Here is a 57671-nt window from a genome sequence, read left to right on the forward strand (position 1 = left end):
GTAACGTGATGCGTAGGCTCGGGATGGGTAGCCTTAGCTTTAAACTTTCTTGCACCCGCCCACGCATGTAAATCACCACTACGCTGGCTGGGATTACGTTCAGCAGCAATATAGCCCTCAGTACCAGTAACATTATCTTTCGATATCCAGGCACTACCTGTAATCGTTCTACCCTCGATGCGGCCTTCACCCGTTATACGTGATTTGTCGGCACTGGCTTCAACTTTAGGTCGCGGATTAAAATTAAATTCCTGATTGCCGGTAATCTTACCTACTCCGGCAGAAAACGTGCCGGTGATGCGGCTTCCCGCAGTTGGCGCATTGACGGCATCTATACCGGTACGTACCTGACTTTCACGCTGAGGGGAGCGAATACTAAAACTATCGTTTATTTGCTTAATACGCTCCATTAAATCCGTGTCGACATCCTTCCCAGGATTGGCAACATAATATCGCGTACCTGTAATTTCATGCTCACTACCGCGTTGCGTACCTGACACCTGATCCACATTGAGGGGGAGATCACCGCTAACATGATTACCTGATGCCATTTGCGATGAAATCCGACGCCCAGCTTTATCCTCATTCTCCGCAGAACAAAAAGCCTGATACTGATTTGGTCCCGCATAAGGCGTACCAGTAATGGCACCACATACGCCTTGCTCATCACCCGTTACCTTCTCGTTATGCTCGATATCTACACCGGTTACGCGCTGCCCCTCCCACGTTATAGCATGGGATACATTTCCATTGCCAGCTTGGGCGGGTGACGTTCCACAATGACAAGTATATTGCTCGGCACCGGAATATTCAGTGCCAGAAATATTTTGGCAAATACCTTTTTCTTCCGTGCCCGTAATATTTCCACGCTGGCGTATTCGCTGTCCGACTTGCGTTCCTGTTGTGCGAGCTCCCTGCAATGTATGGCTTATACCAACTTTTTTGGGCAAATCGCGCCCATTCGTTTCACATAATGGCTGTTTGGCTGCCGGCATCAGATATTGATTACCTGTAACATCGCGACAGGACCCGCTTTCATCGCCAGTTGTCAGTTCGCTGCGACCCACCGCGGTCCCTGTAATCGGACGGCCGCCCGCCGATTCCTCATTACTATATACAATACTGCGATTGCGAGAACCGATTGATTTGACAGAGCGTCCCAGGTTGGCGCCAAATACAGAGCGTCCATGCGGATCATTCTGGCTTTGAAACTGCATCGGTGCATAACTTCCCTGTTCCCGGCGTGGTAACAGGTCATCAACGAGTTCCTGGTCACATTCTCCGGTAATCTGTAAAGCAGGATTGGATTCATCCCCGGTAATGCTTATTTTACTGCGCACCTGTGATCCGGTTACAATTTGTCCGGCCACTGTTTTACTTGCACCAACCTTAATGCCCCCCTCGCGAGGATTGTAACCCGCCTCTGTTCCAATATACTGAATGCCAGTTACCTGGAGAGCAGCTCCACGTTCATCACCCGTAACATTCTCTCCACAGCCAATTCGAACTCCGGTAACCTTGTGACCGGCATAGCTCTTACTTTCCGTTACCTTCGGTGGATACTGAATTGGATTGGCATTACGCAAACGTCCGCTTGGGCGTGCAGCAACATCTCTAGCCTGCCCACTATTTATACGCTCGTTACGGACAGCCTGTGCTGCCAATCGGCCCGCGCCCATGCCCGGCATCGTATTAACATTTACCGCGGGTAAATAAACAGAGCCTGGATCCATTGTCGTCACAGAGGCTTTATGTTTCAGTATTCCTTTTTTACCCTGAACTAATTCAGCACGACGGGCACGCGACGCATCACGACCCGTCATTGGTGCCTGACCAGTGTTCTTTATTGTAGTAGCGCTTAATTGTGCTGGAAAAACGTTCGATGGAACCGCTTCTGACGGAAATAAGCCGGCAGGCCGCGTAATCGTCTCTTGATCCGCACGCACACGTTCTTTCGCAGGCGGCAACCCTGCTTTTCCATTTACCAATTGACTACGTCGCATGCGCGACGCATTTCGTCCGGTTTGAAAGTCCAATAAAGCGCTAGAGTTTGACATAATTTCACTCATTAATGCTTAAATTTAATCTGGGTAACAACCAATACTTTTACCAGAAAAAATCAAAAAGATATAGTAACGTGCAATATTATGAGAAATTAACGCCCGCCGCGATAAACGATAAATGCCGTACCGCGGCATTGTGTAAAGTTGTCAAATCCGCTCAAACGTACAACATGGCCCGGATTATCCCGACGGCATGCCTCTAGTTCCGCCATTATTGTTTCAACTGATTTTTCGCCAAAAAATGGCAGCTTCCAAAGATACCAAAAATGCAAGAATGCTTTTTCTGGCTCAGTATGTTCAATAGCTGGATTCCAACCCTGAGCAATGATGTAAGCGACATGCTTACGGATTTTTTCAGGTGTTAACGGCGGGAGATAAGAGAATGTTTCTCCTTTCCGCTCAGTTGCTTTATACGGTTTGATTGCATCCATAGCTATACCTCATGACTTCAGTTTTAAACAGCGTAATAAATGTTTACTATTAACCCACATCAAGCTTGTCTACAGTATCGAATTCGAACTTGATCTCTTTCCATGTTTCCAGGGCAATTTTTAGCTCAGGTGAGTACTGTGCAGCTTCAGTCAGCACTTCTTTACCTTCACGCTCTACCTGACGCCCCTGATTACGCGCATCAGTGCACGCCTCAAGGGCCACACGATTTGCAGTGGCGCCCGCAGCATTGCCCCATGGATGACCAAGTGTGCCTCCTCCAAACTGTAAGCAAGAGTCATCACCAAATATATTGACCAAAGCGGGAATATGCCAAACATGGATACCACCCGAGGCAACCGGCATTACACCGGGCATAGAACCCCAGTCCTGATCAAAGAAAAGACCACGTTCACGATTCTCTGGAATATATGATTCACGCATGGTATCAATCCAACCAAGGGTTGCAGCCCTGTCACCTTCCAGTTTACCGACTACAGTGCCAGAGTGCAGATGATCCCCACCCGACAGCCTTAGACATTTAGTTAATACTCTGAAATGGATTCCATGATAGCGGTTGCGATCGAGTACCGCATGCATGGCACGGTGAATGTGTAATAACATGCCATTATCACGGCACCAGTTAGCCAAACCCGTATTGGCACAGATTCCGCCGGTTAAATAATCGTGCATGATGATCGGCGCGCCCAGTTCTTTTGCAAACTCAGCTCGCTTATACATCTCTTCCGGCGTTGCCGCAGTTACATTCAGATAATGCCCTTTACGCTCGCCGGTTTCAGCCTGGGCCTTCAACACCGCGTCCATTACAAATTCAAAGCGATGACGCCAGCGCATGAACGGCTGACTATTAATATTTTCATCATCCTTGGTAAAGTCAAGACCACCGCGCAGACACTCATAAACCGCCATGCCATAGTTCTTTGCCGACAAGCCAAGTTTGGGTTTGATGGTACAGCCTAGAAAAGCACGGCCGTATTTATTCATACGATCCCGTTCCACCTGTATGCCATTTGGCGGTCCGCCACAGGTCTTAACATAAGCGATGGGAAACCGGAGATCTTCCAGTCGCAAGCTACGTATGGCTTTAAAACCAAATACATTGCCGACCAATGAGGTCAGCACATTGACGACCGAACCCTCTTCGAATAAATCAATAGGGTAAGCAACAAACGCGTAGTATGCCGTGTTATCACCCGGAACTGGTTCAATCCGGTAAGCACGGCCCTTATAGTAATCCATGTCTGTGAGCAAATCAGTCCACACAGTGGTCCAGGTACCTGTAGAGGATTCCGCCGCGACTGCGGCAGCAGCCTCTTCACGAGGCACTCCATCCTGAGCCACAATCTTAAAACAGGCCAACAAGTCTGTGTCGAGCGGAATATAATTCGGCTCCCAATAACTCTCACGATAATCTTTGACACCAGCTTGATATTTTTTTCCTGACATAATGATTCTCTCCTGCGATTAAAATCTTCCTTGATAGTATTTATTGTTGATCCGCCTAAAATCAGCACCGGTCTAAAATATAAAAACACCTGCTCTGTAGGCTTGTTGGGAAAGGGCTTTCCCTCGCATCACGGGCGAATTCTGCTGGTGCCGCTCACTCCAAGGGAGGGTGGGGACGTACCTCGTTGTAATACTCGCATCACTCATGAATCTTGAGCCCGGCATACCAACCACGATAGGAAACCGGCGAAAATCGGATGAGTTCATTCTTCTATTTTATTATTGATGAGATACTATTCTATTATTGATGAAATATTTTATCAATAAGAAGAATATAGAAATACTTCATACAATATGTTATCAAGGGTACTAAGGTGGCTTAACCAGGTTTTACGTTCCATTACGCCCCAAACCTCTTAATCCGCTTTGGGCCGTGAAATGCCTATATCTGATAAGCGCCGATCCGCGACCTGATCTCCAACTGTGATTCTGGCCCGGAAAAGGTTTTGGGCAGCAGGTAGCACTCCAACCCGTCCCACAGTCGCCCGCTCAGGCCCCTGAAGCAACGCCGGATGGCGCCCCCGCGGCAGCTCCGCAGTTATCTCAAGATAATCAAGGATAGCTCTGCCGAACCGGCCGTTGCATCATAAGCCTATTTGTCTCTTCCCTTTCTTCTTCCGAGGATTGAATTTCACGAGCCGCTGGCATAAGCGGGCTTGACGCCTGATGTGAATATCCATTGCGGGTTCCAGCCGCAGCAATTCCTCGGCAAGCGCCAGGGCGGCCTCCAGTTCGTGCGTGACATGCTCATGGTATTTTGCCAGCGCTTCGATCCCCCGAACGCACTTGTTTTCCCCAAGGTGTATCCAGATGGCGATGGCCTGCTCATCCTGCCGCTGATGCCGATGCAGCTTGGCCAGAAATAAAAGTGCCGCCTCATCCAATCCACCCCAGGCGCCGGTAAGATGATCGATGGCATACTGGATATCGCCCCGGCCCGCATGGATCTGAGCGACTTTAAGCGCATTGACCGCTTCATGGCCAGGCTCGGTGTAAGCTTGGGCCAACATCGCCAGCAATGCCGCCAGCGACAAGACGTCGCGCTGATTGTGCTCGGCGATGGCGTGCAACGGTTCCACCCGGCCACCCCGCACAAAATCCGTCCACGCTTGGGGAATAAGATGACTGGGAAAATCATTCTCACGGATGAATCCGAGCAATCGTTGCTCCGCCGTCTGCAGGCGGCAATCCTCCCAGCCATGCCCGTAGGCGCGGCGCGTGAGATGGAGCAGATCAACATGACCTTTATCGGTAAAGGGATCGGCTTGCCGTGCCAGCCGGTAACGGGTAGCCAGTAACGGCACATCGAAACTCTTGCCATTGTAGGACACCAAGTGAGCGGCAGGTTCGATCCAGCCGAAGATGGTTTCCAGCAAAGCCGCCTCCCCCGCAAACCCGGTCAATATCCATTGCCCGAGTTGCAGGCAATCCCCCTGAATTCGCGCCAGGCACACCATAAAAGGCAACGTGCCGGTGCCACCCGCAAGACCGGTGGTCTCGGTATCGAGGAACAGTAACCCATCCAGCGGCGCATCATGAGGCAGGCCCAGCGCCGCGAGCGGGATATCAGCCAGGGCTGAAAACACAATCTTGCCATGCCGGCTGGCAAGGGGAATGGTCTGATCAATCTGGATCAGTCCGGGCGCAATCACCTCCCCGCGCAGGTGTTTGGCAACCTCGGCATCGCCGTGTTTTGTCCGGCTAGCCCTGGTGCGGAAATCGCCGCCACCCCCACTACTGCCGGATAAGCGCCTCAGGCGAACATCCAGGGGAATGGAGGCTATATTTGATGAAACCCGAGGCTGCCCCAATTCCGGGCCTACCTCATTACCAGTCCCATTGTTCTTGAGCAAGGCCAAACGCTCAGCCAGTGTCATAATGCCTCCATATCCAATGTATGGGTCTGGCCGTTTGGCGAAAGCAGGTCCAGAACGGTCAGTACGGCCTGCTTGGGCGCATAGCCCCGGCTCTCGTCGGAGGCGAGAATCGGACCCACACACGATGGGCAACCGGACTGGCAACCGCAGTCCTGTACCAGTGCGATGGTGCGCGCAACGATTTCATGACGCAGATCGAATAACGGTGCGGAAAGCCCGATACCGCCAGCGTAGTTATCGTACAGGAATACCGTGGGAACGAATTGCTGGTCATCGATCTCGACCGTCTCACCGGAAATGGTTTGGGGATTACCCTGCCCGTTCTGGCCGACGCTGGCAAACCAGATACCTTCGCCATCGCCCACCGCCCTGCCCAGATCATGCCGTTCCGATAGCGTCCACAACGCCGCCACGTGATGCAGCGCGTAGGCCGCGCCGAGAAAGCCATCCAGCGCCTGCCAGCGCGCGGGAAAGGCAGCCTCCAACGCATCGGGGCTGACCTGCCACCATACCGCGGTGGTGTGCATCTCATGGTCCGGGAGATTGACCTTGCCGTAACCCACATTCTCATGGCTGTAGTAGCGTATCTTCTTGTAGCCCGCGACACGACGCACCAGATGCACTTCACCACGTCCGCACAGGCCATTTGATTGCTTGTCCTCTTCAAAGCAGTCCAGGATCTTGAGCCGGGTAAAGTCTATCGCGTCGGTGTAATAGTCGGCGCGCGTCTTCGTTACAAAGGCCTTGCGCCCTTCCCAGTCCAGCTTCTCGACTTGCCATGGATTTGCCTGGATCAGATAGATCGCGCCTTCGTACAGCGTCAACGCTGCGGTGGAATAATCGACTTCGGCAATCACGTCCTGTTTCCCATCCGTCACATCCACCACCACAAAATTGCCGTCCGCCACCGAGCGCAGACTGATGCCGTTGGCGGGGTAGCTGTCCGCCATCCAGTGCCACCGCTGCCCTTCATGGTGCAGCACGCCCTGCGCCTCAAGGTAACTCAGCATCTCGGCCAGTGGCTCCTTGCCAAAGCGCTCGTTATCCTGAAACGGCAGTTCAAACGCGGCACAGCGAATATGATCCATCAGGATCAGCAACTGGTCGGGGTCGATGCAGCCGTGTTCGGGCGACGCGGAAGTAAAGAATTCGGGGTTGCGGATGATGTATTGATCCAGCGGATCGCTGGTGGCAATCAATACCCCCAGCGCAGGCCGGTTGCGCCGCCCTGCCCGGCCCAATCGCTGCCACGTGCCGGCAATGGTGCCCGGAAACCCATTGAGCAGGCATACGTCCAGCCCGCCGATATCCACCCCCAGCTCCAGCGCATTCGTCGCCACCACGCAATCCAGCTGCCCGCCACGCAACCGCGTCGCGGTACCGCGACGCTCCGTGGGCAGATAGCCGCCGCGATAAGCGGCGATGCGCGGTGCCTGCCGCGGGTCATTGTCAAACACATCCTTCAGGTACTTGGTCAACACCTCCACCATCAAACGGGTATTGGCGAATACAATGGTCTTGAGCCCGGCCTTGATGGCACTGCGGGTGATCCGGGTGGTCTGGGACCGGGCGGACGAGCGCAACCCCAGATCCGGGTTGATCATGGGCGGATTCCAGAACAGCAAATGCTTCTCGCCCGACGGCGCGCCCGACTGGTCTATCACCGCCACCGGTGCGCCCAGCAATCCGCTCGCCAACTGGCCGGGATTCGCAATCGTTGCCGAGCAAAAGATATAGACAGGCTTCACCCCATAAAACCCGCAGATGCGGTTCAGGCGGCGAATGACATTGGCAACATGCGAGCCGAATATGCCGCGATAAGTATGCATCTCGTCGATGACCACGAATTTCAGGTTCTCGAAGAACTGCGCCCACTTGGTGTGATGCGGCAGGATACCCTGATGCAGCATGTCGGGATTGGAGATGACAATATCCCCATGCGTCCGCACGGCTTTACGCGCATCCCCCGGCGTATCCCCATCAAACGTATAAGCCCGCACGCCCAGATTGCCCGCCTGATTGAGCTCCAGCAGCTCCGTGACCTGATCCTGCGCCAGGGCTTTGGTAGGAAAAAGGTAAAGCGCCTTTGAGCGCTCTTGCATCGCCGCCTGGATCACCGGCAGGTTATAGCAAAGCGTCTTGCCGGAGGCCGTAGGCGTAACGATGACAGCGTGCTCGCCCCGGGTGATACGGTCCCATGCTTCGCGTTGATGGCTGTAGAGTTGAGTGATGCCGCGCTGCATCAACCCTTCCGCAATGCGTGCATCCAGCCCGGCTGGAAATGGGGCATAGCACGCAGCGCGCTCGGGAATCAGCAGTTCGCCCGTGATGCGTTGCCCGTGGCGCCGCTTGAGCGCGGATATCAAGCGACTCACATCGCCCGGCTCTGCCCGGACAACATCACTTGCCCGGTCCAGTTCCACTAAATCGTTCAAATGCACCTCTGTCGCGGCTTTGCGAATACGAGAAACAGAAATTTTGTGCAACTAAATTCGGGGTCATATGACTTTCCACGATCGAGAACAATTGTTCTCCATTACAGAATTTAACCAAAATATTGCCCCCCGTCAACCAGGTTGCCAAGATCTCATGTATTCGGATATTCTCAGGCCGTACTTCAGAACTTAATGGCCAATGTTATTGACTGATGTTGCAGGCGGGTGCGATGACACACTTCACCGGTAAGGGATGACCTTGGAGGCTGAAAATGACAGAGACCAGTGACTGGAGAGACGTCTTTTGCGGCCGCGAGCAGGAGCTGTCCATGCTCGTGGACAAGTTCAACGAGGTGCGGGCGGGGCACGGGCCTCGTATTGCGGTGGTTCTGGGCGACCGCGGCATGGGAAAGACCCGGCTCGTGCAGGAGCTTTACCAGGTACTCACCACCCAGTACGACCAGCCAAACTATTGGCCCGACGCATCGCTGTTCAAGGGCAATAATTTGCTCGTGGCGCCGGAGTTGAGTGACCCGTCCGTGCAGACACACTATCGGAGCTTCAAGCTCCCGGAACGGCCGATGCCGTTCCTATGGTGGGGGTTTCGCCTGTCCGACCCAACAGCGCGCAACGCCAATCGCAGCGACATGGCGGCGCATCGCGCCACGCTCGACCCGCATTTGGTGCCGGTGTTTTTTGCCCGCCGGCTGGCCGCGGCGCGCGAGCGGCTAAAAAGCGCGGGTGTGGACGCAGCAACCGAGCTTGGAAAGTCGACACTCGCTTTAATCGTCAAGGCTATTCCCGGTGTCGGTATCGCCGCCAGCGTTTTCGAATTGTTCCTGCAATACGCCGATAAAGGCAAGAAAGCCGCCGAGGCTCTCCGGGAGGAAAACCGCCTGAAGGACGAACAACAGAGTATCGACCTTGCGCGCGTCGACAGCAAGCGGAGCGACGACATCCACCGGCATACCTTGGATGATCTCGCGGCATTGCTGGCACCTGGTCCGGATCTCGCGCCACTACCCATCATCATATTCTGCGACGACGCACAGTTCGCGCGCCAGGGCGGCGACGAAGGCGTTCTGCGTTTGCTCACCGATTTATGGGTGCGTGCGAACCTGGCTGGCTGGCCGCTGTTGCTGGTACTCACACACTGGGGTGTCGAGTGGCACAGGGGGCTCGACCAGCATGGGCAGGTCAATTGTGCTGCGGCGTTCGGTGAGTCGGCCGTCTCCGCGCGCCAGGGCGCGCTGATCGACTTGCCCAAGGAACCGGCCCTTGCCGGCCTAGTGCGATCGGGATTGTCGAACCTTCCCTCCGCCGATGTCGCGTTGTTGTTGGCCAAGTCTGACGGCAACCCACAGGTGCTGATTGAACTCGTCGATCTTGTGCGCCGCTCCCCTGCTTGGCGAGATCGGGACGCCGGTGGCCTTACGCCGCATGCCCGGAATGAGATCGACGGACGCGCCACCAAGCTTGCCGATTTGATCCTCGAGCGGCTGGAAAGCGACGCCACGCCAGAGCCCGTACGCCAGGCCGTCGGTTTGTCGTCAGTCCAAGGGATCGAATTTCTATGTGCGCTGACAGCCACCGCGGCGCAAGCGCTGGACTTGAGTGATGTAGTCGGGGGGCTCCTCGCTGCACAAGACCCGCACCGGTTGGTGATGGGTGTCGACGAGGGGGTGGCGAGTTTCGTGCAACGTACCTACCGCGAAGCGGCCAGCGCACTGCTCAGCACCCACGTGGGCGAGCCCGCCGCGGTGAGGGAAGTGCTGTTGACGGCGGCGATCGCCATCATCGACGACGCCGAGCGTTGGGAAGCCCTGTCGCGCCTGGAGCAGACTGCCGCGCTGGGAGTCCTTGTCGGGCTGGCCGAGGATCACCCCGAGGCGTCGAGACGGCGCTATGCCGGGCAGAGCTTGTTGCGAATGATCCCGCAGGCGTTGAATGCGCAGCAGGGGCGCGACTACGCTCGCGCCGCCGAATTCGCGCAGCGTTTCGAGGCAGGTTTAGGCACACGCTGGACGGCTAGCGATTTCGGGCTCCATGAGATGGATGCGGCTCGCGATGCGGTGGCAGTCTGGCATGGCCCCGGTGCGGCGAGTACGCTCGCACAGGACATGCTCGTCCGCGCGCGCGAACTGGCCGCGCAACTCGGCACGCCCGAGGCGCGGCGCGACGTGTCGGTGGCGCTCTACAACGTGGGGGCGGTCGCGCAGGCCCAGGGCGAGTGGCAGGAGGCCGAAGCCCTGTATCGTGAATTACTGGCGATCTGCCGCGAACTGGCCGTGCAGCTCGGCACGCCCGAGGCGCGGCGCGACGTGTCGGTGGCGCTGAACAAGGTGGGGGCGGTCGCGCGGGCCCAGGGCGACTGGCAGGAGGCCGAGGCCCTGTATCGCGAATTACTGGCGATCAGCCGCGAACTGGCCGCGCAATTCGACACGCCCGAGGCGCGGCGCGACGTGTCGGTGGCGCTCTACAATGTGGGGGCGGTTGCGCGGGCCCAGGGCGACTGGAAGGAGGCCGAGACCCTGTATCGCGAATCGCTCGCGATCAGCCGCGAACTGGCCACGCAACTCAGCACGCCCGAGGCACGGCGCGACGTGTCGGTGGCGCTCTACAATGTGGGGGCGGTTGCGCAGACCCAGGGCGACTGGCAGGAGGCCGAGGCCCTGTATCGCGAATCGCTCGCGATCCGCCGCGAACTGGCCGCGCAACTCGGCACGCCCGAGGCACGGCGCGACGTGTCAGTGGCGCTGAACAACGTGGGGGCGGTCGCGCAGACCCAGGGTGACTGGCAGGAGGCCAAGGTCCTGTATCGCGAATTACTGGCGATCTGCCGCGAACTGGCCGCGCAACTCGGCACGCCCGAGGCACGGCGCGACGTGTCGGTGGCGCTGAACAAGGTGGGTACGGTCGCGCGGGCCCAAGGCGAGTGGCAGGAGGCCGAAACCCTGTATCGCGAATCGCTCGCGATCTGCCGCGAACTGGCCGCGCAACTCGGCACGCCCGAGGCACGGCGCGACGTGTCGGTGGCGCTGAACAACGTGGGAGCGGTCGCGCAGACCCAGGGCGACTGGCAGGAGGCCGAGCCCCTGTATCGCGAATCGCTCGCGATCCGCCACAAACTGGCCGCGCAGCTCGGCACGCCCGAAGCGCGGCGCGACGTGTCGGTGGCGCTGAACAAGGTGGGTACGGTCGCGCGGGCCCAGGGCGACTGGCAGGAGGCCGAGACCCTGTATCGCGAATCGCTCGCGATCAGCCGCGAACTGGCCACGCAACTCGGCACGCCCGAGGCACGGCGCGACGTGTCGGTGGCGCTCTACAAGGTGGGGGCGGTTGCGCAGACCCAGGGCGACTGGAAGGAGGCCGAGGCCCTGTATCGTGAATCGCTCGCGATCTGCCGCCAACTGGCCGCGCAACTCGGCACGCCCGAGGCGCGGCGCGACGTGTCGGTGGCGCTCTACAAGGTGGGGGCGGTTGCGCAGACCCAGGGCGACTGGAAGGAGGCCGAGGCCCTGTATCGCGAATTACTGGCGATCAGCCGCGAACTGACCGCGCAACTCGGCACGCCCGAGGCGCGGCGCGACGTGTCGGTGGCGCTCTACAAGGTGGGGGCGGTTGCGCAGACCCAGGGTGACTGGCAGGAGGCCGAGGCCCTGTATCGCGAATCGCTCGCGATCCGCCGCGAACTGGCCGCGCAACTCGGCACGCCCGAGGCACGGCGCGACGTGTCGGTGGCGCTGAACAACATGGGGGCGGTTGCGCAGACCCAGGGTGACTGGCAGGAGGCCAAGGCCCTGTATCGCGAATCGCTCGCGATCTGCCGCCAACTGGCCGCGCAACTCGGCACGCCCGAGGCGCGGCGCGACGTGTCGGTGGCGCTGAACAACGTGGGTACGGTCGCGGAAGCCCAGAGCGACTGGCAGAAGGCCGAGGCCCTGTATCGCGAATCACTGGCGATCAGCCACGAACTGGCCACGCAACTCGGTACGCCCGAGGCGCGGCGCGACGTGTCGGTGGCGCTGAACAACGTGGGTACGGTCGCGGAAGCCCAGAGCGACTGGCAGGAGGCCGAGGCCCTGTATCGCGAATCGCTCGCGATCCGCCGCCAACTGGCCGCGCAACTCGGTACGCCCGAGGCGCGGCGCGACGTGTCGGTGGCGCTGAACAACGTGGGGGCGGTCGCGCAGACCCAGGGCGACTGGCAGGAGGCCGAGGCCCTGTATCGCGAATCGCTCGCGATCTGCCGCCAACTGACCGCGCAACTCGGTACGCCCGAGGCGCGGCGCGACGTGTCGGTGGCACTCTACAACGTGGGGGCGGTCGCGCAGGCCCAGGGCGACTGGCAGGAGGCCGAGGCCCTGTATCGCGAATCGCTCGCGATCTGCCGCCAACTGGCCGCGCAACTCGGCACGCCCGAGGCGCGGCGCGACGTTGCCGTATCCTTATGGCACTTGGCGGATGTTGCGGTTGAGTCCAGAGAGGCCGCTCGCGCTTGCGAATGGTTAAGAGAGGCCTTGCCGCTGTTTCAAGCTTTGGCGGACGTACTCCGGACGCCGCAGTCAATTCTGGAACTCGAAAAGATTCGCCAGCGACAGGCTGATCTGAGATGTGACCCCCAGGAGTGATATGCATTTACGCGGACTGGAAAACATCAAGGGCAAGTTGAATCTGATTGCGCAGGATTTTGTTTTGTAGGGAAATTTTGTGAAAGAGTGACGTATCCGGGCTAAAAGAAATAATTGATGGAGAAAACTCCTTCATTGTTATGATCATAGCGATTCAATTCCACTCGCAGGTCAAGATCCTGTGATACTGAATAGCGGGTTATAAATTGAGAAGTAAAAAACCGCTTGCTATCACCCAGAAAAAAAACCTGATAACTGCCCGCAAGTTTGATTCTCAAATTTTTAGTTATGTCGTAGTACGTGCCCACTTCGATATCGCCACCCAAACGATAATTTTGTTTCAAATGATCGGAAAACTCCGTTTTTACATCAACAAAGGAAAATAACAACAGGGACGAGAGAGAATCTGGCCGATAGGAAACACCCCTCCCATAAGTGCCTTTGACGGAATTACAATAGTTACAGTTGCGGTCTCTAAGCGTATCGATCTCCAGGTCTAGACGCCAGGAAGTTTTGGGGAACAAGGGGTCATAGGGATTCATCGACGTTATAGAGAGAATTTTTGCCCGGTCTAGTCTTATTCGCTCGGATTCCACGTAATAACGGAAATTGAAATCCATGAAGATAATTTCCGAGTTTTTATCATACCCCACATCTTTAGCCATTAAATCGTGGTAGGCCGGGCGATAGGCTAATTCCACGAAAGGCTCATGCGCATTGTGTCCCATCCCTAAACGAAATCGATCTGTACCGTGACCGAGATCGGGCCGGCTGGAAAAGCGCGTGATTTCACCATTTTCATCGCCGGTATTTTGCAGGCGGCTTCTAGCCAGCAAAACTGAACGCGGTATCTTGATTTCTTTGTCGCTCTTCTCCTGCATGCTTTGATATTGCAAATAGTCCATATAAGCATTCAACACGAGTGCTTGTGATCGAGTGGAGAGGCTTCCAAAGGTGGTACTTTCCGGGGAGACTTCTCCTTTAATCAGCTTTTGTAATATCGTCTTCTCGGCCTTGACCATCTTAAGGCGCTTTTCATTCATCAGGGTGAGCACCGCAGGCCGGTATACGACTTTTTTTACCAGATCTTCTTGTGCCATCACGACTTTTACCGTATCGGCCGGGATCACACTAAAGAAAAACGAGTCTTTCAGCCGCAGATTCGGATTGGCAATCTCCAGCAGGGAAAGCACATGGTAAGAGCAGTTTTCCTGGAAATAATAATAATCAAAATATGTCCCACCTAATTCCCATAAGTGCAGAAGCATCATGTTCAACTGGTCATCGGTAAACTTGAGCTCATATTCCCAGAGATCCCGGCTTTCCCAATTGTTGTATTCCTGCACCTTAGTGTAATAAGGGAAAATTTTGAAGCGGCCTTCGAATGACCCTATCAAACCTTTTACCGCATATAAAAACGCATTTTCAGTATCTGGAACCGCGGCATAATTTGCACCATAGTTCATTAAATTATTGCCGCTACCCATTCTCCGGCTATCAATCCGTATGAGGGTATGACCAAACATGGATGCCGGATTGTTCATGAAATACGATGCAAATACTAATGTCACCCCGGCCGGATCTAAAGCTCTCATCCAGCGGTCGAGTCGATCACATGCTTGTATTTCCAGCCGGGAGTCGAATGCTAATTGCTGATTTAACCATTTGAATCGGGCGGGAAAGTTACACTGTGGATGCTCCTTGCCTTCCGAGACCCCGGCTGCCGGAACAAAGAAGCTGGCAAGAGTCGCTGCAAGTTCTGCTTCAGGATCAGTTTTGCCCTGGGGGGAATTAAAGAACTCCATACCATCGGCTTCGCTAATCATGCCACCTAAAAGTCGCGTGTCGTACTTTAAAAGCAGGTGCCAAACGCGCTCATGGGCGAGTTTTCTTTGCTTGGCTTGCTGTTGCAGTTCAGCCAAATAGTTGACGACGTCTTGCTGTTTGGAATGGGCGGTTACAGGAGTTAAGCAAAAACTTAAAAGTAACCCGACGACAAAACAGATATACCGCACAGCGAAGTTATAGAAGTGGCAACGATATAGAGACGAAACGGGTATAGGTTACCCTATACCCGTCTGTCATTTCTTAATTTGCGGCGGCTTGCTTGATGTTACACGAACTTGCAAGTGTGGGATGACGGGTTAATTGATTTTCAAGCTGACTCAGCAGTTCAGTTGAAGTTGTTTGATCACTCGCTACCAAGCTATCAAATTTAGCCTGAACCATCGCGCCAAATTCTTGATGGTTCCCTGCGGGACACTGATACAAGCTGGCCAGAGTATATAAGTTTTCCCCTTTACCTTGCGCCATCTCTTTAACCAGACTCGTGTAATTCTCCTGCGCAAATACCTCTCGTTCTTTACTCTTTTTTATTAATCCATGGTCACCGCAATTTAAAGTTCCGGATGTAATTCCGAAAGTTTGGTTTCCTAATGTTCCATTGGTTGTTGCGGCAAAAACCTGCGATGAACCTGGTTTTGATCCCATGAGCTCTGACCCTAGTCCACAACCCGCGGCGCCATATCCAGCGGCAAAAACGGACATGGGAAGTAAAAATAGAGAAGCTGCTGTTGCAATCCGGCTATATCGTCCCATAATTCTCTCTCCATAAAGAAGTTACTGTCACTGCCATATTTAGATCAACGATAGTTTTAAAGTACCCAATTTCAAAAATCAAGAAAATGGTCCAGGAAAAATAAATGGCCTTCTCCGCTAGACCAAATGAATGTACTGAAAGCCTCTCAGATTGTCAAATTTATATTGTGTTTTAGTAAGTTAGACAAGTCCAGCCTTAATAATTGGAATATTGCAAGTCGATGACGGACCTCCTCAGGTCTTGAGCGAAACTGAGCAGAAATCAACCAGACGCAAATCGAGAATACGTCTGGGCGTTGATAACCATAAATCCGCTGACAGGATTCCCAGATATTGAAATTTCCCCTGATGCTTCGGCCTAGGGCCTGTTAACACTTATTTCGCACCCGCGTTGCTACACAAAAAACGCGGAGGCAAGGCGCGAAGCGCAGACCATAGTGGGCCTATGGTCAAGCTTTGCAACGCGGCATCCGCGTTTTTTGTGCGCAACCCGAAGGGACGGGACGGATTTCATCCAGCCCTTCGTTACTCGCCGCTTACGGAGGCCTGCTCCGCCGCGCAGCTCATGCCTCGTTCTGGATGAAATCCGTCGCCGTCGCGGGTGCGAAATAAGTGTTAATAGGCCCTAGTAAGGAGATCGTAGGCGCCAAAAACCAGAAAGCCACAAAGGGACATCCGCCCTCTGTGGCTCAGGATCAGGCGCTACTTAGCAGTCTTGCGGCGTCGCCTCATAAAGCCCACCAGGCCGAGACCCGCCAGCAGCATGGCATAGGTTTCAGGTTCCGGTACCGGCGACAGCACGAACAACATGGAGTTGGGTGTGCCCGTGTCCTCAGCCACCAGATAGATATGGCCGAATTGGTCGACCGTCACACCCTCGATCGCCTGGGTGGTTACGACCGACAAATCGAAGGAGCTCAACACGTTGCCGCTGCGATCCGTTTCCACCAGCTTGCGCGAATCGAGGCTCAGGATCAGCAGATTGTCAGCCGCGGCGGTGCCGGCCAAACCGTCGATGGGCGACAGCGTCTGCACGTCCGACAGGCTGGCCAGGCCCAGGAGGCTGGCATTGAACAACGGCGTCATCGTCGAGCTGCCGCCGCCAGCGGCGAAGCTCAGCGTGCCGGCGCGCACTTCCATCGGGCTGGCCTGCTTGACGGAAACAAAGCTGCCGTCACGCGGGTCATAGCTGATGCCCTCAAGTCCCGTGTTGTTATAAGGATAGTCGGAAACCGAGGCCCATGGGGCACTTGCCAGCGCGACGCTGCCATTGGCCACATAGGTAAACCGGAAGGCGTCCTGCAGGCGCTCCTCGCCCACCACCAGCACACCGTTGCCGAGGTAGGTGAGACCTTCCGCATCATGATGGGTCGTGGTCGATGGCCAGTTGCTGAAGATCATTTTGCCCTGCGTCACGCCTGTGAGCGAAACCTCGACGACGCCTTGCCCCTCGTCACCGACGAAAAACAGCGATCCGCGGTCACGGGCATAGGTCACGGCCGAGGCTTCGAGCCCCATGCCGCCCAATGCGTCAAGACTGTGGCTGCCGGTCAACTGGTAGCTGCCGAGATTGATTGAGGACCCCGCATGCGCGGAGGCGCAGGCTGCCGCGGTCATGATAGCGGCAATCAGATGTCTAAGTTTCATGATGAGCGCATCCTTTTATCAATGTTGACGCTTGCGGGCAACGGCGCCGATCAGCCCGAGTCCGGCCAGCATCAGCGCAAAGCTTTCCGGTTCCGGAACGGCGCTGACCAAGCCCGGCGAACCTATTTCCGTCCCGTTGAATGCGTTGAATGCGCCATTGATACCCACCGCGCTTAATTGTGTAACGTTCCCCACCAGTCCCGCGGTATTGTCAAAAGATTTTCCGGTGGTGGACGCGTCGAAGCTTATGTTGGTGATCAGGCTTCCACCGCTATTGTAGATATTCACCGCATCGCCACTGGTGCTCAAACCGATACCCGAGCCGCCATAGTTGCCGATGACCAGTCCCGCGGGGATATTTGTGCCAAACCAGGCGCTCTTGAAGCCTGAATTGATTGAAGAATCATTGGTGCCGCTGGCATTGCTTTCAAGGAAAATGACCGATTGACCGGCTGCAATGCTGCTTACGCCGCGCAAGGCTAAGCTGGAAGCAAACGAGTTGGAGTTGTCATCCACTTTCCAGCCAGTGATATTCACTGCGGATGATCCGGTATTGGTGAGCTCGAACCAGTCCGCTGCATATACAGTATTGCCACTGGCATACGGCGCCACTTCGGAGATGATGATATTGGCATGCACCGGAGCTGCGACGGCGGCCACGAGTGCGGCAACCAGGCCAAACATCGGTTTTTCCAGGGATTTTTTCATGGTTTTTTCCTTTTATAGGGATTAGAGATAGTGTTGGCTTCACACGCCAAAATCGCAAATATCGCGATGCTTGATATCTGCATCGCGGTTTTTTTGATTGGATTACTATAGGCGATGATTAGCTTCATCATGATGACGGGGGCAGCCTTTCAATATGATGAGATCGGATTAATCCGGCGGGCGCATTTTTCTCTCCGCCAGTTAAATGCCCATTTTTGTGGAATTTATACCGGCGACTCAGAGAGAGAAGGTATTGAGAAGAGTTGAGTTCATGCTGGCATTTCCCTGTCAATCCAGTAATAATTTCACTTCGGTGACCTGTCTGACCGGCTAAAATTTGGACGAGAGGGCACACAAGATCGAGTGCGTGAACTTGCTAAATATAGTCAATCAGGTTCGCAGACCAGAGTTGGATAAAACCGGAAATGAACTCAATCGGGCGGGGTCAGCGATCGAGTATTCGCAACCTCCCAACGTAGGTACGATGGCTTCGCCCGCGCAAATAATGAAAGGCCGTTGTAGCAAGAAGTACTGCTAGTGAGGATGAACCCAGGTAAATGGAGGCCGTACTTTTATTGCCAGGGGACTAGCGCTATGAACATCTTATTGAAGTGGTGACAACGCTTGTGCACGCGGTGCGTTGGCTCCCGTGCTTCTTCTTACCGAATCCCGCCTGCAAACGTTGTGGGCAAATCTAATACTTAACAATGATTAGAAATGCTCGCAATACCCAAAATAAACAAAGTCGTTCCTCAGAAAAATAAATGACTTCTTTGGAGACTGCTCAAATTCATTGATTGTCAGTGCGTAGATATTCGATCCAAGCCCCGCTCCTTCATCGCGACGCATCGTGGATATAACCTTGAAGGAATTTTCAGTTGATCCGTGATCTATGACAATCGGTTTTGTAGCATACGAATTCTTGAGAACACCGGCCATTAACCCTGTTCTTCGCTCGACAGTGAATTGTTTTCCGACGTGTTCCTCTTCCTGGTATTTTCGCGAAGAAGACGGCTCGGTCGATGCGGTGTCGATACGCTCCACTCTGCATTGATAGTCAGGCATAGCCTGTGCGTTTGCATTATTAAAATAAAATAGTGCGCACAATAACTGTATGCAGGTGACTTGGAGTCTCATATCTTCCTTGGGAAAATGAGTATTGGTGAATTATAGAGTGATTGCTCGGCTTGGAGAGGCGTCTGCTGCGATTGCCTAGTCATCGTTCCCCCGTTTCTTTGGCAAAATTAGCATGATTGGTCGATTTATACTATCCCTGGCGACCTCTTGCATTGCTGGCATTTATAAAAAATTTGGAAATCTTTTAGAAGAAACTATATATCGGGATTATGTTTATGGAAAGATATACGGAGGCTCAGGACCAGTCATTGAGCCATTATTTTCCAGGACGCTCAAACCGTCAGCGTTGGCCAGGAAGCAATCTGGAGTAGCGCAGGCAGCGAGTAAGCCAGGGATTTTCACTTTATTTATCAAGATTCCAGGAAACCCACCGGCTCAACATACCTATCGTCCCGACTGTGATCCTATCCAAAAAATGCGACACACTGCTCAATCAAGCAAGCCTCGCGTGCGATCTTTTATGTTGCCTGCTGCAGCGCTAATCATTTTTGCCCTATCAAGCTGCTCAATGCACCAACTTTACACGGTAGGCCAAGCTTGGCAGCGAAACGACTGCAACAAGCTTATAGATATGTACGAACACCAGAGATGCGCAGACCGGTCAGATACCTCGTATGAGACATACCAGCGCCAGGCCGGAGAAATCGGCTCTGGAAAAGGCGCGCTTGGGCTCTGGTTTTGATACTGCCGGTGACCTGCCCTTTCATTAACTTCATGACATAAGGTACTCCCTCTCATTTATCAGCTGCCTTCGGAAGTAGTGTCGGGGCGGTGATTGCCAGCTTCTGATAGGGGTTATGCCGCTGATGGCGGTATACGGCAATGTTGATTAAACATAGGGCATGTGCAGGTCGGTTGCATCGATATCCATACAAGTTGCGTGCACTGCCTGCCATCGACCCAGCGGATTGCATAGCCCGCCTGCTTCTGCCTCGAGACCGAGAGGCTTGTGCCCCTCCCATTCCAGAATCGCTATGCGCGTCAGCGCACGGACGATCGTTTTTCTCATCGATAGCATAAACACATACGTCTCACACATAGCAAAATCAACAAGCTGCCCCCATGTGCGCTGGCCAGCAGAATATAAATGCGTGAAGGCGGAGAATTAATAGAAATAAGTGTATTGAATGACGTTTCATGGGATGTCAATCAACCAATCCAATTCCAAGGAGGTGTTATGAACAGCATAATCTGGTGGGTGGGCTTTATTGTTATCATCCTCGCTATTTTGAGTTTCCTCGGCTTGCGCTAGCCCGGATATTTCATAAATTCGCGTGATGATTGCGCAGGATTTTGTTTTGTAGGGGGATTTTGTGAAAGAGTGGCGTAGTTATTCATACGCCCGACTGACCAAAATTTCCATACGAAACAAAAGACCAGCAAGGACGCGCGTCAATTTATGAAACATCCGGGCTAGGACCTATCCTCTTTGAGGTAATTCAGGGCATGTAAGTAGCTATCTCCTCAAAGGCCTGACCGTGGAAGCCGGATTTAAGAGCCGGTCTTAGGGCGATTTTATTCTCCCGCACCGCTTATACTGCGCGTTGCTATGCCGCTCAAATATCTTCAATGAAGTACCTCTCGGCAGAGCTGAAAACAGGACCGTGAGTTTCGAAGGGCAGGCACAATAACAACTTTGTGAATTGCCCGGGTGGTTTTTAAACGACAGGTGCAACCCATCCGTGGATAACAGAGAAAACTCCATGCCCCCTTCTCCCGATCCTCCCAGGCATTTCTCCATGATACGCGGGTTCCAGCTGGCGGATTTCTTCACGCTGGGCAATGCGGGTTGCGGTGTGGCAGCCGTGTTATTCGCCACGCTCTATGTTGAAAGCAAGTCGACCACTCACTTCTTCAGCTCGGCTGGCATGATGGGTGCGGCGTTTGTATTTGACGTACTTGATGGACGGATCGCGCGATGGCGGCATCAGCATTCGGCACTGGGACGGGAACTCGACTCCCTGGCGGATATCCTCTCGTTTGGCATTGCCCCCGCGGCTCTCGGTTTCGCCGCCGGATTGCGCGGCGGCTGGGATTGGATAGCGCTGATTTACTTTGTATGTTGCGGAGTCAGCCGGCTGGCGCGATTCAATGTCACTGCGGAAAATCTCTCGGCGGGAACCGGCAAGGTTGCCTACTTCGAGGGCACGCCGATTCCCACCAGCATTGTTCTCACCGCGGTGCTGGTGCTGGCCGCCTGGATGGAGCGGCTCGGCGAGGATCTTTACTGGGGAGTGTGGACGATTGGGCCGTGGGAAACGCATCCCTTGGCGCTATTATTCGTATTGTCCGGAACCCTGATGATCAGTAAAACACTACATATCCCCAAAATTTAGCTGGGCTCATCATTGTAGGTTGGATTAGCAAAGCGTAATCCGGCAGATCTCAATTCACACCAGCATTTCACTGCCAGCGCCTATTAAATATCCCGGTTATGCAGTTAATTTGATCTATTATTAAACTTGCAGCGCATGAGAAAATTAATGCCACACGATTGCGATGAGCTCGTTTGAATAACTTCTCTGGTGATCAATCATGAAAACTTTCCATTTCTACGACCGGGGTTCCGATCGCCCCTGGATCAACCCGATGCTCACCAACGCGGTGATAGTCGGCCATACCACGGCCACCAGCACCAAGCTCTGGTTGCGTGCTTATCAGGAAAACAGCTATCGCATGGTGATCTGCCCCGAGCCGCTCTTGGGTAACGATGAGGTCGCCACCGATTGGAACCCGAAAACGACGGTTAGGCAGGGAAAGGAGGTTTTTTCTCTGAAAAACATCCATAACGGCGACACGCGCGAGATCGCCAATGCCGTGCTCACAGACAAGGCGAATTTGGAATTTCAGCACGACATCACGAACGTCTGGGAAATTGATGGCCTGAAACCCGGCCAGCGCTATTATTACGCGGCCTTTGCCCTGAACTTGAAAGTAAGGAAAACGCCGTGGGAAATCGTGCCGGACAATAAAGTCAACCGTTTCAGAACACAGAATGGCTCGCAGGAATCCATGACTTTCGGTCTCTTCAGTTGCCATATGCCATACAAGAAGAATTCGTTCGATCTCGTGAATATTCACATGTGGGACCGGTTCGGCGACGAACTTGAACAACGCAATGGGGAATTTATCCTGGGTGTCGGTGATCAGGTTTATGTGGATGGCAATTCCAATGTCAGCATATGGGAATGGCTGAAGAAAATCCGCAAGGAGTTTATGCAGAAAGTAAAGCCGGAAGACCGCGTCGAAGTGATGCGCTCATGGTACCGCGATATTTACCGGGGTTATTGGGGCCATCGCCAGCTACGCAATGTATTCTCACGTTTCCCTACTTATATGATGTGGGATGACCATGAGATCCTGGATGGCTGGGGCTCTTACAGTGCCAAGGAAAAAAAGAACCTGCTGGATTCATGGTGGGACTGGGGCGACGATGACGAGAAACTCCTGCTCCTCAATCAGATGTATGAAGCCGCGAAACTTACCTATGACGAATACGAACATTCGCACAATCCTTCCACACCCGCGGATCAATTTGATTATCCTTTCACCTGGGGCAAGTCGGCTTTTTATGTCCTCGATATGCGTGGCCAGCGCGATTATACCCGCGAAACCAAAGATCGGATTCTCGGCCAGGCGCAGATGCAGCGTTTCAAGGATTGGCTTGGGTCTGACGCGGTCAAGAACGCGGAGTCGATTTTCGTGGTTTCGCCAGTACCTGTTGTGCATGCAAAGAGTTTTGCTGTCAATTATCTCGACATTCTCAACGTAGCCGACGATATGCGCGACGAATGGGAACACGAGAGTAACTGGGTGGAACGCGACGTACTTCTGGATGCCATCTTCGCCGCAGCGAAAGCTAACGATAAATCACTTTATCTTCTAAGTGGCGATGTACATATCGGCGCGGCGTTCCGTATGACTCACAAACAATATCCGGATACCCGCGTTTATCAGTTAACATCGAGCGCCATCACCTATGACCTGCCCTGGGCAAAGGCTTCCGCACTTGCGCTGGTTGTCAATAACCATGGTCAATTACAAAGAGATAAGGACGATAGCGAACCCAATGTCGCGTTCCAGCTGCTCATGGAACCTTGCAAGACCAATAATTTTGCGCTCATTAATGTGCAACGCAACGATCAGGGTAAGACGGAAGTGCATTGGGATCTTTACGGTTCCGCAGAAGAACGCGCCACTGTCACCAAGTTGGAGCGACTGGTGCTAACCTGAATCCGGCGTGCTTAATATGCAAGTGCTGCACGTGTCGCACGTGCAGCATGTGTAGGGCGTCAGTAAGCGAAGCGCACTGTGCCGTATGAATAGCCGTTCAAAGGGAAACAAGTGAAAACAAGTTCCCCCTAAAATCAGCCGCCAGCATCCTGGCGTCTGTTTCTCTCACAGTATATCGTTACCCGCCGCCTCCCGGATGATATGTGACCCCCAGCTAATCATCCCGCCTTCCTGCACCTATATCCGCTGCGACAGCGGATATTTACCGGTGAGCACCCAGGCTTCGGTAACCAGCCGCAATGACGTGCTCAAGTATTCCATGCGAATGCCCATCTTGTCGGGCGCGGTAATAATGGCATTGGCGGGTTTGCCGCACTCCGAACTTATCAGCGCCTCTATGCCGATCCCTTGTTGCTTCAATTTCTGTATCCTGCCCTCCATATCCGATTCCCAAATGCCAAAGTAAAGAATCTGCCCTGCATTCTTTTCCGAAAATATCCCATTACCATTAGCCTGAATTAATTCCAGGTAGGGTGATCTCGCCCTTGAATACGCGGCGACCACCTTGATATTTTCGGTTTGTTGCGTCTGCGGATTCTCAATACACAATATGCTGTCCGTAGGTTCGGTAAATTTTACGCCTAATACATTCGAATAATGATCAACGGCTTCCTCGAAATTATGGACGACTATTCCGATATGGTAGTAAGGGGGATCAAACATATTGCACCTCGTATTTAGTGTGGATAATTATCCTGAACCGGCAGTTGGCCACTTATCAGGGAAGCGGCCTGGGCGCTTGAGCAGGCGGGGCCGCAGCCGCCAGGCTCTTGTTCAGTTCGCGCCGGTATTCGAGAATCTGCCTCGCCTTGGCCGATTCGGAAATGGAATTGTCGCCGCGCAGGGCGGAGCAGTAGGCGGAAAACATCATCTGTTCAAGATAGAGCCTGTCCGCACCGGGAAGCTTCCCCATCAGGTCATTGGTCGCTGATTTCACGCGCGTTTCCAGCTGCGAACCTGTCACCGGTCCGATCTTTGCAACCTCGGCCCGCACAGACGTCTCCCAGTCCTTGTTCGACTGCACCGGCGGCGCGGGACAATCCAGCGCAAAAACGTTGAACGCGGCAGCCAACATGGCCGTAGCGCAAACCGTACCCGAAATAAATCTACAACGTGCTATGGTCATTTTGCCCCCGCCTTCTTCAAAATCCGGATCATGTCCGTTCTGGTTTGCTCTTTCAGATCCTCTTCCGCATAGTTCAACGTGGTTTTGCCATTCGCATCCTCGTCATCGACCCTGGCACCTCTGCGGAGCAACGCCTGAACCGTCTCGACTTTCCCTTCCCGTACCGCCAGCATGAGTGCCGTTCTGCCTTTCATGCTTCTAACATTGATATCCGCTCCTGCATCAAGCAGCGCCTCCATGTTATCGACATAACCGCGCATGGCCGCCCACATGAGTGCTGTTGATCCATCATTGCTTCTGGCATTGACGTCGGCATGCTTCTCAAGCAAGGCGCGGAGGAATTCAACTCCGTTTCTTTCTCCCGCTGCCCGCATGACAGCAGTTGATCCATTGTTATCTCTGGCATTCGCATCGGCACCTTTGTCCAGCAAGGTGCGAATCGTATCAATGCTGCCTCTAAATTCCAATGCAATGAGCAGGGCTGTCTTGCCGTCGTTGTTGACCAGGCCTGGGTCGGCACCCCGGGCGAGCAGCATATCCAGCATTGCCTTCCTCTCTCCTCCATCCCGGGCGGCCATCATCAGCGCCGTCCAGCCTCCTCCCAGCCAACCGGTACACGTGCATTTCGTGTTGACGCCCGCGCCGGCATCCAGCAAGGTCTGAACGATCATGATACGTCCCTCCCTCGCCGCGTTCAGCAGAGCCGTCCAGCCTGCATCATCCTTCGTATCGACGTCCATGCCTTGTTCCAGCAGGAAGCGGATCACATCATTCAACTCCGCTTCACTCGCGCCCGTGATCGTTGATCCCGCAGCCTCTCCGAGCGCCTCATTGCCGAGACCCTTGTCCGCCCCCGCTTCAGCAGCATGCGCAGCGCTTCCACATGTCCGCCTTCGGCAGCGCTTAGAAAGGCCTTGTTTATCGCATCATTATCGGCTCCATGATCCAGTAAAATGGGCAGGACATCCTTGCGATCACTCGAGGCTGCCCAGGAGAGCGCCGTATAACCACCCTGATTCCGTTCATTGACATTCGCCTTCGCTTTCAGCAAGGCATTGACGATTTCGGTATGGCCACCGCCGGCTGCGTGCATCAGGGCGGTATTTCCGCCTTCATTTTTCGTATTGGGGTTGATCCCCGCCGCCAGGAACCATTTTACTGCCGCCAGGTTGCCGTTGCCTGCACTTTCGACAAAAGCATCCGGCGTGTACGGCAGCGGAATCCGCGCCAGTTCGGCACGCGCGGCGTCTTTGGCCGAAGCCGCGCGCTGATCAGGACTCTCTTTTCCCTGGGCGCCCTGCAGGGTTCTCTTCAACTCGAGATTATAAGCTTTGATGCGGGCGCTTCTCTGCGACTCGGTGAGAGCCGGGTCATCGCGCAACGCCGAACAATAGGTCGCGTACATCATCTGCTCAAGATAAACCTTGTCCGCCTGGGGAAGCTTACCGAGCAGGTCGCGCGTGGTATTACGAGTCAGCTTTTCCAGTTCCGCTCCCTTGGCGGAACCTATCCTGTCCACGGCAGCCCGGATCTCGACTTGCAAATCCTTTTGTGTCTGCTCGGGGATGCCCGGACAGTCCAGAGCATGACTTGTACCAGGCATCAGCAGACCCGAACTCACCAAAAAGGTAAAGATCAAGTAATGCAAGCAATCTTTGCAAATCATCGTGTTAAGCTAAAAAACGAGCGGTCAACCGCCGGATGCGGGATTATACGATTGATTCCCGCTGCGCTGTACGCCAGCGAACCCATACGTCAGCATCGACCATCGGTCAGATTAAAACCCTGCGTCACCGCTGCCATAGAATCTGAGGCGCCTCCAGAGGAACGCTTGCGCCATCGTGGCGGGGTATGAGCCGGGCCGTATAGTCCTGCGCCGGGCGGTCCGCGGACACGCGCGCATGATAGGCGTAGCCGGTGGCCGCGGCAACCAGCTGATGCAGGCGCGTCATCTCTTGGCGCACGGGAGCATCTTCCAGAATTCCGTCAGCATACAGCTCGACCTGCACCGATTCCGGATCAAGATCATTGAGATACACGTGGACCAAAAATACATGCTGCCCGCCATCAGTCTCAACCGTCATTTCGCCAAAACGCAAGGCAGGCCAATTTTGTTCCAGCATATGCCTCCAATCCGACACCTGCGCGCCGAGCGCGCCTTTATCGGCGCTCCGTTCACGATAAGCCGCCGCGGCCGGGAGGTAGTGGCGCTCCGTATATTCGCGCACCACGCGATTGGTGGAAAAACGGGGTGTCAACTGCGACATGCTGTTGCGCATGCGCGTGACCCAGGCGGTTGGAATACCCTGTTGGTCGCGGGTATAGAATTCCGGAATCACCTCACTTTCCAGCAGATCGTAAAGGGCCTCGGCTTCAGCAGCGTCGGACGCGGGGTCCTTGCCGTGCTCCTTGCCATCGCCCAACGCCCACCCCACTTCCGGTGTGTAGGCTTCCGCCCACCATCCATCCAGCACTGACAGGTTGATACCGCCGTTGACAAGCACCTTCATTCCGCTAGTTCCGCTTGCCTCCCATGGCCGCCGCGGCGTATTGAGCCAGACATCCACCCCCTGCACCAGTTGTCCGGTCAATTGCATGTCATAGTCGCTCAGGAAGATGACGGAAGCGTGCGCGCCGGCACGATGAATGAAACGCATCCACTCCTGAATCAGGGCTTTGCCGGCTTCGTCCGCTGGATGAGCCTTGCCCGCCATAATGATCTGAACCGGACGTCGCGGATTATTCAGCAGGCGCAGCAGCCGCTCGGGATCATGCAACAGTAGATCGGGTCTCTTGTAGGTTGCAAAGCGACGTGCAAAACCCAGCGTCAGGACATCAGGATCAAGCAGACCCTTCGCGGCCTCAACCGCATCCGGCGGCGCTCCCGACATCGCCAGTTGCCCGGAAAATCGCTGCCGGACAAACTCGACAAGCGATTTGCTCGCGGCGCTGCGGAATTGCCAGAGATCAATGTCGGATACGCAGAGCATCTTCTGCTCCAGCATTTCGGTCGCTCCTATCCAGCGGTTTTTTCCACAGGCATGCGTCCAAAGATGGTCGGCGGCCGCCGAATCCCAGGTCGGCATATGCACGCCGTTGGTCACATGGCCCACGGGCACTTCATCCACCGGCCAGCGCGGAAAAAGCGGCCCGAAGAGGTGCCTGCTCACTTTCCCGTGCAAGCGGCTCACGCCGTTTACCGCCCCGCTCCCGTGAATCGCCAGGTAAGCCATATTAAAGGGCTCCGTCGAGTCGTTCGGATTCCGGCGTCCCAGCGCCAGCAAATCGTGGCATGTGATGCCAAGCTTCGTCTCGGCGTACTCAGCCAGATACTGCTCGATCAGACATGGCTCAAAAAGGTCAAACCCGGCGGCAACCGCCGTGTGCGTGGTGAAGAGATTGCCCGCGCGGGTGATGGACAATGCAGCCTTGAAATCATGCCCGGTTTCCTCCATGCAGCTCCGGGCGCGCTCTAGTACCGCGAAGGCGGCATGGCCTTCATTCAAGTGGCAGACTTCCGGCTTGATGCCAAGCTCGGCGAGCAACCTCCAGCCGCCGAGCCCGAGCAGCAGTTCCTGCTCGAGGCGCAGCTCCGGTCCCCCACCGTAAAGCTCGCTGGTTATGCCTCGGTGAGCGGGGTAGTTTGCCGCGTCATTGCTGTCCAGCAGATATAATTTTACTTTACCCACCTGGACCTGCCAGGTACGCAACCAGACTGAATAACCGGGCAGTTTCAGCTCCAGCCGCAGCCACTCCCCATTCAGGCGACGCAATGGCGTGATGGGCAGTTGCCCGGGATCGTTGTAGGGAAAAAGCGCCTGTTGGGCACCGTCCTTGTCGATTACCTGGCGAAAATAGCCCTGCTGGTATAGCAATCCTACGCCGATAACCGGAATGCCCAATTCACTGGCGGCCTTGAGCTGATCCCCGGCCACATTGCCCAGCCCACCCGAATAAATGGGCAGCGCTTCGCTCAGCATGAACTCCATGCAGAAATACGCAACACACTGCAGAGGTGATTGTGAATGCGCTTCCTGAAACCAGGCGGGTGCCTCCGCCGCAGCATGCCTGTCCCGCACCAGATCAGCGACGCTCTTGAAAAAGACGGGGTTGGCGAAATCGCGCTGGAGTTTCTCCCGCGACACCGTCTGCAGAACAACCCATGGATTATGCGTCAGCCCCCATAGCGCCGGGTCCAGCTGCTCCCATAGGTGATCCGCACTGTGATTCCAGGATGTTCGCATGTCCAGAGCCAGCTCCGCCAGCAAATCGTATCCCTCGACATCGCTCGTGGGCTGAAGCCTGTAAAGCGGTTTGCCATCTAATGTCTGGTCTGCCAACTCTTGATCCTCCCGTCTGTTTCGGATGGAATCTCACGCGCCTGAGATATGGTTACCAATTGCACGGTCTCCGTCAAGGACTCTCTGAACAAATCCTATGCGGATTATGTTCGGAAGCGAACGGAAGCCCGGCGCAAAGCGGCCCATAGTAAGCGTTATGGCGAGTATATAGGCCATCCCGTATTCTCAGGCGGGAATGAATCAGGAGCGGATAGTGGAAAAAGAACCATTGATCAGCCCAACTAAGGGCTCAGACCGATTGAACCACGTTTGATTGAATGATTTTTTATTGATAGAAAAAAAGGGAGGCTGAAATGATTGCACAAATAATAGATATGCCTATAAACATACTCGATACCGGGAATGCGCCGCTTGACGCGCCTGTTTTCCGGCTGGCGGCATCGAATGAGATCGTGCCACGATTTGAATTCCGGATTTTTGGGCATGATTTCGTTACGCTGCAACGACGTATTCGCAAGGTGGCGCCTTGCGAATCGATTGTTGAAAGCAAAGAAATTTATATTCTCAGTGGCGGTAGAGAAAACGGCGACCGCAATGTCAAAATTCGTGAGGGTAAACTGGAGTTTAAACGCCTGATTGACCGGGACAATGGACTGGAACGCTGGAAACCCACGGGTTCATTGGAATTCCCCATCGAACGCGCGGCTATTCCCGATAGCCTGTTTCCGGTTTCCGCACTGGAGCGGAAACTGCCTTTTCCTGACTCATTGACCGCAATGGTGACCGAGGAAGAATTTCTTCATCACATCGCTCAAGACAGCCTATGCGGCCCACGTCTTTATCGCGCCAACGTATTCAAGCGCCGTTCCCGATTCACCTTGCAGGATTGTCCGGTAGAGATAGACTGGATATTGGTCAACGGCGCAGCTATCGAATCCATCGCTATCGAATCCCGGTGCGCGGAGCAGGTGCTCGCGGTGCGATCCGCCTTAGGGCTGGAGCAATTTGAGAACGTCTCCTATCCGCTGGCCATCTCCCGTATTCTGGGAATCCAGGTGTTGCCGGATACGAAAGGGTCATGAATAAGGAAATTGAGCGCAAATTTCTCGTTGCAGACAAAAACGCCGATAGCTGGCGCAACGCAATATATAGTGAGATTCGTCAAGGCTACCTGAGTATCGACAAACATCGCACGGTGCGCGTGCGTATCGCGGGGGATGCTGCTTACCTCACCATCAAGGGCATCACCGAAGGCGCAACGCGCACCGAATACGAGTACCCGATTCCTGTTGCGCACGCCAGGGAGATGCTGGATGGTTTGTGTCTGCGTCCTTTGATTGAAAAGCGCAGGCACCGGGTCGGGTATGGCGGACTCGTATGGGAAGTGGATGAATTTTATGGTGACAACGCCGGTCTGATAGTGGCCGAGATTGAGCTGGAAAGCGCACAACAAGTATTTGACAAACCACCCTGGGTGGGCGCGGAAGTAACGGACGATCCCCGTTACTACAATGCCAACCTGGTTAATCACCCTTATTCAAAGTGGAAGACCTGACCGCCGGCGATATCGCCGAAGCCAGGCGATTCAGGGAATATCCAACAATTCAAACCTCTAAGTCAGACAAGGCGCGGAAGAAATTTCGGTGCGCCGCATATATCTGATATGCAAGCGATAAAATTTCTTGAGTAACGCAGTATCACGATGAGGTCCGGATTTGCATGAACCTGACGCTCGCCACCTACAATATCCACGCATGCATAGGCGCGGATGGCCGCTACGAGCCGGAACGCATCGTACAGGTACTGCGGGAGTTGAATGCCGATGTCGTGGCGCTGCAGGAAGTAGAGCACCATGACGTTGATGGCCACGATCTACTTGATTATCTGGCTGCAAAAACCGGGTTGACAGCCGTCGCTGGCCCTACCCTGTTGCGCAAAACCCGGCACTATGGCAACGCGATATTAACAAGGCTCCCCATACTCGCGGTGAACCGGGTAGATCTGACCCTCCCCGGACACGAAGCGCGTGGGGCGCTCGATATCACCCTTGATGGAAACGGGCGGCGCGTGCAAGTGGTAGCGACACATCTGGGACTGAGACCCTGGGAGCGGCGTCAGCAAGTCCGCGAGCTGCTTAAGCTTTTCAATATTGGTTCGGCGAATATTTATGTGCTGATGGGTGACCTGAATGAATGGTTCCTCTGGGGACGGCCCCTGCGCTGGCTGCACGCACACTTCAAGCGCTCTCCCCACTGCGCGACCTTTCCTGCACGCTGGCCTTGCATGGCACTTGATCGCCTCTGGGTACACCCGCGCAGGCGGCTTGCAAAGGTGGAGGTTCACGCCAGTGATCTCGCGCGCGTGGCATCTGATCACTTACCCTTGAAAGGCATTATCGAAATGTGATGAACCAGAACGTGTGCCAGCAAGCACCCCGTTTTTGTTCCTTCTTTTCTTGTGCCGCGTAGTCTCATTACGAAGGCTATTTGCTGCGCTATCCCGTCGTTGGCATCCTCTTTTCGATCATGATTTCTCGCGACATGCAGTACCGTTCCATGGTTTTATGGGGTAAACGAATAAGAAGAAATTTGAAATTTTGCTGGCAATCTTGGGAAGAATGCCATGATTTGGCGTACCTGCAGCTATCATGCTTAGGGTTTACCACCCTCCGTTGCGGAAGAAAGTGTCCGCCGGTTCGGGTGTAACGCAGTTGCTCGCACGTAAAAACCAAAGCAGACTGAGGACATGAGGGAAAACCATGACCAAGCATGATCATCTTTATTCCCGTAACCATACGCAGGCGCACGTGCCCAAGAATCTGACAGCTACATTTGCTGTCGGCATCGCCCTTAATTTTGGTTTCGTCGTCGTTGAAGGGATTTATGGCCTATTGGCCAACTCCATGGCGTTGATAGCCGATGCGGGACACAACCTCGGTGATGTGCTAGGGCTCGTGATAGCGTGGATTGCCATTGTGCTGGCACGGCGCGCACCTTCTCAAAATTACACCTATGGTTTACGGCGCGCTACGATTCTGGCTGCGCTCGTTAATGCGATGCTGCTCCTGGCAGCAGTCGGCGCGATTACGATTGAAGGTATACGGCGCCTGTCGGCACCGGGTGAAATCGCCAGCATCACCGTTATAGTCGTGGCTGCAGCAGGTATCGTTGTCAATGGCGTTACAGCGTGGCTGCTTGCCCCCGGAAGCAAGGATGACATTAATTTGCGGGGCGCCTTCTTGCACATGGTCTACGACGCACTGGTTTCACTCGGCGTAGTGATAACAGGTGGCGTAATGTTACTCTCGGGTTGGACATGGCTTGATCCCATTGCAAGCCTTGCCATCGCCGCTATTATCCTGGCGGGAACATGGGGTTTATTGCGTGATTCAGTGGGCATGTCGCTCGACGCGGTCCCGGCCGGGCTCAAGCTGGATGAGGTCAGTGCTTTTCTTAGGGGACAGCCCGGCGTGACAGCAATCCATGACTTGCACATCTGGTCGATGAGTACCACGGAGACAGTGCTGACCTGCCATTGTCTGATGCCAGGGGGCCATCCAGGTGATGAATTTCTGGCACAGGTTGCACGTGAACTGCAGGAGCGTTTCAAAATTGACCACGCGACAATCCAGATCGAAATACATGAGCACATTCCATGTGCGCTCGAATCGGATCATGTGATTTAAGTACTCTCATTCCCAAGCCAGCTTATTACTACCAATTAGAGCTTGTGGTCTCTTATCCTTTAGAAGAAATTCATTTGTAACCGGGGTACCCGTAATGATTCCTGCGGCACTTGAACTGCAATGCATCGGATACGACGTCAATGTTTGCCATGAGCGGCCAACGAAGGCCGCGGGCGGAAGCGGGTCGCTCCGACGAAAGGGTTGAGCGTCTGGGATGAAGAGTGAACCATCAGCCAGCGGATGTAGTACGCCGCTTCGGTATGCGGCTGGGTGCTTGCCCGGTATCTGGCTCGATACGTTCCGCGAGACGGCCAGTGACGTACTTGTGCAGCACGCTGGCGATGAGCGTTTGGTACGGAATGCCTTCCTTGAGCGCCTTAACCTGAATGTCACTCAGATCACCAGACGAAAGGCGAATATTCACCCGCCGATCCTTGATGGCGGTGGCACGGGCCGCTGCCTTGAGCTTGGCAAGCTCTGCCTTGGTTGCAACTGATTTGAGCTTCCCTTTCTCGAAAGCACCGAGAACTTCCTGTTCGTACGCATCAATCTTCGGCATCAGGGTTCACCTTTGTTCAGGTAGTCCCTTGTCGCCTTGCGACTCGGGATGATGGTCTTGAGAAAGAAGTAGTCTTCCTCTTCAGCAAACGGCACCAAGTAGACATAGTTGTCCACAGCAACGACCAAAATTCGCTGTCGTGGATACTTCGTCTGGTTCGGATGGATCAGAATGTCGAGCAAACCGCCAGATTCGATCGCTATCACGACACTTTCGAAGGAAACGCCTCGGTCGGCTGTGAGGGCCTCGTTCTTCTCCGGACTCCACCGAAATGGTTTCATTCCGGCATATTACGCCGATGTGTGCCTTTTGTCACCACAGCGTGCTTGAGACGCACAACGCCAAGGCTCAGCTGCGTGTGCCAGAGCGAAGCGGTAGCAAACACGCCAATGGGAGCGCATTGTTGGAGCTATTTGTTTGGTACAGGAGCCAGCATGTTGGCATCATGTGACAGCACCCATTTTCCGCTTTGCTTCTTGAGAATGGACAGCGTATGACCTGCGCGCGTCATGGATTGAGCGCCGCCGGGCGGAGTCACGACGACGGTGAGCTTCGTCCACATAAAGGCCCAGTCCCCAAGAATCCTGATCTCTTGAATCTCGCTCCTACCCTCGAATTGCGGAGCCTCCTGGCCTGATTGAGCACGTGCCGCAACGGCAAAGTCAGCTTTGTGCATGACAGGCTGGCCCGGCACGAGGAAAACAACGTCATCCGCCATCAATGATAAGACTGTCTCGATATCCCCCGCTTTGCTTGCGGTCATCCAGGTGGAAACCAGCTGCCGGATTTCCTGTTCATCGTTCTGCATATGCGCCCCTTTTGTAGTGAAGTCGAACGTTTGGCATGCGCGAAGGAGTTAGATTCGGTTCTTACTTCGTCAGTGATCATGGCCGCATTCCAAAATGCGGCTATCTTCTCAATTCGGTGTATCAGTTTTCAATCGGCGATCTGTATCAATTTACATCCGGCAGTGACAAGTCTTTATGCGCCACATCCTTTGAGGCAACCAACAGATTTCAGAACCTTATGTTGAGGTTGGTTCACTCAGGCTATTGTTTGATGTTGACCGAGAGCTTACTGTAGTGTAAGCATGTTCAATGGCTAAACTCAACAGAGAGGCTCACCATGAAAATTACTCCCGGATTTAACCTCCGCGGATTTATCACCGCCGTAGTATTTCTTGCTAGCTTGGGGTGCAGCGTCCATACCTCGGCAATAGAACTTGCATTCCTCATCGACCTCAATAGCAGGACGGCAACCGACCTCGGTACTTTAGGGGGATACGAGAGCTGGGCTAGAGGCATAAATGATGCAGGGCAGGTCGTGGGAAATTCTTATACGGCTGAAGGTCGCTGGCATGCCTTCATCACAGGTCCAAACGGGGCGGGGATGAAAGACCTTGGTGTTTCTTTAGGTGGAACTTTCTTGGGTGGGCCTTTCACCGTTCCGCGGGGCATTAACGATGCGGGACAGGTAGTAGGCAGTTCTTACACGGCCGGAGACTCGGAACACGCCTTCATCACCGGCCCTAATGGAATGGGAACGAGGGATTTAGGCACATTAGGCAGCGGTCCAAGCTATGCATATAGCATTAATGATGCTGGGCAGGTAGTGGGTTATTCTTTCACGGCTGAAGGCACTATCCATGCCTTCATCACAGGCCCTGACGGCACGGGCATGAGAGACTTGGGGACTTTAGGTGGAGAGAACAGCTTCGCGAAAGACATCAACGATGCCGGGCAAGTAGGAGGCTATTCTTCCACGGCTGAAGGCAACTATCGTCTCTTTATCACCGGGCCGGATGGAGTGGGGATGAGAGGCCTGGATACGTTAGGCGGATATGACAATTTCTTGAATGGCATTAACGAAGCCGGGCAGGTGGTTGGCTGGAATCATTTAACTGGAGGTGGAGGACCTGGCTTCATCACCGGGCCGAATGGGATGGGAATAAGGAATCTCGGTACTTTAGGCGGTGGTTACAGCGAAGCTCTTGACATCAACGATATAGGGCAAGTAGTAGGCTCTACTTACACAGGTGAGCACATCGATTTCAGACGCGCCTTCGTCACCGGCCCAGACGGCGCGGGCATGATCGACCTCAATTCCCTTGTTGATTTGCCAGGAATAATTCTAACCGAAGCCACTGGCATCAATAATGCGGGCCAAATCATTGCCAACGGATACGTTGGATACGTTACTTTCATCCCCGAGCCAGAGAGCCACACGCTTCTTCTTGCCGGCCTAGTTCTCATTGGATCGATCGTGCGATACAAAAAGATGAGCGCATCCCCCTTCTCGCCTCAGGAGCCAGCCGGTGACAAGCAGTTTATAACATCGAGTCACAAAGACATGAGGTCCAAAGTCATGCAGGACATGTGGTCACATGGACATAGCATAGAGTGGACATAGTAGGGTCAGGTCTTGTTGCTTGCCATGAGTTATGCGCTGTCCTCATTACTCGGCAAAAAAAGATACAAGCAAGATGCATGCTCAATATCAAGAGATTAATTCATAAAAAAGATTAAATACATCCATCAGAAATGTGTCCGCTTAAGGTTCGACGCCGTAGTGCTGCAGTTTCGCGTAGAGCAATTGACGGCGAATACCAAGACGGCGCGCCGCTTCGGCTCGATTACCCCCGGTTTCGGCAAGTGCTGTGCGGATCATGGCCTCTTCGAGCTGCGCCAGTGCTGCGGGTAGGTCGTGCAAGGGTGGCGGCGTTGCCGATAGTGCGGGGGACGCAACGACATCAGCCAACCCGAGATCTTCTGCTTTGATGGAAGGGCCTCGAGCCAGAATCGTTGCACGTTCAATTACATTACGTAACTCGCGTACATTACCCGGCCATGAATGCTTTTCGAGGCGATGCCGCGCCTCTGCTGAAAGATTTTTTGGAGAATCGCTGGCCAGGGCAAGAAAATATTCTGCCAACGCAATAATATCCTCATGCCGTTCCCTCAACGGCGATACATGAATATTAATGACATTGAGCCGGTAAAACAGATCCTCGCGAAACTTGCCTTCTTTGACCTCCTGCTCAAGATCACGATGGGTAGCGGCGAGCAAGCGTACGTTGACGGCCAGTGGGCGCTCCGCGCCCAGCGGGACTATCTTGCCTTCCGCTAGCACGCGCAGAAGCTTGGCCTGCAGATTGCTGCTCATATCCCCGATTTCATCGAGCAGAAGGGTGCCGCCATCGGCCTGCTGAAAAATACCCGTGCGATTTGCGGTAGCTCCGGTAAAAGCACCCCGTACATGGCCGAACAGCTCGCTTTCAAGCAACTCTTGCGGAATTGCCGCGCAATTGACGGCTACAAATGGCTGTGACGCTCGCGCGCTGTGCTGATGCAATGCACGCGCGACTATTTCCTTGCCGCTGCCGGTTTCTCCGGTAATCAGCACCGTAGCGTCGCTGGCTGCAGCGCGCCCGACCATTTTGATAGTTTCCCGCATGCGTTCGCTATGGGCGACGAATTCGTCCTCTTTGCGGGCTTCGGCTTGCTGCGTTGCGGTGCCGCGTGACGCGAGGGCGGCGGCCAACGCAGTTTCGACTGCATGACGACTGATCGGTTTGGCAAGATGCTCGAATGCACCGAGCTTCATCGCCTCTATCGTATTATCTACACTGGTGTAGGCAGTCAGCATGATAACTGGCGGCCCGTCGCCCCCCGGCAAATGTTTGATCGCGTGCAGCACCTCAATGCCCGTCATGTCAGGTAATCGGAAATCAAGAAAGACGGCTTCGATCCCCCCATGTTTCAGAAGTGAAAGGCCCTGTGCGCCGTTGGTTGCGATGAGTATCTCGTAGCCGAGACTCGACACAGTCTCCGCGAGACTTTCGCGGAAGCTGGCATCGTCATCGACAATCAGGATACGTGCCAAGGAATCTCCAGCTCAAAACAGGTACCCGAAGACTGCTGAAAATAACGGGCCTCGCCCCCATGCGCAACGGCGATTTCTCGCGCGAGCGCCAGCCCCAGCCCGATCCCGTCTGGGCGTCCCGATACGAAAGGTTCAAATAGCCGAGGCTCCATGTCGGCAGCGACACCGGGGCCTGTATCACAGACTTGCAAGACCATGGCGGCATTAAAAGCGTTTTTGCTTGCGGTCACCGTAACAACACCGCCGCGTGGCGTATGCTGCAGTGCATTGGCAATGAGATTGTCTAGCGCCCGGCCTAGCGAGCGTGGATCAAAACTCCAGGATGCAATATCGATCCGTGTTCGTAGATCAATTTCGGCGGCGGCACTTCGCTCAGTAAAGGCATCAACCCTTTCCATGAGCCAATCCGCAATATGTACTTGCCGTGAATGGATACTGACGGGCTCAGTTTTTTTGAGCAATTCCTTCACGGTTTCATCAAGACGCCCAATTTCCCGCAAGATGAATTCCAATGCTGTTCGTTGGTCTTCTGGCCGTGCCAGCGCATTCTCCGCCTTAAGTTGCATGGCGGCGATAGGGTTACGGACTTCGTGGGCCACTGCTGCGGCCATCCGGCCCAGCGCGGTGAAGCGCTCTGAACGCTCGAGCAGCGTGCCAAGCTCGATGGTCCGGGCGCGTTCGGCGTCGAGCTGTGCCCGAAACTGATTGAAGGCGGCGACGACGCGATCAAGCTCAACGTCCCCCGTGGCAGCCATTTTTCGCGGTGCGTTATCAGGGCCACCAGCCAGCTCGCGCTCAATGAGATTAAAGCGTTTGCTCCAGCCAAAAAAACCCAGGCTCAACCAGATGCCAGAGATGATAACGAAGGCAAACAATAATCCGAGGCCACGATTTACATTATCGTATGCTTTACTGTCAGCCATGGGCGAGCGCATCATCGTCCATGCAACGAGATGTGTTTTTGAGTAATCTACCGGACAACCGGTCAGCACGACTGTCTCTCGGCTTCCAGCGATTAAATCCTTAAGGGCTGCACCCTCGGCAATGCTTTTACGCGCCAATGTTTCGATGCGGTTACGTTCGGTCGATGGCATATCCTTCTTTTCTTCACTGCCCGCATGGGTAGGAAAAGCGTAGGCGACGAACCCCTGGGCTTCATGCCAGAAACCGCCCTCAATACCAGGTAGCTTATCCAGGATGAGATTCAGAAGGGCGTGCATCAACTGGGCATCGACGACCTCTCCCTCGGGCTTGATAGAGTTAGTATATTCTGCCTGCAAGTCGTCGCAAGCCTGGCTGACCTGTTCAAGGGATTTTTGTGCTTGTGCCTCGCTGCCAAGTTGGTAAACATCGCGGATGAGATAGGCAAGCGCGCCGCTAACCAACAGCATGAATAGCCACAGTAACAATAAACGCCAACGAAGAGCGAGAGCAATCCTCACAGCTTCCTTATTTTGGGTAATGTAACGAGTGCGAGAATACCAGCAATGGATACTGGTGCAAGCAGCCAAGAATGCTAGTAATAACGTAGTCCGTGTTGCGGACATTGATCAAGCCGCCTTTATAGGCCTCACATAACATTGCACCGTTACGACTTGCGTATGTTCAACTTTCTTCTGTTGTACCATCATTTTCTTGCCTTCTGCTTTCCGCTTAATGCTCAGTTAAATGTGGTAATGGATTTCATCCTTATGTTAATAAATTCCCGCAGCATTCCGGTTTCAGATTCGAAAATAGCTTCGACAAGACCCGTTCTAGCTTCGGGATGAGAAAAAAATATCTTCAGCAGCATCTCATTTTTCTTGTAAAGCTCTTCGACCATCAGCACCTTGTAATTTGGATAGTGGACGGACAATATTTTTTCGATTTTTACTCTTATGTTATGAGGTATGGCGGAAAGTTTTATTCTTTTTTCCTCCGCTAGCACCTTGCCTTCCGCGTCATAATTGATCGAAAATTGATTCCCGCCTTTTTCGTAATACACATCATAACTGGTCATGCCATCTTTCAGCTTGCGTTTATAAGTAAATTCCCGCTCTTCATACCCTTTGGGCAAAACCATTAAGACTTCGGCAGGCAAGTCCTTTTTACGTACCACCTCCTCAACTTCTGTCTTGTGATAGGTTCCCTGTTCGGTTGAAGTGCATGCACTGAGGAAAACAAGACACGCAGCAATTACTACGATTGTAATGCGGCACATGAATTTCCCTTTTTTTTAATCGGTAAACAGGTCATCATTGAACTGATCTCATCCTTATGCTAACTATATACTAGCCCGGACGATGCTAAAGGCATTACAGGGAAATCATATCCTTTTGGTCACGGGTTCTTTGGCCGCATAGGCAGTTTGTTTCCATCCATGGCCACCGCGATTGAAAACTTATTAATCAAAATTATGTGACCAGCTAAACTGCAATAGATTGAAATAGCGTATATCGTGTTTATCCACGACCACTCTTTGGAGTAAAGGTCCCACTTCAAACCTTCCATACTTCGCGGTTTGGTAACCGATCCCTGCGTAGGCCCAGTTTTCATTGTATATTGCACCGCTAACCCCTGATGTAATGAAATAAAATTCATTATAAGTATTGAGATAAAATTCTCCATTGTTTAATTCTTCACCCTGCAAGGGCACCAGAAGCCCTAGCTGATAACGAAGTCTTGTGCCGAGGAATTTTTGTTCGGGTGCTTTATCATGGATAAATCTTTGTTCGAAGCGGACTCGATGGGTCACTCGCCCAAAATCGAAATCCGAACTATAGACAACCTGTTGGAAAAGCCGATTCTCATTAACAAAGTTATCAAAAAGGGGACTCGTTTTCTGGTAAATGTATCCTAAAAAAACAAAATTAAGGTTCGAACTGTATTTGTAAGTGGGGCCGACCAGAAAATAATTTTGTATATTAGTGGGAGCATGTTCCCCTCCATAGGTTTTATCGACCAGGTTGGCATTTTCTGATGTGAAGACGTTTAAATCCCAGCGATCGAAAACTTGTTTGGTTAAGGATATCTGGGTGCGAAACTCATAGAATTGATGTGTGTTATCAGCATATGAACAATTGCTGAAAATAAAAACTACGAAAATTAAAAGTAGCTTCATGTCACGCCATGAGCTTGTTTCAAATAAATGCATGCAAAGCTCTTAATAAACATGGTGGTGGCAAGAGTAGAAACATGACTTCAATTCCGGGAAAAGAGGGATATACACAAACTTCGTTTGCCTATTTACTTTTCCACTTAGTTACACCATGAAAACCAACGTCTGTCCTGAATTGGCTTTCATCGCCACTCGACACAGATTAATGAGAAGCCCGAAGCACCGACAATGGCTTGAGCGATGCCGGACTGGTGCCGATCGTAGATGCCTCAAGCGAACGGCCATACCGGGTTTCGGTGCCGGAACCTTTCGCTGCAAATGGCGCGCCGGTATTGATCAACGAAAAGGCGTCTTTGGCGGTGTCTTTAGGCAATCGCACATTGGTGCCATCCGCGAGGAGAATGATTCTGGGCTCGCCTTGCTTATCGGTAATGATTCGCTCAATATTCCCATGCGCGCTGATCTCCTTGAGTTCGGCTACACGCAGTTCTTTAGGCATGACCTTTCCGTTCCATGCCGGCTTACGGCGCACCAAGGTCTGGTCCGAGGCGGTATTAGTGATGGAGTAAGCGTTGAAGCTTGATTTTCCTTCGAGTGTGCCTTGTAAGGCGACGGGGTCACCCGGCTTGACGAGCTCAGCCACATCACCTGACATGTGCGGAGGCATTCTTACCAGCGTGCCGTTATCAAGAAACACGCCGTCGACTTCTCCGAAAGGATTGATGAGATAGCGTACCGCTTTGCCTTGCAGACTCGTCAGGGCTGGTTGAGCATGCTTCTCATTCTTTGCATAAGCGGTGGGTGTAAGAACAACAAAACCCGTAAGCATGAGTACAAGAATTGTCTTGTGCATAGTTTGCATGGTGGCTCCGATTTAATGATTAATGGAACTTCCACCCCCTACTACGCAATTAATGTGCCAGAATAATAATTGTTTTTAAACAGATATATAGCAGAAGTTAAAGGATCGCCTGTCCGTTCAGTAGACGACTGTTGTCCTTTTTGGGGACATCCATCAGATCTCTATTCGGGTGGATTTTAGATATCGAAGCCTTGAAGGTTGTCTTGGACACAACCAGCTGAGGCAAATATGAAAAAGAAAACGGTCAGGACGACTAAATCCCAATGCTATAAGCAATAAAGAGCAGGAGATTATTCACTTTTCGTTACGTTTCAGAGAATCGAGAAAGCTTATCCTTCTGCCTTTCCTGAAACAAACGAACGCTACAGAACATCTAAACGATTGCAATATCCACGCAACCAAAAAAAATTACTCTGGCTAAAACTTGTTCATAAATTTCCCACGGCCATGAGGGTTGCCCAACGGAAGAGCTTTATGTAAAACTACGCCATTAACAAGTAAATACCCATGTGTAAGTAGTGAAACAGGCTCATCGGGCAGCCACTAGGAGATTTTGCATGAAAAACCTGATTATTCTGTTGGCCGGACTGATGGCTCCGGCATTCTCGGCCTTTGCGGAAATGCGTGATATCCACGATGCGCATATTGCCGACGTTGTGGTTACCGCAAGTAGCATTGCTATCGAGGCTGGCAGGCTGGCACAGTCCAAGTCATCCAATGAAGACATCAAAGCCTACGCGCAACGGATGGTCGGTGAACACACGGAAGTCAGCCAGTCGGCCATTGAACTGGTGACGAAACTCAAGGTGGAGCTTCAGGATAATCCAATCAGCCAAAGTCTGAGAGCCGACGGTGAAACAGATCTCGCCAGGCTACAGGTGCTGCGTGGACAGGAATTCGATAAAGCTTACATTGATCAAAAAGTCGTCCTTTACCAGCACGTGCTGGATACAATTGACAACCGGTTGATGCCTAACGCCAGCAATGAAGAACTGAAGGTCCTGCTGTACAAGCTCTTTGCACCATTTTCCTTGCATCTTGAAGATGCCCAACAGATCCAGGAGTCCCTGAGCAAACCAGACCGCTTACCCGATCGGAAAAGCCAGGCTCCCGGCGGATTTGCCGCTGAAAATGGAGCCTTTGCCAAGCTGATGCTATAACCCGTTAACAGGCCCTAGTATCTCGGATGGTCTTTATGAAACCAGACCCGAAGATGTATCTCGCAGCAACCCCCGGTTCTCCATTTCCCAGCCTAATCTGTCCATCGCCTGGGCGTGGATGACATCCAGCGTGTCATATGCCTGATTGCGGTAGGACACCGCCTTGAGCATGCCGCACGACATGGATTTGCGTATCTCGCGTAATCCTATTTTTTCTCCGCAGTAGGCGCGGATCATCTGCTCGATGCTTCGGCGGCTATGCAACCCCGTGCCGAAGTTGGCCGCCAGATGGTGCGTCAGCAACTCAAACCCGCTCGCTTCCCTTCCGAACTGAACCCGGACGTAGGCCATATGCACGGAAGGCAATATGCGCTCGCATAAGCTGAGTATCAGCGCCGCCTGGGCATGGCGGTCATGCACCGTCAGTTCGCCATTCCCCGCCATGCCCCCTGACCTATTGGCTTCACGCATGTCATTGACGGAGGATATTTTCACGATTGGCCTGTTACTGGTTTCATACGCCCATCTCAGGGCGCGCTCCGGACTGCTGAATTTCATTTGTCATGCTCCTTATGTTGATATGACAGGCAACGCTTGCCGTGTTTGCGCCCTTTTCCACAATACTTGATGGATTGTGAAATCATTTGGATCGTTTCTTCGTGCCGGCAGCCGTGGCACGACTGCGCTTGCCTGCGGGCAACGACATACTCCGGATTTCCATACTCCCAGCGCTCAAGACCTGGCGATTCGCCGCAACCCATGCCGATATTGTGCATCGTCGCCTTCACCATCCCTGCCACTCTCCCTGGCGGGATATGTCATTCGATGTTCCGGCAGAATCCCGCACCACCTGTTTTGCCGCTTTCAATCGCTTGCAGGTCGGTGCGATATCCTCCACACCCTCGATCGCGCACCACATGGCGAGTCCATCTTCGATAAATCCGGCCCGGATAAATGCTGTGCCGATGTCCTGCCAGCGGCATTCACGATCGGCCTTCGACCAGGCTACGCCGCCACCGACCCCGGCGGCGGAACCGCCCAGCGAGTAGGTATCGCGGCACGGCGCGGTCGGCACCATGAGCCCAAGTCCGATATTGGGGTTGTTGCGCACATCGTGTATACCCAGACTCACGGTCTGGCTATTTCCCGTGTTGTAGGCCATCCCACCCTGCCCTCCCGTTGCCGTGGTAATGGAGGTTTGAGTCTGATGCGAGCTCGACAAGGCGCCGGCAACCGCCGCGGCCTGCGCGGCTGCTTGAGTGCCTTGACCAGGATCGATCCCGAGACCGGGCTGGGCTTGCGCCCGGGCCTCGACATGAACAAACAAAACCATTGCCGTCATGGTTGCCAGTCCGGCTTTTAAGCCGAATTTCCTCACTTGATTCTCTCCCATGACCGATCTTTCAGATGATGTTCCATTATGCTGTTCCCTTTTATCCTGTTTTCGACGATATTTCATGATTTTGAGTTATTTTGAGCGCTGTTAGATGCTTTTATCTCTTTCATTCCAACCTTCACCTTTGATATGCTTTCTTTCTTGCTATCCAATTCCCACGTTCCGGAGCGCTACAGCCGCCGTTTCTGTTTCCTCCAGTTCATCGCGCAGTTGCTTGAATCCAAGCACGGGCTTGTCAGTGCCGCCGTACAACACCTGTCTGGCTAGTTGCTCATTCCCGATCAGCACCGGCGGGTCAGTCTTGAAACCTTTCTGGTTGTTATGTGCTGTCGCCATGCCCATCAAACTGGCTGGATATTCCGGATATTCGTTACGCGAACGAAACCCGCGATAGCGGTTCTCGAATTCCTTTGCCACAAAGGGCCATTCATCTTCGCCCTTGCTTCCCAGCGCAATCCATCCGCCCATGTCCTGTATCACACGATGAATCAGCGCATCGTCAAACACCACGTCGCAGTACGTTCCAATTCGGCGTACCGCCTGATCGACCTTAGCCCAGGCTCGTAGCGCGGAATCCTGAGTGGAACCCTGCAACATGCGGATGATATCGGCGGGTTTGGGCGGAAACTGCCCCGCGTCCGGATTCGCCAGGTGCCGATTAAAGGCATCCACGATCGCCGCCAAATCATGTCCTTTGAGCGCAGTCCACCATACATCCAGCGCAAAGCTCGAAACGCTCCGGCCATAAAAACCCATTACGCCGACAATGCCATCGTGGAATTTCTGGAAATCATTGGTTTGCATGCTGGTTCTCCCCTGATTTCGGTTCTTCTGATTCCCTGCCCCTCAATTCCGGGGGCAGCCAGCCTTGAGTGGCGGCCTTATTCGATGCCTCAAGCAATTCCTGCCGGTTAGGCATCCGACCCTGGTGCAACACCAGTTTTGCCGCCTCTTCGCGCTGCCGTTTCACTGTGCCGATAACGTAGGCAAAGTTCGCTTTTCCCTTGGTGGCGGCGCTTCGCGCGGCCTGCACAAATTCCTCTTCCACCGCTCCCGCTCGCAGCAGCGCCAGTAATGTCGGATGATGCGGATTGCAAGCCTTTACGCCATGCCGCGTCATGCTTTTACAACACGCACCCGCCACGCCTGGCGGCACCGGGGCTGCGACGCCATTTCCATGGTATGTACGGACCATGGACTCGCGGGCAGGCAACGGATCGCATATGCATTTCTCTTCCTCTGTGGGATAAGAAGTTTGTGTATGAATACTTTCCAAGTCTTTATGGAACTGGTGCTGGTGCTGGTGGGCTTTGCCGCCGGGTTCCGTCCCGGTAGCCTGGTGGGTTATCTCAACGGTGGGATTTTCGGAACCGGCAAATAACCCAGGGGGTTTTTGCGGAATCTCGTTCCTGTCTTCATTTCCGGGCTCTTTCTCTTTGGAAGGACGCCCTCCTTTCCTGCCATTGATTCTCGCAGCCTCTATCTTCGGCCGGGCTTTGGCGATTTCACGGTCCGCGCGGGCGTTATGGCGTAAGCCATCAATTTCGGAAACGGGAAAAAATTGATCCGCAACCGCCTTGACGGCATGTTGCTCCACCCGTGTCATGGCCCTGCAAACTCTGAAAAGTGCGGGAAGCTCTTTAGGCAATGGCTTTTCAACACTGAAATAAGTATCCAGCAGCATCGTATAAGCGCCGTGTTCAGCCAGGGAGAGATGCGCGGTGTCGCGTTGATAATCACCGCAATAGCGTTCGTAGTAATTCACTCAAATAACCTTGTTTGCTTCATTTCTTTTAGCTTTTAAGTGGCTTAAGCCCACTTCTTTCTCGAAATTAAATGATTGGCCTGCTGTTTTTTGGTGTGAAATGCTGATGAGGCGGATTATTACAAGTTTCACTTGTACATGTCAAGTTATTCTTGTAATCAAACTGCAAGCGTTGCTTGTATCATTGCTATAAATTGTGGCAAACATTTCTTTGGCGTACTGGCATCCCGCAAGCATGGATATTGCGAAAATTATTCGCGAAGGGCGTGAGAAGCTTGACTTGAACCAATCTCAATTGGCCAAGCTAATCGGCGTCTCTCCGCAGGCAGTTCAGCAATGGGAGTCAGGCGCGACGCAACCCCGCGGAAAGCGGTTGAACAAAATTGCGGAAATACTCAAACTGCCACTGGCGCAGATGCATTTCGGGCTGCCCCTGCCGCAGTCAGAACAGGTAGCGGAAACAACACCGCCGCCATCCGAATCCGGTAAGGCAATTTCGGGTAGATCGTCCAAAGTTGCCGCCGAAGCGCCTGTTTCCGGCAGGGAAGCACTGATAAAGGAAGTTGCAAGCGCAATGCGGCGCATGTCGGATGAAGATGCGTTTCGCCTGCTGACGATAAGCAAAGCGCTTATCGCTGCCGAACGGGGTGAAAAAGCAGAAGAGGCGATGATAGATCTGAAACCTTTACCGAAGCCGGATTTGGCGCCTCACCCGCCTCCGGCATTTCCTGCGCGCCGGATGCCCTCGAGAGTCAAGACTAGGGGAAAGACGGCAATCTGATAGAAGACAGCAATACAGGCATCAGCAAAATCGCCGGAAATTTGATAGGCGCGGCAGAAACTAGCGGGGATGTTATTGAAGAGGTGGATAAATCAGCGCAAGCCATCTAAAATAAAAATGCGTGGTTATTCATCAACAACGAGTAACCCCGCATGGCGGCAATCTGCTAGGACGTTTAAAATGACTGGATTGTTGCCAGGCTAGGCACGGGGAGGCGCATAGTTATTCATATGCAACGACGAGCAACGCCGCATGGCGGCAATCCAGTCATTTTTGGAGTTGATATGAAGTTCGGCATCACTGTACTCGCTGTTTTGATGGCTGGGGTCATACACGACACGCACGCGGAAACGCCGCAACTCAGAGACCGGCAGACCGGAAAATATTTGGGAAATCTCAGCGCAAACCCCCATGACCCCAATTCCACCAGTAATCCTTATGGACAATACGGAAGCCAATACAGCGCGGATTCCATCAACAATCCCTACGGCCGGTATGGAAGCCCGTACAGCAACGATAGCGCCAATAACCCTTACGCGACCAACCCTCCGGCAATAATCGACCCGCAGAGATGAAAACAATGTCCGAACCCTACGACAATCTGGAGATGCTGTTTGCTTTTCATATTTCGGAAAAGGCACGCGCCAGGCAGGAACGATATATTCAGCAATTCCCCGAGCATTTGCACGAAACGGAAAAACGGCATTACACACTCGAGCGCGCGGTGAAGGAGGTGCTGGCAGAAGTCGCCGAGGTGGCGTTGCTCATCAAGGAGCTTGAATCTTTGCCCCATTCGGGACAATAACGAACGTTCTTATTCAAATTCATAAATCTGAACACTTACCCATTTGGAGCTAATTATGAAACTCATCATCCTCGCCCTGCTCGGCACATTGATGCTTTCCTCATGCGTTATGGGAGGAAAAATGACGGGGCTGCGAGAAGGACTCACGAAAGACGAAGTGATAAGAATTGTTGGCAACCCCGATGGCTACCAGCGCACCGGCGAGTATGAAGTCCTGCTCTACATTGAGCGGCGCACCAGCGCCTGGTCTTTTTTCTCAGGCTCCATTCATGACATCGTCGATTATTCGGTAATTCTGAAAGATGACCAGGTGATAGAATATGGTCCTGGCAGAGCCCAGCAACGCGAGTCTGGTGAAATCCCGTTCCGGCGGATTCCCTACCGGTAAGGCTTCATACTCCCTCCCCTCTCACCTTTTAGAACGGTGACGTTGTCCCGGTCGCACAATTTTCCTTGACAATTACAAGTTTCACTTGTAATATTTGACCTGTGCCGTACTTCATTGCGGCATTTACGGAACCACCCGCGAAACAGACGCGTAGCCCGAACCAGCATAGCCTCGATCCAGTAAGCCCCTTGTGGCGTGGAAAGACAAGCGGCTAGCGACGGAAAAGCGCAAAGAAATGTCCAGGCCGTGCCTGGCGCGGAACTCGGTCCGATTTGAAAGGACCAGAATAATCCAAAACTTGTAATCAATACGCTAAGGATTGAATCATGGGACGCTGGGCTGAATTATGGACCGAACACCGCCCGGCGCCCCTCTCCCTCACCGATACCGAGATACTGGACTGGCTGGGCGAATACTGTGACCAAGCCATTTATACCCGCCCCACTCCGGAATATACCGGTGGCTTCACATTATTCTGCGATGACATCAAGACCAGCGCGGCCACCCTGCGCGCCGCCGTTTGTCTGGCGGCGGCGAAGTGGAAGGAGGTAAATGAATAGCTCTTTTGTCGGATTACGCCTCGTTAATCTGACCTGTCAAGGTTTACCGTTCGTAAGATATTCTTTACCTAAGCACGGATAGGGATACCAGAGGCAACTACTCGATTTTCAGCATCCGCAACCCCTGCCTTTCTAAGCGCCTCCACAAATGCCTGGTACATCACCAATGGATACGGAGATGGGCCAATTATTAGACGGTCAAATAAGCGCGAAAACTCCAAATGGCTAAGTGACTCTGAAACCGTTACGTCGAGCGGCAACTTATAAACCAACTGCGGAACCCCTCCAAAAAACTCAGTTGAGGATTCTATGTGTAGCGAGGGCGAGCGCCCAGGGCCACAGATAACGCGCCATTCCCTTTCTTCGTGAAAGCCCTCGTGCTTAAGACACTCAACGCTAAATTCAAGCATACTGAAAACAGCTTTCACAATAAGCGAACGATCTACTGAACGCAGAAAATCGCTATTCGCATCTATATTCCCAATAACTTTGTCCATCATCTCGTGCGCTTTATCCTTTGGCAGATATGCCACGGGGCTAAAACTAACATTCAATGTGCCTGCTTTTTCAGCATACCAAGGCAGCTTTAAGACAATACCTACGCGAGCACCGTTGCCGCCAAAAGCGCGCCACATTGATAATCGTCCGTGTGAATCCTCTTTATCATCATGTTCTGATATTGACATGATGTAGGTGTTCCACTGGATCTCATCCGACCATCGATCAAATAAAGTTATAGCTTCATCCCCCGCACCGGGAGCACAGCTATCAAGAGCCTTAATAAATGCATCCTTTTTGCCCTTATCCGAAAGGAATCCCTGAAGAATTTCAAAGCCGTGCTGCACTTCGCGGTAATCTGACATGCACCTTGTGTTACGCATCCACATGCGTTTGCTGTTAATGATGTTGAGCGCTGCCTCGGCTGAAGTATAATGAACAAACCGTGCCTCACTTTTTGTCCCACTTTCGTAAAATGAATTCTTTTTCTTGGTAGCTTCGGGCATAAAAATACCCTCAAGTTGCAACCAGAGCTGAAATTGCTCTGGTGTAAGAATCATCTCTTGAGCTTCTTTCGTCATTGTGCGAGCCTTAAGTCGTAATATTAGTATTTGTAGGCCATAACGGCGGTTGCGCCTCTTTCCCGATTTCACGGGTGGATCCTGGTTCGTGCTGTGCGCGAAGCCAGATCGTAATGCTTCGTGAACTACGTTTTGATCAACCGCCAGCGTGTCGCAAAATCGGCATCACCCTCAGGGAGCGACCAGATGCAATGCAGATGGTCATATGCCTGATTACGCTGCGCTGATCCGACCTGCTTCAAAATGCAAACCAATAAAAAGCCCGGCACACAGGGTCAATGCGGCCGGGCTAGGGCTCCAACTAGCATTACAAGATAGAAGTCGCCCTAAGTCATATCTTACACGCTTCGAACAAATCATCCATTGGACTGAAGTCCAGCATCGTATCGTCTATACACCGCTACTTCTTTCTGCCCAGCGAGGTTTTGATCAGCTTTACCTGTTCAAAATGGCCGGCAAGGCTTGCCCGCCTCAGGCTCAATAAATGCTTTAGCTCCTCATTCTTTGCGCTTGGAATCAGCTTCCCATCCCATAAATCGAGCGCTTGCTGGTGGGATTCCACTTCATGATTGACATAATCCAGATCGAATAATATGCCGTTCAGCTTCCTGAGTTTCTCCAGGTATTTCTCCCCATCGGCCTTCAAAGTGTCGCTGATCGAACTGCTCTGCGGCGTTATATTTTTCTTTTTCGCCCAGTCATTGAATTGCGAGGTGGAATCATTATGCTCTTCTGCCAAACGGTGACCGAACGCCTTCACATCTGGATGGGATGACGTGGATTGGGCCAGAATACCGCCATTGATTTCAGCCTGATTCACGGCCAGGACGATACCAACGATTTCCGCGTCACTGAGTGCTTTCGTTTCAGCAGCGGCTGCAAAGATCGGGACTATCAGCGCGATGACCAGCATGAGCAGTTTTTTCATGGGACACTCCTATTTTCGATTTTGGGATTACTGAATGATTTTGAGAGCAACTAGGGCCTGTTAACACTTATTTTGCACCCGCGACGGCGACGGATTTCATCCAGTACGAGGCATGAGCCGCGCGGCGGAGCAGGCCTCCGTAAGCGGCGAGTAACGAAGGGCTGGGTGAAATCCGTTCCGTCCCTTCGGGTTGCGTACAAAAAACTCGGATGCCGCGTTTTTTGTGTAGCAACGCGGGTACGAAATAAGTGTTAACAGGCCCTAATAGCCTCGATCGCTCGTTCGAAATCCGGATCGGATTCGCGGAGGCGCGAAGCCTGCACAAGATGCCTCAAGATCGCCGGTCGCCTAAAAGCGATAGCCGTATCGCCCGCCAAGGGAATCCATGCCTTCGTTGGGATCGGCAAAGTTGGCGTTGGAAACATGATCAAAATACACCGATAATGAACTTCTGGCACCGACACGATACCCGATTTCGATCGGAATGTGGAACAGAACCCGTGATCCGAGAGCCTTGCGATCATTGTGCTGTAAATGGAGATCCCCATTGTGGACCGCACCACCGAAGCCAACGCTGAAAAATAGGCCACTCGTATGATCATATTGCCAGCGAACACCCGAATAGAGCTTGGACGTATCCCCGGCAGTGCTCACCGAACCCCCCAGGGCGGGACGAATGAACCCACCCAGAATTTTGTATTGTGGCGAGAAAATCGCTTCCAGATTGAAATCGGCGCCACTCTCGCGACGAAAGCCGCTCCACAAAGCGCCGGTGTCATGGTGAAGCACGCCGAGCTTTACCTCATGTAGCCACGCGGCTGCCTTCCACTCATTTGTGTACCCATGGGATGAGGCAATACACCCCAGGCTGAAAATCCATGCCTTGATAATTTGTGCGCGCATTATCAAATCCTTCGAATCAGAACCCGGCTCCGTTGGCAGGACGGAAAGAACGGTCAACCACGGGCTTAATTCATGGATTTAATCTTTCGCACGAACCTGCCGCATCGACTAAAAGAAGTGTGAGGGCTGTACTATGAAGTGGTCAAGCAATTTCAAGTTCATGATGGGTGAATCGCTGCGATCCGTCAGGCTCGGAGAGAGCAGACAAAGTTTTGCAGGTCAGATTAACGGAGTGATCCGACGACGCTAGTCCACGAGAGCCTCGCCATAGCGATGCGGAGGTGTAAAAAACTCGAGGGGGTGAGCATGAATAATCTATATGGTATTGCCGAAATGTTCTTAAACAAAAGCCCGCCGAAGCGGGCCTGTTTTGACCTGTGGATTGATTTCAGGATTTCTTGCGACGGCTAAAACCCAGACCTGCCAAACCGAGGCCAAGAAGTGCAAAAGTGGTGGGTTCAGGCACCTCACCAATCTGAGCTGGTGGAAGCGGTATCTCATTTACAGTGCCAGTCAGGTTCAGGATAAGGCTATAGGCGGTCCGGCTGGATGCCGCGCCGACATCCGCGTCCGACAGGCCTAATATGTAGCTGGCGTTGAAAATTCCGGCTGAGGAAGTATCCAGCATGGCCAGCCAGTTGAAGCTTGAACCCTGACCCAAGCCGCTGAAACTGCTCAAATCGGTTGATAGCATACCAGTGTCGCCGCTGCCGGAGATGCTGTCGAAATCGAGGCCGACCCGGTTGGCATCAGCCAGATTGAAGAGGCTGAATCCAAGGCTAGCGGCGTCGCCCACATGAAAAACACCAAAGTCCAGGTTCAAGGTCAACATTGTCGAGGAACCATCAAACGATGGGGCGGCATGCAGCAGGTAATCATAAGTGGCGCCGATATTGCCCGCCCAGTTGACAGTATATCCCGTGGTCTCGGTGCCGGTAAAAGCGCCAGCTCCCTGCGTCGCCTCCAGTACTGGGGCTGTGCGCGTCAGCGTCACATCGCCGGTGCCGACATAACTATCCAGATTGGCGGAAGATACCGCTTGACTCAGGTTGGTAGTAGTAGCGGAACTTGTGGTAGCGCTGCCGGTACAAGCACCCTTAAGCTTATCCACGCAGGTATCGCTATTGCTGATGGAAGAAAAGGACGCATTTATGCCGGCTCCCGAAATACTGGCTGTGCTGTTGCCGCTACCGCTCGAGGTAACCGTGCTATTAGCACCCGTACCACCACCAGCAGTGGATTTGACCCAGGTGCTTTGTGTCCGGGTCGAGGTGAGATCGAGAGTAGCACCCATCAGAACGCCTTGAGTCGAGTTAAACTGATTGATCGCACTGGTCCCGAAACTGGCACCGTTGTTGTTACTCGCGCCTCCGCCCTCGCTATCGGAAACGCTTGCGGAGTTGCTAAAGCCTGCCGGGGCAGTACTGATCAGAAGCGCATTGGCCGACTGCGGCATCAGTGCCAGAGCGCCCAACGCAAGAACGATCTTTTGGTTTAACGTACTGGGTGCGAATCTCATTTCATCTTCCTATCTGAAAATTGTTAAAGGGGCAGTTTTACAGGGATGTTCAAATTATCCGTGTTCGCTGCAATGTCTACTTAAGCATTTACCATGCCAGATATATAAGAGCATGATATCAAATCTGTTTTTTCTAAAAATAGCTTCGTCGAATGCTGCAAGAGTAAATTTCTTCGACGCTACCCGTCCAACTTATTGAATCTTCCCTGCCGCATCAAACTGCTTTAACAGCCAACAATTTCATTTTTCCATATTCCAAGCGCATTGCCTATTGGACTGAAGTACAGTCTAAAAAAACAAGGTGTTCCAGAAAGTTAGCGGAGATACTGACGTTCCTGCAGGCAGCCCGCCGATCACAAAAAAGCCCGGCTCGCAGGGTCAATGCGGCCGGGCCGGGAGCCCGCTACTAATGGAGGAAAGAGTAGACACCCGAAGTCACATCTTACAGAGTTTGAGCATATCTACCATTAGACTGAAGTACAGGATTGGTGTTACGTTTGCAGGCCGGACCGGTGTAATATAGTTCGACAGTGTACCCATATCGCATACCAGATCCCTAAATCCTTCATCCTAAATCCGGTAGTTAGACGGGTGAAATGCACTGTTTTTGGGGTACAGCGCAAGGCGCAGCGACGCGGAATACGACCGCGCAGGGCGGAGCGGTGCCTTCCGCAGGAAGGTGCGACCCCGAAGCGGGCGGGCGCCCCATGCACATGGAACGCGATCGCGGCATCCCCTACGCCGGCCCGGCCATCTATGATACGTCGTCATCATTTCCTTCCCGCCACATGAGATATAAAACCGCAATCACGATGATCGTGACCGGCATGATGACGTATAAGCCCATCGCATACCCTGCCCCATCATCGTGATCATGGGGCGGCGGCGTGCTCATTATCTTGTAGCCATGACCGATGCTGACTGTGAAGACCAGAATGAGGCCCGCGATCCGCCGGTTCCGGATCAGGACGCGGCCAACCATCTGGTTGAGGAAGTGCGCCGCGTAGTAACCAATGAAATAGATCGCGATGTAAAAGATCAACGCACCCATGGGAGAGCCTTTGAATATCTGTACCTTTACCGGTAAGGGTTTGTTGGGTTTGCGGAAGTACTCGGAAGGTCTGCGATTTCTAGCACGGAGATTTCATAAAATTCGCATATTGATTTTGCGGGATTTTTTTGTAATGATATTTAGTGAACAGAGGTATAAGCATTTATATTTCTGGATGAACTAGGTTATCTCGGTATGCGTCGTCTGCCCGCTCGCATGGCAACCAGCCCAATTCCCAGCAACGCCGATGACATGGGCTCTGAAATTGGCTCAATCTGGGTAAAAGATGTCGATGTGTCTGTCATAAAAATAAGATTCGTCCCGTCAATCCCATTGATGCTTCCTACTGTATTAACGCCGCACTCCAGGCCGTCAAGCGTATTCGGGCCCGCTCCATTTATCAGGGTGTTCGCGCCATTTTTGAAGCAGGAAGATGGGTCAGCCTGAGTAAATGGCGCGTTAAACATAATCTGAAAATCCAGCCCGAGCCCTGCGGGCACCCCTTCTGAAAAATAAACCGGATCAAAGCTCTCGATAATGACCGACATCGCTCCAGTTCCAACTGCCGTGATGCTGGCCACACCGGGATAATTGTCGACCCCGGATTGATCGAGACTACCTGGGGCCACTCTTAAGGCGGAGATTGCCGTTTCCCCTCTGGCCGCAATCATGCCGGACAGTACGAGCACCGGGTCCGCGTTGGTGGCATCAGGCCCATATCCGGTGCCGTTGCCTGCATGGGCATTCGGCGTGGCATCGAAATATAACCTGAAGAAATTTTCGCCTCCGCCGATAGTATCCAGCACGACATTATTGCCGACTGTAGAGACCACCTGTTCGCGATAACCTGCAATATAGGCCCATCTATTTGGCGCTGAACCACCAATACCAACGCCATTGCTATTCTCGAGCGCGTTCAGGGAAGCATGCATGTAGCTCTGGAACACGTCACCCAGATGGTGGGTGAATATCGACGCATTGCCAACCGGTGTTAGCAGTGCATTGCCCGGCGCCCAATTCATGCTGCTTACGTCTATCGCAGGATCAATGCCGGGACCATCCGGATTAACGACAAGTGCATGGGCTGCACCTGTCAGCATCATGAATATGGCTGAAAATAGAAACTTATGATGGGGGCCCATTATTATCTCCTGGAGTATCTGAATCACCCTGGATTCCGCATGCCGATCATTCACCATAGACGGCTATCTCAAAAAAACAATCAGAATCACTTTTAATTATTTTTTTAAATCAGCCGCCGGAATGATACGAAACCGGCATTTCCCTCTGGCGGAAACCAGGTTAAATACACAGTAACCAATGAGATGGATCACGATGCAAAAGATCAACGCACCCGCGGGAGAACCTCTGGATAAGTCCCTACTTACCAGTTGGGACGCTGTAGCTTTGCGGAAGTACGTGCTGGAACCATGTTTGCCGAAAAAAAACGATCCTTATTTGCCCTTCTTGTTTTCGGCGTCGACTTTTTTCTCGGGCTTATTGGTACTGGTCTCGCTCTGCTGCTCCAATTTTTTAGACCGGCCCGCTTTTGCCTCATCCGCTTCGATACGTTTCGCAGCTTTTTCCCAAGGATATTCCCGAGGCTCTTCTTTCTGCGCAAAAACCTGGGCGGAGAGCGACGCGGAGAATAAGACGAATAGAATTTTCCTCATGAGACTTCTGGTGAAATAGTAGGTCTGAATTTGTCAGACAACAATAAGGGTAATGAATCGCTTAATAAATCGGCTGAGCCGCCTTCATGGAGGTGGCCGGAATTATTCAAATCCAAAAATCACGCTTGTGGCGCCGCTAAATAATTGATGCGTTATCTTATCCAAAATCTTCCTGCGCTTCAAGCCGCCGTAAAACCGCAATGCTGCGTAATTCCAGGGAGCGCGTTCATGGCTCCTCCGCCTTCATGGCATTTTTCTGATTGATAAGTCCCGCCATCAGCGCGTTGCCGGTCTCGCCAAAGTAGATGGAATGATAGGGAGAGGGTATTTCGATGCCCTCGCGCTCAAATGCAAGCTTTAGCCGCCGCCGATATTCACGCCCGACACTCCATTGTTTGATCGGCCTGGTGCGTAAACGCCCCTTGATGACCACCGCGAAATCCTGAAAACTATCAACGCCGTATATCTCAACATCCTCCACCATCAGCGGGCCGAACGTTTCATCCTTACGTAACGCCGCGCCCACACTGCGCATGACGGCCATGACTTTATCCATATCTTCCCTGTAAGCCACCCGAATCTCGAACACATACGCCGACCATTCCTGGGTCATATTTGCAAGTGTGGTAATGGTTCCGTTGGGAAATACATGCACGGTACCCGCCTCGTCGCGCAGGACAAGGGTACGGAAATTAACCCGCTCCACCAGCCCACCGGTGCCATTGACAATGGCCACGTCGCCCACCCTGATCTGGTTTTCCAGGATCATGAAAAACCCTGAAATAACATCACGCACCAGATTCTGCGCACCAAAGCCTACGGCGAGACCAACAACGCCCGCGCTTGCGAGAATCGGCGCTATCTCGACATTCAATTCTCTCAAAATCACCAGACCCACTATCACCCAAACGATAATCACCACCGCCTGGCGCAGCAGCCTGATCAGCGTCTCAATACGTTTGGCGGCTTCGGTTGCCATTTCTCCCTGTTCGCTGGCCCTGCTGATCAACGACTGCTGCATCCGGCCCAGTAACAGTTTGATGACTGACAGCAATATCCATGCCGCGAGGCTGATAAACATGATTCGCAGCGTTGCAAACATGAGCGTTTGCCAGTTGAATTGGTGTAAAAATCGGGCAATTAGATCCATTTTTTCACTCCTGATTTATCGATCGCTGAATTCCCTTCGTCCCGCATGATTTGATACGTTAATAGAAAGCCGCTGAATGAGTACGCAGCGACGAGCGTCGCCGATCGGAGGATTTCCCATAACCTGGCGATCGCGGCATATGCCAGATAAACAAATGCGCATACCTGCGCAAAAAAAAATGGGTGACAGGCTGGCGAGATTAGCGAACGATGAGAAGGTGTTATCGTATTATCCAGCATAAAGACGCTTATCTATGTGCGCTAGTTAACGAAGCCTTCAGTACTCTCTTTGCTACACTGAAGGCCGTTAAACTTTCAGCAGGAGCCTTCCATGGATAACGATCTCTTTCTGTTCCCCATTACGGGTTGGGAAATAAAAACAGTACCGGTTGACGGAGTCCTTTCCGTGCGCTTCCCTTTTCTATCTCATGAACGGCAGAAGCTCTCCGAGGCTGATCCAGGCAGGCCCTATGTGATGCATGCGGATCAGGCACGGGAACTCCGGGATGGGCTATCGCGAGCGATCGCCCAAATCGAAAACCAAATGTTCGAATCTGCTGAATCCACGACGGCATTAACCGGCGTGATTATCTATTAACCCAAATCCGGTGATTGAGCACTCATTTATGAGTTCAATTCCATGATTCATAAAGATTTTATGTATCATTTGAGGCTCACCTTCCGGATGAATCCACTACCACTACCGGATTCAGGATTCAGGATTCATAATACGGCTACCTTACGTGGGGTACACTATGCGAGGGGGTTGGCTCGAAGTTTTGAGAGCCGCACTCCTCACATTTTCTTACTTTCTCCCCGAAAGATTATGGCCCTTTATCAGCTTACGTTTTGCTACCCCTATCTGAAAGAGTATGCGGTAACGGTGCGGCATATCCGTGATGAAGTCGAAGCCTTGTCCGGTAACGATTGGCGAGTCGTGACTTCAGGCGAGCATGTATGCGCCATCGTATTTGAGACGAATGTTGAGCCTGAACAACTGGTGAGCACCCTTGGAATTTACGGAAGCGACAATTTTCAATTTCTTCTGACGGAAATTGCTGTGGCTGTGGCGGGATATTTGCCTCCGGATGTCTGGGAATGGGTGGATAGCCGTTTTCCACGAACCTTGAAACTTCTCTGAACCGGGAATACCCCGCATAGCTTGCAACCGCTGGCAGCCTGCCGGCCTTGGAGCCGAAGCGAAAATACGACCGGGAGGACAGATTTTGACGATTTTGAAGCCCAATAGGTAGTTCTATTGGCTAAAAAGCGGCGAAATATGGACTGGCATGATGCTTTAACACCCGCCTTTAGCCGATTTCCTTTAAGTCCAGCACCTGCCAGGCCGCATCAATTGTCAACGCGGGATCGAACAGGACTCCGCGCAGAAACAATCCTTATCCACGCGAGATCCCGGCAAATGCACGGCTTAATCAATGACACCCGAAACCCCCGCCAATCGGCTTGACCGGCCAGTCGACGAGACATACGACCACATACTGGGGCCGCCCGATGCCGAGATCACATTAGTCGAATACGGTAGCTACGCGGACCCTTCCTCCCGCGCCGCCCACGAGCGCGTTGCTGAAATGCGCAATCGCTTCGGCAACCGTTTGCGCTACGTCTTCCGCCACCGGCCGCTGCCCGGTAGCGATAT

Annotated in this window: 55 protein-coding genes (2 of these 55 only partly in view); 18 read left to right on the forward strand and 37 right to left on the reverse strand. The window is 53.1% G+C overall.

What is annotated here, in order from left to right:
- The 5 genes from BLR00_RS10625 to BLR00_RS10645 all read right to left on the reverse strand — a co-directional run.
- Positions 1-2057 carry the 5' portion of an alpha-carboxysome scaffolding protein CsoS2 gene (locus tag BLR00_RS10625; RefSeq protein WP_176759969.1) on the reverse strand. Its footprint begins 67 nt before the window's first position, so the window shows 2057 of its 2124 coding nt (coding positions 1-2057); its start codon is at positions 2055-2057; its stop codon lies beyond the left edge, outside the window.
- A 98-nt stretch (positions 2058-2155) separates the two neighbouring features.
- Entirely contained in the window at positions 2156-2494 is a 339-nt protein-coding gene (locus tag BLR00_RS10630; protein WP_074632375.1) for a ribulose bisphosphate carboxylase small subunit, read from the reverse strand.
- 49 nt (positions 2495-2543) lie between these two features.
- Positions 2544-3959, reverse strand: coding sequence for a form I ribulose bisphosphate carboxylase large subunit (locus tag BLR00_RS10635; protein WP_074632378.1), 1416 nt, complete (start codon positions 3957-3959; stop codon positions 2544-2546).
- 644 nt (positions 3960-4603) lie between these two features.
- The gene (locus tag BLR00_RS10640; protein WP_074632381.1) at positions 4604-5896 is read right to left on the reverse strand and encodes a ribonuclease H-like domain-containing protein; all 1293 of its coding nucleotides are present in this window, start codon (positions 5894-5896) and stop codon (positions 4604-4606) included.
- On the reverse strand, positions 5893-8331 hold the full coding sequence (locus BLR00_RS10645; RefSeq protein WP_107797591.1) for a DEAD/DEAH box helicase: 2439 nt from the start codon (positions 8329-8331) through the stop codon (positions 5893-5895). Before BLR00_RS10645 ends, BLR00_RS10640 begins: the two co-directional genes overlap by 4 nt.
- Before the next feature lie 272 nt (positions 8332-8603).
- On the opposite strand from BLR00_RS10645, the gene BLR00_RS10650 reads away from it, so the two are divergent.
- Positions 8604-12962, forward strand: coding sequence for a tetratricopeptide repeat protein (locus BLR00_RS10650; protein ID WP_081346724.1), 4359 nt, complete (start codon positions 8604-8606; stop codon positions 12960-12962).
- Between the two features lie 101 nt (positions 12963-13063).
- On the opposite strand, the gene BLR00_RS10655 is transcribed toward BLR00_RS10650, so the two are convergent.
- The 6 genes from BLR00_RS10655 to BLR00_RS10685 all read right to left on the reverse strand — a co-directional run bounded on the left by BLR00_RS10655 (position 13064) and on the right by BLR00_RS10685 (position 20061).
- Positions 13064-14884: an Lnb N-terminal periplasmic domain-containing protein gene (locus BLR00_RS10655; RefSeq protein ID WP_256324116.1), complete on the reverse strand. Its 1821-nt coding sequence runs from the start codon at positions 14882-14884 to the stop codon at positions 13064-13066.
- 166 nt (positions 14885-15050) lie between these two features.
- Complete coding sequence (locus BLR00_RS10660) at positions 15051-15560, reverse strand: DUF3015 family protein (RefSeq protein ID WP_074632386.1); 510 nt, start codon at positions 15558-15560, stop codon at positions 15051-15053.
- A 702-nt stretch (positions 15561-16262) separates the two neighbouring features.
- Positions 16263-17207 carry an SdiA-regulated domain-containing protein gene (locus BLR00_RS10665; protein ID WP_074632389.1) on the reverse strand — a complete coding sequence of 315 codons (945 nt, stop codon included), beginning with the start codon at positions 17205-17207 and terminating at the stop codon, positions 16263-16265.
- Positions 17208-17225: 18 nt separating this feature from the next.
- Entirely contained in the window at positions 17226-17915 is a 690-nt protein-coding gene (locus BLR00_RS10670; protein ID WP_107797575.1) for a lamin tail domain-containing protein, read from the reverse strand.
- 711 nt (positions 17916-18626) lie between these two features.
- Positions 18627-19052 (reverse strand): hypothetical protein, encoded by a 426-nt coding sequence (locus BLR00_RS10675; RefSeq protein ID WP_081346725.1) that lies wholly within the window; start codon positions 19050-19052, stop codon positions 18627-18629.
- A gap of 829 nt (positions 19053-19881) precedes the next feature.
- Entirely contained in the window at positions 19882-20061 is a 180-nt protein-coding gene (locus BLR00_RS10685) for a hypothetical protein (protein ID WP_143007648.1), read from the reverse strand.
- 78 nt (positions 20062-20139) lie between these two features.
- On the opposite strand from BLR00_RS10685, the gene BLR00_RS16715 reads away from it, so the two are divergent.
- From BLR00_RS16715 to BLR00_RS10695, 3 genes are all read left to right on the forward strand, one after another.
- A complete protein-coding gene (locus tag BLR00_RS16715; RefSeq protein WP_176759917.1) occupies positions 20140-20304 on the forward strand; it encodes a hypothetical protein in 165 nt (54 codons plus the stop codon).
- 430 nt (positions 20305-20734) lie between these two features.
- A complete protein-coding gene (locus tag BLR00_RS10690) occupies positions 20735-21388 on the forward strand; it encodes a CDP-alcohol phosphatidyltransferase family protein (RefSeq protein WP_256324117.1) in 654 nt (217 codons plus the stop codon).
- A gap of 199 nt (positions 21389-21587) precedes the next feature.
- Positions 21588-23285 (forward strand): alkaline phosphatase D family protein, encoded by a 1698-nt coding sequence (locus BLR00_RS10695; RefSeq protein WP_074632399.1) that lies wholly within the window; start codon positions 21588-21590, stop codon positions 23283-23285.
- Positions 23286-23522: 237 nt separating this feature from the next.
- Here the strand turns inward: BLR00_RS10695 and BLR00_RS10700 are convergent, their stop codons facing one another.
- The 5 genes from BLR00_RS10700 to glgP all read right to left on the reverse strand — a co-directional run bounded on the left by BLR00_RS10700 (position 23523) and on the right by glgP (position 28811).
- Positions 23523-24008: a VOC family protein gene (locus BLR00_RS10700; protein WP_074632402.1), complete on the reverse strand. Its 486-nt coding sequence runs from the start codon at positions 24006-24008 to the stop codon at positions 23523-23525.
- Positions 24009-24063: 55 nt separating this feature from the next.
- The gene (locus tag BLR00_RS17045) at positions 24064-24471 is read right to left on the reverse strand and encodes a hypothetical protein (protein ID WP_074632404.1); all 408 of its coding nucleotides are present in this window, start codon (positions 24469-24471) and stop codon (positions 24064-24066) included.
- The gene (locus BLR00_RS10710) at positions 24468-25238 is read right to left on the reverse strand and encodes an ankyrin repeat domain-containing protein (RefSeq protein WP_256324118.1); all 771 of its coding nucleotides are present in this window, start codon (positions 25236-25238) and stop codon (positions 24468-24470) included. The genes BLR00_RS17045 and BLR00_RS10710 overlap by 4 nt, the downstream gene beginning before the upstream one ends.
- A 5-nt stretch (positions 25239-25243) precedes the next feature.
- Positions 25244-26074, reverse strand: coding sequence for an ankyrin repeat domain-containing protein (locus tag BLR00_RS16040; RefSeq protein ID WP_176759971.1), 831 nt, complete (start codon positions 26072-26074; stop codon positions 25244-25246).
- 187 nt (positions 26075-26261) lie between these two features.
- On the reverse strand, positions 26262-28811 hold the full coding sequence (gene glgP / locus BLR00_RS10715) for an alpha-glucan family phosphorylase (protein WP_074632407.1): 2550 nt from the start codon (positions 28809-28811) through the stop codon (positions 26262-26264).
- 314 nt (positions 28812-29125) lie between these two features.
- On the opposite strand from glgP, the gene BLR00_RS10725 reads away from it, so the two are divergent.
- From BLR00_RS10725 to BLR00_RS10740, 4 genes are all read left to right on the forward strand, one after another.
- Positions 29126-29854 (forward strand): hypothetical protein, encoded by a 729-nt coding sequence (locus BLR00_RS10725; protein WP_074632413.1) that lies wholly within the window; start codon positions 29126-29128, stop codon positions 29852-29854.
- On the forward strand, positions 29851-30327 hold the full coding sequence (locus tag BLR00_RS10730) for a CYTH domain-containing protein (RefSeq protein WP_074632415.1): 477 nt from the start codon (positions 29851-29853) through the stop codon (positions 30325-30327). The genes BLR00_RS10725 and BLR00_RS10730 overlap by 4 nt, the downstream gene beginning before the upstream one ends.
- Before the next feature lie 164 nt (positions 30328-30491).
- Complete coding sequence (locus BLR00_RS10735) at positions 30492-31178, forward strand: endonuclease/exonuclease/phosphatase family protein (RefSeq protein ID WP_074632418.1); 687 nt, start codon at positions 30492-30494, stop codon at positions 31176-31178.
- 352 nt (positions 31179-31530) lie between these two features.
- Positions 31531-32457, forward strand: a complete 927-nt coding sequence (locus BLR00_RS10740) for a cation diffusion facilitator family transporter (RefSeq protein WP_074632420.1) — start codon at positions 31531-31533, stop codon at positions 32455-32457.
- A gap of 229 nt (positions 32458-32686) precedes the next feature.
- Here the strand turns inward: BLR00_RS10740 and BLR00_RS10745 are convergent, their stop codons facing one another.
- The 3 genes from BLR00_RS10745 to BLR00_RS10755 form a co-directional block, all read right to left on the reverse strand.
- Positions 32687-33016, reverse strand: coding sequence for a hypothetical protein (locus BLR00_RS10745; RefSeq protein ID WP_074632422.1), 330 nt, complete (start codon positions 33014-33016; stop codon positions 32687-32689).
- Complete coding sequence (locus BLR00_RS10750; RefSeq protein ID WP_256324119.1) at positions 33016-33222, reverse strand: hypothetical protein; 207 nt, start codon at positions 33220-33222, stop codon at positions 33016-33018. The genes BLR00_RS10745 and BLR00_RS10750 overlap by 1 nt, the downstream gene beginning before the upstream one ends.
- A gap of 203 nt (positions 33223-33425) precedes the next feature.
- The gene (locus tag BLR00_RS10755) at positions 33426-33824 is read right to left on the reverse strand and encodes a YybH family protein (protein WP_074632427.1); all 399 of its coding nucleotides are present in this window, start codon (positions 33822-33824) and stop codon (positions 33426-33428) included.
- Between the two features lie 317 nt (positions 33825-34141).
- On the opposite strand from BLR00_RS10755, the gene BLR00_RS10765 reads away from it, so the two are divergent.
- On the forward strand, positions 34142-35425 hold the full coding sequence (locus BLR00_RS10765) for an HAF repeat-containing protein (RefSeq protein ID WP_074632429.1): 1284 nt from the start codon (positions 34142-34144) through the stop codon (positions 35423-35425).
- Between the two features lie 141 nt (positions 35426-35566).
- Here the strand turns inward: BLR00_RS10765 and BLR00_RS10770 are convergent, their stop codons facing one another.
- The 5 genes from BLR00_RS10770 to BLR00_RS10790 form a co-directional block, all read right to left on the reverse strand.
- Positions 35567-36898, reverse strand: a complete 1332-nt coding sequence (locus tag BLR00_RS10770; RefSeq protein WP_074632432.1) for a sigma-54-dependent transcriptional regulator — start codon at positions 36896-36898, stop codon at positions 35567-35569.
- Positions 36883-38289, reverse strand: coding sequence for a sensor histidine kinase (locus tag BLR00_RS10775; RefSeq protein WP_176759972.1), 1407 nt, complete (start codon positions 38287-38289; stop codon positions 36883-36885). Before BLR00_RS10775 ends, BLR00_RS10770 begins: the two co-directional genes overlap by 16 nt.
- 269 nt (positions 38290-38558) lie before the next feature.
- A complete protein-coding gene (locus tag BLR00_RS10780; protein WP_074632435.1) occupies positions 38559-39098 on the reverse strand; it encodes a hypothetical protein in 540 nt (179 codons plus the stop codon).
- A 183-nt stretch (positions 39099-39281) separates the two neighbouring features.
- Entirely contained in the window at positions 39282-40031 is a 750-nt protein-coding gene (locus tag BLR00_RS10785) for a DUF2490 domain-containing protein (RefSeq protein ID WP_081346729.1), read from the reverse strand.
- A 166-nt stretch (positions 40032-40197) separates the two neighbouring features.
- Complete coding sequence (locus tag BLR00_RS10790; protein WP_074632439.1) at positions 40198-40857, reverse strand: hypothetical protein; 660 nt, start codon at positions 40855-40857, stop codon at positions 40198-40200.
- A 557-nt stretch (positions 40858-41414) separates the two neighbouring features.
- Between BLR00_RS10790 and BLR00_RS10795 the strand changes: the two genes are divergently transcribed.
- A complete protein-coding gene (locus BLR00_RS10795; RefSeq protein WP_074632440.1) occupies positions 41415-42017 on the forward strand; it encodes a DUF4142 domain-containing protein in 603 nt (200 codons plus the stop codon).
- Between the two features lie 33 nt (positions 42018-42050).
- Here the strand turns inward: BLR00_RS10795 and BLR00_RS10800 are convergent, their stop codons facing one another.
- The 5 genes from BLR00_RS10800 to BLR00_RS10820 form a co-directional block, all read right to left on the reverse strand.
- Positions 42051-42575, reverse strand: coding sequence for a hypothetical protein (locus BLR00_RS10800; protein ID WP_074632441.1), 525 nt, complete (start codon positions 42573-42575; stop codon positions 42051-42053).
- Complete coding sequence (locus BLR00_RS10805) at positions 42572-42808, reverse strand: hypothetical protein (protein ID WP_074632444.1); 237 nt, start codon at positions 42806-42808, stop codon at positions 42572-42574. The genes BLR00_RS10800 and BLR00_RS10805 overlap by 4 nt, the downstream gene beginning before the upstream one ends.
- Positions 42802-43410, reverse strand: coding sequence for a hypothetical protein (locus BLR00_RS10810; RefSeq protein ID WP_074632446.1), 609 nt, complete (start codon positions 43408-43410; stop codon positions 42802-42804). The genes BLR00_RS10805 and BLR00_RS10810 overlap by 7 nt, the downstream gene beginning before the upstream one ends.
- A gap of 147 nt (positions 43411-43557) precedes the next feature.
- Positions 43558-44217 (reverse strand): DUF6475 domain-containing protein, encoded by a 660-nt coding sequence (locus BLR00_RS10815; RefSeq protein WP_074632448.1) that lies wholly within the window; start codon positions 44215-44217, stop codon positions 43558-43560.
- Positions 44204-45178, reverse strand: coding sequence for a YdaU family protein (locus BLR00_RS10820; RefSeq protein WP_074632450.1), 975 nt, complete (start codon positions 45176-45178; stop codon positions 44204-44206). Before BLR00_RS10820 ends, BLR00_RS10815 begins: the two co-directional genes overlap by 14 nt.
- Positions 45179-45413: 235 nt before the next feature.
- Between BLR00_RS10820 and BLR00_RS10825 the strand changes: the two genes are divergently transcribed.
- From BLR00_RS10825 to BLR00_RS10845, 5 genes are all read left to right on the forward strand, one after another.
- Positions 45414-45959 (forward strand): helix-turn-helix transcriptional regulator, encoded by a 546-nt coding sequence (locus BLR00_RS10825; protein ID WP_074632453.1) that lies wholly within the window; start codon positions 45414-45416, stop codon positions 45957-45959.
- A gap of 284 nt (positions 45960-46243) precedes the next feature.
- On the forward strand, positions 46244-46534 hold the full coding sequence (locus tag BLR00_RS10830; protein ID WP_074632455.1) for a hypothetical protein: 291 nt from the start codon (positions 46244-46246) through the stop codon (positions 46532-46534).
- Positions 46531-46764, forward strand: a complete 234-nt coding sequence (locus BLR00_RS10835) for a hypothetical protein (protein WP_074632457.1) — start codon at positions 46531-46533, stop codon at positions 46762-46764. Before BLR00_RS10830 ends, BLR00_RS10835 begins: the two co-directional genes overlap by 4 nt.
- A gap of 55 nt (positions 46765-46819) precedes the next feature.
- Positions 46820-47152, forward strand: a complete 333-nt coding sequence (locus tag BLR00_RS10840; RefSeq protein WP_074632459.1) for a hypothetical protein — start codon at positions 46820-46822, stop codon at positions 47150-47152.
- A gap of 326 nt (positions 47153-47478) precedes the next feature.
- Positions 47479-47712, forward strand: coding sequence for a hypothetical protein (locus BLR00_RS10845; RefSeq protein ID WP_074632462.1), 234 nt, complete (start codon positions 47479-47481; stop codon positions 47710-47712).
- 68 nt (positions 47713-47780) lie between these two features.
- Here BLR00_RS10845 and BLR00_RS10850 read toward each other — a convergent pair whose 3' ends face one another.
- The 8 genes from BLR00_RS10850 to BLR00_RS10895 all read right to left on the reverse strand — a co-directional run bounded on the left by BLR00_RS10850 (position 47781) and on the right by BLR00_RS10895 (position 56015).
- Positions 47781-48791 (reverse strand): DUF2971 domain-containing protein, encoded by a 1011-nt coding sequence (locus BLR00_RS10850; RefSeq protein WP_081346730.1) that lies wholly within the window; start codon positions 48789-48791, stop codon positions 47781-47783.
- A 400-nt stretch (positions 48792-49191) separates the two neighbouring features.
- Positions 49192-49719 (reverse strand): DUF4142 domain-containing protein, encoded by a 528-nt coding sequence (locus BLR00_RS10860; protein ID WP_074632464.1) that lies wholly within the window; start codon positions 49717-49719, stop codon positions 49192-49194.
- A 348-nt stretch (positions 49720-50067) separates the two neighbouring features.
- Complete coding sequence (locus BLR00_RS10865; protein ID WP_074632466.1) at positions 50068-50622, reverse strand: acyloxyacyl hydrolase; 555 nt, start codon at positions 50620-50622, stop codon at positions 50068-50070.
- Between the two features lie 388 nt (positions 50623-51010).
- Positions 51011-52141: a PEP-CTERM sorting domain-containing protein gene (locus tag BLR00_RS10870; RefSeq protein ID WP_074632469.1), complete on the reverse strand. Its 1131-nt coding sequence runs from the start codon at positions 52139-52141 to the stop codon at positions 51011-51013.
- 754 nt (positions 52142-52895) lie between these two features.
- Entirely contained in the window at positions 52896-53192 is a 297-nt protein-coding gene (locus tag BLR00_RS10875; RefSeq protein WP_074632471.1) for a hypothetical protein, read from the reverse strand.
- 185 nt (positions 53193-53377) lie between these two features.
- Entirely contained in the window at positions 53378-54334 is a 957-nt protein-coding gene (locus tag BLR00_RS10885) for a hypothetical protein (protein ID WP_107797574.1), read from the reverse strand.
- A gap of 312 nt (positions 54335-54646) precedes the next feature.
- Positions 54647-54865 carry a hypothetical protein gene (locus tag BLR00_RS10890; protein WP_074632481.1) on the reverse strand — a complete coding sequence of 73 codons (219 nt, stop codon included), beginning with the start codon at positions 54863-54865 and terminating at the stop codon, positions 54647-54649.
- Positions 54866-55091: 226 nt separating this feature from the next.
- A complete protein-coding gene (locus BLR00_RS10895) occupies positions 55092-56015 on the reverse strand; it encodes a mechanosensitive ion channel family protein (protein ID WP_074632483.1) in 924 nt (307 codons plus the stop codon).
- A 330-nt stretch (positions 56016-56345) separates the two neighbouring features.
- On the opposite strand from BLR00_RS10895, the gene BLR00_RS10905 reads away from it, so the two are divergent.
- The 3 genes from BLR00_RS10905 to nhaA form a co-directional block, all read left to right on the forward strand.
- Positions 56346-56612, forward strand: a complete 267-nt coding sequence (locus tag BLR00_RS10905; protein ID WP_074632489.1) for a hypothetical protein — start codon at positions 56346-56348, stop codon at positions 56610-56612.
- Between the two features lie 228 nt (positions 56613-56840).
- On the forward strand, positions 56841-57155 hold the full coding sequence (locus BLR00_RS10910) for a hypothetical protein (protein ID WP_074632492.1): 315 nt from the start codon (positions 56841-56843) through the stop codon (positions 57153-57155).
- 295 nt (positions 57156-57450) lie between these two features.
- Positions 57451-57671: the 5' portion of a Na+/H+ antiporter NhaA gene (gene nhaA, locus BLR00_RS10915; RefSeq protein WP_074632495.1), read on the forward strand. Its footprint extends 1618 nt past the window's final position; 221 of the gene's 1839 nt are visible here — the first part of the coding sequence; the start codon lies at positions 57451-57453; its stop codon lies off the right edge, out of view.

It is taken from the genome of Nitrosospira multiformis, from assembly GCF_900103165.1.
Lineage (GTDB): Bacteria > Pseudomonadota > Gammaproteobacteria > Burkholderiales > Nitrosomonadaceae > Nitrosospira > Nitrosospira multiformis_D.

Bases quoted from the DNA above. Each gene is read 5' to 3' on its own strand.
- BLR00_RS10875 (WP_074632471.1), bottom strand. From the start codon at position 53,192: ATGGGTGCGTTGATCTTTTACATCGCGATCTATTTCATTGGTTACTAC.
- BLR00_RS10775 (WP_176759972.1), bottom strand. From the start codon at position 38,289: ATGCTGTTGGTTAGCGGCGCGCTTGCCTATCTCATCCGCGATGTTTAC.
- BLR00_RS10635 (WP_074632378.1), bottom strand. From the start codon at position 3,959: ATGTCAGGAAAAAAATATCAAGCTGGTGTCAAAGATTATCGTGAGAGT.
- BLR00_RS10695 (WP_074632399.1), top strand. From the start codon at position 21,588: ATGAAAACTTTCCATTTCTACGACCGGGGTTCCGATCGCCCCTGGATC.
- BLR00_RS10630 (WP_074632375.1), bottom strand. From the start codon at position 2,494: ATGGATGCAATCAAACCGTATAAAGCAACTGAGCGGAAAGGAGAAACA.
- BLR00_RS10735 (WP_074632418.1), top strand. From the start codon at position 30,492: ATGAACCTGACGCTCGCCACCTACAATATCCACGCATGCATAGGCGCG.
- BLR00_RS16040 (WP_176759971.1), bottom strand. From the start codon at position 26,074: ATGCCTGGTACAAGTCATGCTCTGGACTGTCCGGGCATCCCCGAGCAG.
- BLR00_RS10825 (WP_074632453.1), top strand. From the start codon at position 45,414: ATGGATATTGCGAAAATTATTCGCGAAGGGCGTGAGAAGCTTGACTTG.
- BLR00_RS10835 (WP_074632457.1), top strand. From the start codon at position 46,531: ATGAAAACAATGTCCGAACCCTACGACAATCTGGAGATGCTGTTTGCT.
- BLR00_RS10865 (WP_074632466.1), bottom strand. From the start codon at position 50,622: ATGCGCGCACAAATTATCAAGGCATGGATTTTCAGCCTGGGGTGTATT.
- BLR00_RS10845 (WP_074632462.1), top strand. From the start codon at position 47,479: ATGGGACGCTGGGCTGAATTATGGACCGAACACCGCCCGGCGCCCCTC.
- BLR00_RS10905 (WP_074632489.1), top strand. From the start codon at position 56,346: ATGGATAACGATCTCTTTCTGTTCCCCATTACGGGTTGGGAAATAAAA.
- BLR00_RS10815 (WP_074632448.1), bottom strand. From the start codon at position 44,217: ATGCAAACCAATGATTTCCAGAAATTCCACGATGGCATTGTCGGCGTA.
- BLR00_RS10765 (WP_074632429.1), top strand. From the start codon at position 34,142: ATGAAAATTACTCCCGGATTTAACCTCCGCGGATTTATCACCGCCGTA.
- BLR00_RS10670 (WP_107797575.1), bottom strand. From the start codon at position 17,915: ATGAAAAAATCCCTGGAAAAACCGATGTTTGGCCTGGTTGCCGCACTC.
- BLR00_RS10890 (WP_074632481.1), bottom strand. From the start codon at position 54,865: ATGAGGAAAATTCTATTCGTCTTATTCTCCGCGTCGCTCTCCGCCCAG.
- BLR00_RS10685 (WP_143007648.1), bottom strand. From the start codon at position 20,061: ATGAGAAAAACGATCGTCCGTGCGCTGACGCGCATAGCGATTCTGGAA.
- BLR00_RS10885 (WP_107797574.1), bottom strand. From the start codon at position 54,334: ATGGGCCCCCATCATAAGTTTCTATTTTCAGCCATATTCATGATGCTG.
- BLR00_RS17045 (WP_074632404.1), bottom strand. From the start codon at position 24,471: ATGACCATAGCACGTTGTAGATTTATTTCGGGTACGGTTTGCGCTACG.
- BLR00_RS10800 (WP_074632441.1), bottom strand. From the start codon at position 42,575: ATGAAATTCAGCAGTCCGGAGCGCGCCCTGAGATGGGCGTATGAAACC.
- BLR00_RS10910 (WP_074632492.1), top strand. From the start codon at position 56,841: ATGGCCCTTTATCAGCTTACGTTTTGCTACCCCTATCTGAAAGAGTAT.
- BLR00_RS10660 (WP_074632386.1), bottom strand. From the start codon at position 15,560: ATGGGACGATATAGCCGGATTGCAACAGCAGCTTCTCTATTTTTACTT.
- BLR00_RS10725 (WP_074632413.1), top strand. From the start codon at position 29,126: ATGATTGCACAAATAATAGATATGCCTATAAACATACTCGATACCGGG.
- BLR00_RS10805 (WP_074632444.1), bottom strand. From the start codon at position 42,808: ATGGTGAAGGCGACGATGCACAATATCGGCATGGGTTGCGGCGAATCG.
- BLR00_RS10730 (WP_074632415.1), top strand. From the start codon at position 29,851: ATGAATAAGGAAATTGAGCGCAAATTTCTCGTTGCAGACAAAAACGCC.
- BLR00_RS10785 (WP_081346729.1), bottom strand. From the start codon at position 40,031: ATGCATTTATTTGAAACAAGCTCATGGCGTGACATGAAGCTACTTTTA.
- BLR00_RS10650 (WP_081346724.1), top strand. From the start codon at position 8,604: ATGACAGAGACCAGTGACTGGAGAGACGTCTTTTGCGGCCGCGAGCAG.
- BLR00_RS10895 (WP_074632483.1), bottom strand. From the start codon at position 56,015: ATGGATCTAATTGCCCGATTTTTACACCAATTCAACTGGCAAACGCTC.
- BLR00_RS10700 (WP_074632402.1), bottom strand. From the start codon at position 24,008: ATGTTTGATCCCCCTTACTACCATATCGGAATAGTCGTCCATAATTTC.
- BLR00_RS10675 (WP_081346725.1), bottom strand. From the start codon at position 19,052: ATGAGACTCCAAGTCACCTGCATACAGTTATTGTGCGCACTATTTTAT.
- BLR00_RS10640 (WP_074632381.1), bottom strand. From the start codon at position 5,896: ATGACACTGGCTGAGCGTTTGGCCTTGCTCAAGAACAATGGGACTGGT.
- BLR00_RS10810 (WP_074632446.1), bottom strand. From the start codon at position 43,410: ATGGGAGAGAATCAAGTGAGGAAATTCGGCTTAAAAGCCGGACTGGCA.
- BLR00_RS10860 (WP_074632464.1), bottom strand. From the start codon at position 49,719: ATGAAAAAACTGCTCATGCTGGTCATCGCGCTGATAGTCCCGATCTTT.
- BLR00_RS10745 (WP_074632422.1), bottom strand. From the start codon at position 33,016: ATGCCGAAGATTGATGCGTACGAACAGGAAGTTCTCGGTGCTTTCGAG.
- BLR00_RS10870 (WP_074632469.1), bottom strand. From the start codon at position 52,141: ATGAGATTCGCACCCAGTACGTTAAACCAAAAGATCGTTCTTGCGTTG.
- BLR00_RS10780 (WP_074632435.1), bottom strand. From the start codon at position 39,098: ATGTGCCGCATTACAATCGTAGTAATTGCTGCGTGTCTTGTTTTCCTC.
- BLR00_RS10755 (WP_074632427.1), bottom strand. From the start codon at position 33,824: ATGCAGAACGATGAACAGGAAATCCGGCAGCTGGTTTCCACCTGGATG.
- BLR00_RS10740 (WP_074632420.1), top strand. From the start codon at position 31,531: ATGACCAAGCATGATCATCTTTATTCCCGTAACCATACGCAGGCGCAC.
- BLR00_RS10790 (WP_074632439.1), bottom strand. From the start codon at position 40,857: ATGCAAACTATGCACAAGACAATTCTTGTACTCATGCTTACGGGTTTT.
- BLR00_RS16715 (WP_176759917.1), top strand. From the start codon at position 20,140: ATGCGTGAAGGCGGAGAATTAATAGAAATAAGTGTATTGAATGACGTT.
- BLR00_RS10850 (WP_081346730.1), bottom strand. From the start codon at position 48,791: ATGACGAAAGAAGCTCAAGAGATGATTCTTACACCAGAGCAATTTCAG.
- BLR00_RS10795 (WP_074632440.1), top strand. From the start codon at position 41,415: ATGAAAAACCTGATTATTCTGTTGGCCGGACTGATGGCTCCGGCATTC.
- BLR00_RS10830 (WP_074632455.1), top strand. From the start codon at position 46,244: ATGAAGTTCGGCATCACTGTACTCGCTGTTTTGATGGCTGGGGTCATA.
- BLR00_RS10840 (WP_074632459.1), top strand. From the start codon at position 46,820: ATGAAACTCATCATCCTCGCCCTGCTCGGCACATTGATGCTTTCCTCA.
- BLR00_RS10665 (WP_074632389.1), bottom strand. From the start codon at position 17,207: ATGAAACTTAGACATCTGATTGCCGCTATCATGACCGCGGCAGCCTGC.